At 36.4% G+C, this 57,671-nt stretch carries 51 protein-coding genes, 1 tRNA gene and 1 other annotated feature (2 of these 53 only partly in view); of the genes, 37 read left to right on the top strand and 15 right to left on the bottom strand.

The window, feature by feature from the left end; all coding sequences use genetic code 11:
* Positions 1-208 carry the 3' portion of a FecCD family ABC transporter permease gene (locus FHY60_RS11925; RefSeq protein WP_139905260.1) on the top strand. 824 nt of this gene lie to the left of the window's left edge, so 208 of the gene's 1,032 nt are visible here — the last part of the coding sequence; the start codon falls outside the window, past its left edge; the stop codon is at positions 206-208.
* On the top strand, positions 208-1,029 hold the full coding sequence (locus tag FHY60_RS11920) for an ABC transporter ATP-binding protein (protein WP_139905259.1): 822 nt from the start codon (positions 208-210) through the stop codon (positions 1,027-1,029). Before FHY60_RS11925 ends, FHY60_RS11920 begins: the two co-directional genes overlap by 1 nt.
* A gap of 26 nt (positions 1,030-1,055) precedes the next feature.
* Here FHY60_RS11920 and FHY60_RS11915 read toward each other — a convergent pair whose 3' ends face one another.
* Positions 1,056-1,472: a DUF421 domain-containing protein gene (locus tag FHY60_RS11915; RefSeq protein WP_279230470.1), complete on the bottom strand. Its 417-nt coding sequence runs from the start codon at positions 1,470-1,472 to the stop codon at positions 1,056-1,058.
* Positions 1,473-1,659: 187 nt separating this feature from the next.
* Between FHY60_RS11915 and FHY60_RS11910 the strand changes: the two genes are divergently transcribed.
* Complete coding sequence (locus FHY60_RS11910) at positions 1,660-4,323, top strand: DEAD/DEAH box helicase (protein ID WP_139905257.1); 2,664 nt, start codon at positions 1,660-1,662, stop codon at positions 4,321-4,323.
* Positions 4,324-4,335: 12 nt separating this feature from the next.
* Positions 4,336-6,426, top strand: coding sequence for an ATP-dependent helicase (locus tag FHY60_RS11905; protein ID WP_139905256.1), 2,091 nt, complete (start codon positions 4,336-4,338; stop codon positions 6,424-6,426).
* A gap of 47 nt (positions 6,427-6,473) precedes the next feature.
* Here the strand turns inward: FHY60_RS11905 and FHY60_RS11900 are convergent, their stop codons facing one another.
* The gene (locus tag FHY60_RS11900; RefSeq protein ID WP_139905255.1) at positions 6,474-7,310 is read right to left on the bottom strand and encodes an AraC family transcriptional regulator; all 837 of its coding nucleotides are present in this window, start codon (positions 7,308-7,310) and stop codon (positions 6,474-6,476) included.
* Between the two features lie 176 nt (positions 7,311-7,486).
* Here FHY60_RS11900 and FHY60_RS11895 point away from each other — a divergent pair, with 176 nt between their 5' ends.
* Entirely contained in the window at positions 7,487-9,910 is a 2,424-nt protein-coding gene (locus FHY60_RS11895; protein WP_139905254.1) for a glycoside hydrolase family 3 protein, read from the top strand.
* A 106-nt stretch (positions 9,911-10,016) separates the two neighbouring features.
* Here FHY60_RS11895 and FHY60_RS11890 read toward each other — a convergent pair.
* A tRNA-Ala gene (locus tag FHY60_RS11890) sits at positions 10,017-10,092 on the bottom strand.
* 202 nt (positions 10,093-10,294) lie between these two features.
* Between FHY60_RS11890 and FHY60_RS11885 the strand changes: the two genes are divergently transcribed.
* The 3 genes from FHY60_RS11885 (at position 10,295) to FHY60_RS11875 (ending at position 13,013) form a co-directional block, all read left to right on the top strand.
* A complete protein-coding gene (locus FHY60_RS11885; protein WP_139905253.1) occupies positions 10,295-10,840 on the top strand; it encodes a chromate transporter in 546 nt (181 codons plus the stop codon).
* Positions 10,837-11,355, top strand: coding sequence for a chromate transporter (locus FHY60_RS11880; protein WP_139905252.1), 519 nt, complete (start codon positions 10,837-10,839; stop codon positions 11,353-11,355). Before FHY60_RS11885 ends, FHY60_RS11880 begins: the two co-directional genes overlap by 4 nt.
* Positions 11,356-11,501: 146 nt before the next feature.
* A complete protein-coding gene (locus FHY60_RS11875; protein ID WP_139905251.1) occupies positions 11,502-13,013 on the top strand; it encodes a 2-isopropylmalate synthase in 1,512 nt (503 codons plus the stop codon).
* A 36-nt stretch (positions 13,014-13,049) separates the two neighbouring features.
* Here the strand turns inward: FHY60_RS11875 and ilvN are convergent, their stop codons facing one another.
* Positions 13,050-13,538: an acetolactate synthase small subunit gene (ilvN, locus tag FHY60_RS11870; protein ID WP_139905250.1), complete on the bottom strand. Its 489-nt coding sequence runs from the start codon at positions 13,536-13,538 to the stop codon at positions 13,050-13,052.
* Between the two features lie 13 nt (positions 13,539-13,551).
* Positions 13,552-15,180, bottom strand: a complete 1,629-nt coding sequence (ilvB, locus tag FHY60_RS11865; RefSeq protein ID WP_139905249.1) for a biosynthetic-type acetolactate synthase large subunit — start codon at positions 15,178-15,180, stop codon at positions 13,552-13,554.
* 165 nt (positions 15,181-15,345) lie between these two features.
* Positions 15,346-15,600, top strand: a binding site (T-box leader).
* 47 nt (positions 15,601-15,647) lie between these two features.
* Here ilvB and cimA point away from each other — a divergent pair.
* From cimA to FHY60_RS11850, 3 genes are read left to right on the top strand one after another with little or no spacing between them, the layout of a single operon-like run.
* Positions 15,648-17,288 (top strand): citramalate synthase, encoded by a 1,641-nt coding sequence (cimA, locus tag FHY60_RS11860; RefSeq protein ID WP_139905248.1) that lies wholly within the window; start codon positions 15,648-15,650, stop codon positions 17,286-17,288.
* Between the two features lie 22 nt (positions 17,289-17,310).
* Positions 17,311-18,384: a 3-isopropylmalate dehydrogenase gene (gene leuB / locus FHY60_RS11855; RefSeq protein WP_139905247.1), complete on the top strand. Its 1,074-nt coding sequence runs from the start codon at positions 17,311-17,313 to the stop codon at positions 18,382-18,384.
* Between the two features lie 8 nt (positions 18,385-18,392).
* Positions 18,393-19,235 (top strand): prephenate dehydratase, encoded by an 843-nt coding sequence (locus FHY60_RS11850; protein ID WP_139905246.1) that lies wholly within the window; start codon positions 18,393-18,395, stop codon positions 19,233-19,235.
* 105 nt (positions 19,236-19,340) lie between these two features.
* On the opposite strand, the gene FHY60_RS11845 is transcribed toward FHY60_RS11850, so the two are convergent.
* The 6 genes from FHY60_RS11845 to FHY60_RS11820 form a co-directional block, all read right to left on the bottom strand.
* Positions 19,341-19,538 (bottom strand): SLOG cluster 4 domain-containing protein, encoded by a 198-nt coding sequence (locus tag FHY60_RS11845; RefSeq protein ID WP_163215736.1) that lies wholly within the window; start codon positions 19,536-19,538, stop codon positions 19,341-19,343.
* A gap of 135 nt (positions 19,539-19,673) precedes the next feature.
* Positions 19,674-19,937, bottom strand: coding sequence for a DUF1294 domain-containing protein (locus tag FHY60_RS11840; RefSeq protein WP_139905245.1), 264 nt, complete (start codon positions 19,935-19,937; stop codon positions 19,674-19,676).
* A gap of 84 nt (positions 19,938-20,021) precedes the next feature.
* Entirely contained in the window at positions 20,022-20,522 is a 501-nt protein-coding gene (locus FHY60_RS11835; RefSeq protein WP_139905244.1) for a hypothetical protein, read from the bottom strand.
* 17 nt (positions 20,523-20,539) lie between these two features.
* Positions 20,540-21,196: a J domain-containing protein gene (locus FHY60_RS11830; RefSeq protein WP_139905243.1), complete on the bottom strand. Its 657-nt coding sequence runs from the start codon at positions 21,194-21,196 to the stop codon at positions 20,540-20,542.
* Positions 21,180-22,049: a DUF5685 family protein gene (locus tag FHY60_RS11825; RefSeq protein ID WP_139905242.1), complete on the bottom strand. Its 870-nt coding sequence runs from the start codon at positions 22,047-22,049 to the stop codon at positions 21,180-21,182. The genes FHY60_RS11830 and FHY60_RS11825 overlap by 17 nt, the downstream gene beginning before the upstream one ends.
* Before the next feature lie 309 nt (positions 22,050-22,358).
* The gene (locus FHY60_RS11820; protein WP_163215738.1) at positions 22,359-22,796 is read right to left on the bottom strand and encodes a DUF2383 domain-containing protein; all 438 of its coding nucleotides are present in this window, start codon (positions 22,794-22,796) and stop codon (positions 22,359-22,361) included.
* Between the two features lie 200 nt (positions 22,797-22,996).
* Between FHY60_RS11820 and FHY60_RS11815 the strand changes: the two genes are divergently transcribed.
* The 8 genes from FHY60_RS11815 to FHY60_RS11780 all read left to right on the top strand — a co-directional run bounded on the left by FHY60_RS11815 (position 22,997) and on the right by FHY60_RS11780 (position 31,784).
* Positions 22,997-24,196 carry an argininosuccinate synthase gene (locus FHY60_RS11815; RefSeq protein WP_139905240.1) on the top strand — a complete coding sequence of 400 codons (1,200 nt, stop codon included), beginning with the start codon at positions 22,997-22,999 and terminating at the stop codon, positions 24,194-24,196.
* Between the two features lie 22 nt (positions 24,197-24,218).
* Positions 24,219-25,538 carry an argininosuccinate lyase gene (gene argH / locus FHY60_RS11810; RefSeq protein WP_139905239.1) on the top strand — a complete coding sequence of 440 codons (1,320 nt, stop codon included), beginning with the start codon at positions 24,219-24,221 and terminating at the stop codon, positions 25,536-25,538.
* A 196-nt stretch (positions 25,539-25,734) separates the two neighbouring features.
* Complete coding sequence (gene proB, locus FHY60_RS11805) at positions 25,735-26,544, top strand: glutamate 5-kinase (protein ID WP_139905238.1); 810 nt, start codon at positions 25,735-25,737, stop codon at positions 26,542-26,544.
* 28 nt (positions 26,545-26,572) lie between these two features.
* Positions 26,573-27,829: a glutamate-5-semialdehyde dehydrogenase gene (locus FHY60_RS11800; RefSeq protein ID WP_139905237.1), complete on the top strand. Its 1,257-nt coding sequence runs from the start codon at positions 26,573-26,575 to the stop codon at positions 27,827-27,829.
* An 88-nt stretch (positions 27,830-27,917) separates the two neighbouring features.
* On the top strand, positions 27,918-28,253 hold the full coding sequence (locus FHY60_RS11795) for a hypothetical protein (RefSeq protein ID WP_139905236.1): 336 nt from the start codon (positions 27,918-27,920) through the stop codon (positions 28,251-28,253).
* Between the two features lie 857 nt (positions 28,254-29,110).
* Positions 29,111-29,656 (top strand): MptD family putative ECF transporter S component, encoded by a 546-nt coding sequence (locus tag FHY60_RS11790; RefSeq protein ID WP_139905235.1) that lies wholly within the window; start codon positions 29,111-29,113, stop codon positions 29,654-29,656.
* The gene (locus FHY60_RS11785; RefSeq protein WP_139905234.1) at positions 29,656-30,333 is read left to right on the top strand and encodes an energy-coupling factor transporter transmembrane component T family protein; all 678 of its coding nucleotides are present in this window, start codon (positions 29,656-29,658) and stop codon (positions 30,331-30,333) included. The genes FHY60_RS11790 and FHY60_RS11785 overlap by 1 nt, the downstream gene beginning before the upstream one ends.
* A complete protein-coding gene (locus tag FHY60_RS11780; RefSeq protein WP_139905233.1) occupies positions 30,330-31,784 on the top strand; it encodes an ABC transporter ATP-binding protein in 1,455 nt (484 codons plus the stop codon). The genes FHY60_RS11785 and FHY60_RS11780 overlap by 4 nt, the downstream gene beginning before the upstream one ends.
* A gap of 96 nt (positions 31,785-31,880) precedes the next feature.
* Here the strand turns inward: FHY60_RS11780 and FHY60_RS11775 are convergent, their stop codons facing one another.
* Positions 31,881-32,429, bottom strand: coding sequence for an NADH peroxidase (locus FHY60_RS11775; protein WP_139905232.1), 549 nt, complete (start codon positions 32,427-32,429; stop codon positions 31,881-31,883).
* Between the two features lie 359 nt (positions 32,430-32,788).
* On the opposite strand from FHY60_RS11775, the gene FHY60_RS11770 reads away from it, so the two are divergent.
* The 3 genes from FHY60_RS11770 (at position 32,789) to ndk (ending at position 35,214) form a co-directional block, all read left to right on the top strand.
* Positions 32,789-34,246 (top strand): aminoacyl-histidine dipeptidase, encoded by a 1,458-nt coding sequence (locus tag FHY60_RS11770; RefSeq protein WP_139905231.1) that lies wholly within the window; start codon positions 32,789-32,791, stop codon positions 34,244-34,246.
* 320 nt (positions 34,247-34,566) lie between these two features.
* The gene (locus tag FHY60_RS11765) at positions 34,567-34,788 is read left to right on the top strand and encodes a hypothetical protein (protein ID WP_139905230.1); all 222 of its coding nucleotides are present in this window, start codon (positions 34,567-34,569) and stop codon (positions 34,786-34,788) included.
* A 24-nt stretch (positions 34,789-34,812) separates the two neighbouring features.
* On the top strand, positions 34,813-35,214 hold the full coding sequence (ndk, locus tag FHY60_RS11760) for a nucleoside-diphosphate kinase (RefSeq protein WP_139905229.1): 402 nt from the start codon (positions 34,813-34,815) through the stop codon (positions 35,212-35,214).
* A 224-nt stretch (positions 35,215-35,438) separates the two neighbouring features.
* Here ndk and FHY60_RS11755 read toward each other — a convergent pair whose 3' ends face one another.
* Positions 35,439-36,914, bottom strand: a complete 1,476-nt coding sequence (locus tag FHY60_RS11755) for a nicotinate phosphoribosyltransferase (protein ID WP_139905228.1) — start codon at positions 36,912-36,914, stop codon at positions 35,439-35,441.
* A 156-nt stretch (positions 36,915-37,070) separates the two neighbouring features.
* Here FHY60_RS11755 and FHY60_RS11750 point away from each other — a divergent pair, with 156 nt between their 5' ends.
* From FHY60_RS11750 to FHY60_RS11730, 5 genes are all read left to right on the top strand, one after another.
* Entirely contained in the window at positions 37,071-39,068 is a 1,998-nt protein-coding gene (locus FHY60_RS11750; RefSeq protein WP_139905227.1) for an ATP-dependent helicase, read from the top strand.
* A gap of 120 nt (positions 39,069-39,188) precedes the next feature.
* A complete protein-coding gene (locus FHY60_RS11745) occupies positions 39,189-41,264 on the top strand; it encodes a cell division protein FtsA (protein ID WP_139905226.1) in 2,076 nt (691 codons plus the stop codon).
* Between the two features lie 19 nt (positions 41,265-41,283).
* Positions 41,284-42,486 carry a M20 metallopeptidase family protein gene (locus tag FHY60_RS11740; protein ID WP_180375402.1) on the top strand — a complete coding sequence of 401 codons (1,203 nt, stop codon included), beginning with the start codon at positions 41,284-41,286 and terminating at the stop codon, positions 42,484-42,486.
* A 21-nt stretch (positions 42,487-42,507) separates the two neighbouring features.
* On the top strand, positions 42,508-43,461 hold the full coding sequence (locus FHY60_RS11735; RefSeq protein ID WP_139905225.1) for an RluA family pseudouridine synthase: 954 nt from the start codon (positions 42,508-42,510) through the stop codon (positions 43,459-43,461).
* A 100-nt stretch (positions 43,462-43,561) separates the two neighbouring features.
* The gene (locus FHY60_RS11730) at positions 43,562-45,172 is read left to right on the top strand and encodes a putative polysaccharide biosynthesis protein (protein WP_139905224.1); all 1,611 of its coding nucleotides are present in this window, start codon (positions 43,562-43,564) and stop codon (positions 45,170-45,172) included.
* Here the strand turns inward: FHY60_RS11730 and spoVB are convergent, their stop codons facing one another.
* Together spoVB and FHY60_RS11720 are read right to left on the bottom strand one after the other, a co-directional pair.
* Entirely contained in the window at positions 45,173-46,681 is a 1,509-nt protein-coding gene (spoVB, locus tag FHY60_RS11725; protein ID WP_139905223.1) for a stage V sporulation protein B, read from the bottom strand.
* A 293-nt stretch (positions 46,682-46,974) separates the two neighbouring features.
* Positions 46,975-48,090 carry an aminopeptidase gene (locus FHY60_RS11720; RefSeq protein WP_139905222.1) on the bottom strand — a complete coding sequence of 372 codons (1,116 nt, stop codon included), beginning with the start codon at positions 48,088-48,090 and terminating at the stop codon, positions 46,975-46,977.
* A gap of 141 nt (positions 48,091-48,231) precedes the next feature.
* On the opposite strand from FHY60_RS11720, the gene FHY60_RS11715 reads away from it, so the two are divergent.
* From FHY60_RS11715 to FHY60_RS11670, 10 genes are all read left to right on the top strand, one after another.
* Positions 48,232-48,753 (top strand): hypothetical protein, encoded by a 522-nt coding sequence (locus FHY60_RS11715; protein ID WP_139905221.1) that lies wholly within the window; start codon positions 48,232-48,234, stop codon positions 48,751-48,753.
* 95 nt (positions 48,754-48,848) lie between these two features.
* Complete coding sequence (locus tag FHY60_RS11710) at positions 48,849-50,141, top strand: hypothetical protein (protein WP_139905220.1); 1,293 nt, start codon at positions 48,849-48,851, stop codon at positions 50,139-50,141.
* A gap of 16 nt (positions 50,142-50,157) precedes the next feature.
* Entirely contained in the window at positions 50,158-50,868 is a 711-nt protein-coding gene (locus FHY60_RS11705) for a zinc dependent phospholipase C family protein (protein ID WP_139905219.1), read from the top strand.
* 112 nt (positions 50,869-50,980) lie between these two features.
* Positions 50,981-51,565, top strand: coding sequence for a hypothetical protein (locus FHY60_RS11700; RefSeq protein ID WP_139905218.1), 585 nt, complete (start codon positions 50,981-50,983; stop codon positions 51,563-51,565).
* Positions 51,534-53,219, top strand: a complete 1,686-nt coding sequence (locus FHY60_RS11695) for a B12-binding domain-containing radical SAM protein (protein WP_139905217.1) — start codon at positions 51,534-51,536, stop codon at positions 53,217-53,219. The genes FHY60_RS11700 and FHY60_RS11695 overlap by 32 nt, the downstream gene beginning before the upstream one ends.
* Positions 53,220-53,367: 148 nt before the next feature.
* Positions 53,368-53,694 carry an ATPase gene (locus tag FHY60_RS11690; protein ID WP_139905216.1) on the top strand — a complete coding sequence of 109 codons (327 nt, stop codon included), beginning with the start codon at positions 53,368-53,370 and terminating at the stop codon, positions 53,692-53,694.
* A complete protein-coding gene (locus tag FHY60_RS11685; RefSeq protein WP_139905215.1) occupies positions 53,681-55,645 on the top strand; it encodes a V-type ATP synthase subunit I in 1,965 nt (654 codons plus the stop codon). Before FHY60_RS11690 ends, FHY60_RS11685 begins: the two co-directional genes overlap by 14 nt.
* Positions 55,646-55,659: 14 nt before the next feature.
* Entirely contained in the window at positions 55,660-56,142 is a 483-nt protein-coding gene (locus FHY60_RS11680) for a V-type ATP synthase subunit K (protein WP_139905214.1), read from the top strand.
* 34 nt (positions 56,143-56,176) lie between these two features.
* A complete protein-coding gene (locus FHY60_RS11675) occupies positions 56,177-56,776 on the top strand; it encodes a V-type ATP synthase subunit E (protein ID WP_139905213.1) in 600 nt (199 codons plus the stop codon).
* Between the two features lie 44 nt (positions 56,777-56,820).
* Positions 56,821-57,671: the 5' portion of a V-type ATP synthase subunit C gene (locus FHY60_RS11670; protein ID WP_139905212.1), read on the top strand. The gene runs 151 nt beyond the window's last position; 851 of the gene's 1,002 nt are visible here — the first part of the coding sequence; the start codon lies at positions 56,821-56,823; its stop codon lies beyond the right edge, outside the window.

The raw sequence follows: 57,671 nt of genomic DNA, 5'->3' as shown, positions 1-57,671 counted from the left end.
GGGTCCAATTGCATCTCGACTTGCCGGACCGGGAGCATCAAACGGTCTGTCCTCAGGTTTGGTTGGAGCCTTATTAGTTCTTGGAGCTGATATGCTTGGTCAATTTGCATTTGGAACAAGATTCCCTGTAGGTGTAGTAACCGGAATTTTAGGGGCACCATATATGCTATTTTTATTAATAGCTATAAATAGGAGGGGGAAAGCCTAATGACTAATAAAAAACAATTATTTGAAGCGAAAGAAATAGTAGCTGGATATGACAAAAGGATTATAGTTGATGGAATTGATATAGCTATACCAAGTAATAAAATAAGTGTTATTATTGGTGCAAATGGCTGCGGTAAATCAACACTGTTGAAAACACTTGCAAGACTTATTAAGCCTATTTCAGGAAAGGTTCTGATTGATGGCAAAAAAATAACTTCAATGCCTTCTAAGCAATTGGCTCAAATTTTAGGGCTTCTACCTCAATCACCGGTAGTTCCTGAAGGAATAACAGTCTGGGATCTGGTTTCAAGAGGAAGATATCCCTATCAATTTTTTTTAAAGACTATGGATAAAAAGGATTTTGAAGCAGTGGAAGAATCGCTTGAAATAATGGGAATAACAGAGCTTGCTAATAGAAGTGTAGATGAGTTATCTGGTGGACAACGTCAGAGAGTCTGGATTGCTATGGCCCTTGCCCAACAAACCGATATACTGCTTTTAGATGAGCCTACTACTTATCTGGACATCGCTTATCAGGTAGAGATTCTTGATTTGCTGACAGATCTAAACCGCAGAAAGGGAACCACTATTGTAATGGTACTTCATGATATAAACTTATCTGCCAGGTACGCAGATTATATATTTGCTCTCCGCAACGGTAAATTAATTGATCAGGGAAAACCATCAGAGATAATAACACCTGAATTAATTGATACCGTATTTGGGTTAGACTGTGTAGTCATAAAAGATCCGGTTTCATATACACCCTTTATTGTGCCGAGAGGAAGAAATCACTGCATAGATAAAGCGTCTAGTATGTAAAAGCTAAGACCAGTTTTCCGCTGGGCTTAGCTTTTTAGAAATATATTTAATTTACCCTTACTATCTATGGTAGCTAGAAGAACGTTCTGCACTTCCGTTTGATATAAATTTCTTAGCTTGGCAACAAGCCAGCTTTCATCCTTTTGAACCCGTTCCAGTTCTTTGAAATCAATCTTACCTTCCTTAATGATTATCCTTGGTAAATCAAAGGGTTCTGTTTTCATTTGGTAGAGTGAAGGTGTTATAGATTCATATTGTGGATCTAAGAAAACAGAAACCTTACCATCAGCCTCCCAAATTGCCAGTGCTACCTTTTTTACATCTTCTACCTTTGCTTCTCGTAACTCCTCTAATAACATGTCGATAGATATTCTTGCTTTTTTTAATCCCTTATAAAGGATTTCTCCATTCTTCACAACGGTTATTGCTGAATGATTGAATATCTTTCTTAATAAAATTAATTATATTAAGATGTATCAATGATAGTTTAACCAATAAAAGATGAAAAAATTTATCAATATTCCGCTTAAGGAAGCTTGGCTATGTTTTTAGCCTTGAATCAGAGAGGATGTATTTATCCGAAAGTTGTTATATAATATAGGATATTATAGCAGGATAGGGGTCTTTTAAATGGATATAAAAGATTTAATTATACATAAAAAAACTATCTCTAAAAGAGAAGGGGTGTACGTGGATTTTCCGGAGAGGCTGTCTCCGGATCTAGTTCGGTATTTAACTGAGAAAGGTCTTACTAAGCTCTACTGCCACCAGGCGGAAATGTTTGAAAAGGCGATGGATAAGCAAAATATTGTCATAAATACCGCCACAGCCAGTGGTAAGACGCTGAGCTTTTTACTGCCGGTACTACAGGAAATACTATCTAACCCCTTGGCAAGAGCGATTTTTATCTATCCTACCAAGGCCTTGGCTAGTGACCAATACCGAGCTCTCTTGCCCTATTTGGATTACTTTGGTGAAAACAGGATTTCTGTCGGGGTATATGACGGTGATACTCCAGTAAATGAGAGAAGCAGAATACGTAAAAACGCCAATATCATTTTAACTAACCCGGAAATGCTAAATGGATCCTTCTTACCTAACCACAGCAAGTTTGGCTTTGACTTCATATTTTCAAATCTGAAGTATGTGGTTATAGATGAGCTGCATACTTACAGGGGGGCTTTTGGATCTCATCTTGCCAATGTGTTCCGTAGATTGGGGAGGGTATGCAGATACTACAATTCAGACCCTCAATACCTTTGCAGTTCCGCCACCATTGCTAATCCCATAGAGCTGGCTGAAGAGATCTGCGGGAAAAAATTTATCCACATTAGCAAGGATGGTTCACCCTCTGCAGCTCGAAATTACTTTTTAGTTCAACCTCCTAAAATAATGGGAAATAACAAAAGGTATTACGGCCAGATATCTCCTACCACTGTTGCTGCAGAATTAATACCTACTTTGGTGGAAAATAACCACAGTTTTATTGCCTTTGCAAAATCTAGAAGGGATGTGGAAGTGATTTTAAAGGAGTCCACTGACAAGTTAGAGGCGGAGAGCTTTTTTGGAGCATCTCTGCTGGATAAAATATCGGGATATAGGGGAGGATATACCCCTATAGAGCGTAAAGAGATTGAAAATAAAATGATAAGCGGAGCGTTGAGGGGACTAGTATCTACCAACGTATTGGAGCTGGGAATTGATATTGGAAAGATTGATACCACTGTTATCGTAGGTTATCCTGGAACCAGAGCCTCCTTCTGGCAGCAGACCGGTAGGGCAGGAAGAAGCGGAATAGAGTGTTCAAATTATTTGATTTTAGATAACCTGCCCTTTGACCAATACATTGCCATAAATCCGGACTGGCTTTTTGAAAGTGGCAGTGAAAATGCTGTTATTGATAAGAATAACCTTTTAATAGAGCTGGCCCATATCCGTGCAGCGGCTGCGGAAATACCCTTGACACTTGATGATATCTCTGTTTTTCCAGATTTAGGAGAGACAATTCCTGTACTAATTCGTGCCAAGGAGTTGACCAATCAAAGCGGTAAATTTGCCTGGTGCGGAAACGCCTTCCCTGCAGGGGATTTTAGTTTAAGAAATATAGATAAAGTCAGATATAAACTTATAAATAAGGAAAATAATAAAGAAATTACAGAGATGGATGAAATGCAGGCCTTCCGAGAAATTCATAACGGAGCTATTTATATGCATGCTGGGGTACAGTACCAAGTTGTAAAATTGGATTTAGAAAGCAGAACTGCCTATGCTGTGCCCTTTAACGGAAATTATTACACAATGCCAGGCGGAACAACCAGCATTAGAATTGTTCAAGGGCATAAGGACAAGGAATTTAGGCGAACCAAAGTGACCTTCGGTGATGTCAATGTAGATGAAATAGTATATATGTATAAGAAGCTTCAATTTCATAACCATCAGAACCTGGGCTTTGAACAACTTGAAAAACCCTTATCAAAGGACTTTGATACAGAAAGTACTTGGGTAAAGATTCCGGCTAATGTGGTTAAGGTGTACAGGAACCTGCTGCAGGAAAGTGAAAGTGGTGCCATAATAAGGAATAACCATTTTGAAGGTCTGTGCTATGCCATAAAAAATGCAGCCATGATGGCTACTATGACTGAACAGGAAGATATAGGCATCACAATGTCCAATAACGCCTTTGAGATAACAGGAAATTTTGAGGAAGAGGTCTATATGTTTATCTACGATAAGTATATAGGCGGCTTGGGATATGCAGAAAAAGCATTCGACCTGTTAGGCCAAATAATTGACAATACAATTAAAATGGTTGAAGGATGTACCTGTGAAAATGGATGCGTTGCCTGCATAGGGGACTACAAATTAGACAAATCCCTTGTTCTATGGGGATTAAATAATCTGTTGGAAGAGATAGAACCGCCAAAGGATATTAAGATTGTAGAGTATTCGCCGGCAACCTTTATGAAGAAGCCATTTAAGTTTAGTGAATTACAAGTTAAATGGAAGGAGTTCTGTTCATATCTTCAAGAGAACGGAGAGAGCTTTGCAGCATTCTTAAGTTCTGTCCCCAAGGTGGAGCTTGAGGATCATTTGCTAATACTGACAACGGATAAGGCCTTTTATAAGGAATGGATTCTGGAAAAGACAAATTACAAAAGCCTTAAGAATATTATAGCCTTCTATACAGATGCTCCCCCAGGAACTAAGTTAGAGATTAAATTGAGTGAGGCTTCTGAGGGTAGAACAGATGTAAAAAATAAACTCCAGAAAAGATATAAGGATTTAATGGACTAGGAGGAAAATTTCATGCAGTACGAAGAGGTTTTAGAGAAACTAAATGAATATCAGAGAGAGGCTGTACTGGATGAAAGTGAAGCTTGTATTGTCAATGCCAATGTGGGAAGCGGCAAAACTACAGTATTAATAGCAAAGATTATATACCTGCACTATGCCAAAGTCATAAGCTATGAGGATATGATTGTACTGACTTTTACCAATAAGGCAGCTAATGAAATAAAAGAAAGGCTTATGGGTTCAGATAACAGTGTTCTGCCAGAAAATTTGCAAGGCTTTGGAACCTTTCATAGTGTTGCTTTAAACTTACTCAGAAAGAAGTTGAATATTGAAAAACTCGGTTATACAAAGGACTTTCAAGTAATAGAACAGGAAGAGGAAGTGGATATTGCCCTGCAGATTATAAGAGATCAAAAACTAAACATAAAATATAAGAACCGGCTAAATAAGCGTTTGGAGCAGGCCTTGTTAATTGAGAAGGAAGAAGAGAGGGTATCTAAATATAATGATGATATATTTAGGTTGGTTCAACTACTGAAAGATGAAAAGATAAAGCAAAACAAAATGACCTTTTCAGATTTATTGGAGAATGCAATTACTTTACTGGATGCTTCTGAAATTGAGCCTAAGTGGATTATCATTGATGAGGTACAAGACTGTGACAGATTGCAGCTGGAATTTATCGATAGATTAAAGAAAGGTAGTACGAGGCTTTTTGCGGTGGGAGACCCAAATCAGGTGATTTATAGCTGGCGCGGGACTTCTTCACATGTCGTTTATTTCCTAAAGCACAGATATCATGGAAGAGAGCTGTCCCTTCCTATTAATTACCGGTCCAGTAACATTATTTTAGAAGCAGCAAGGCCTTTCTTAGAAACCGGAGATAGCCTAAGGGGGGTAAGGGAAAGTGAAAATAAGATAATTGTAAAAAATCACTACAACCCCTTTAATGAGGCCTGCTACCTAGCAGATAAAATCCGAGAACTACACGGTGAAGGAGTGCCTTATAAAGAGATTGCAATATTCTACCGTACTCAGAATCAGTCCCAAGTTTTTGAGGCTGTGTTTTCCAAAGAAGGTATACCCTATGAAGTATCCCTTAAGAAAACCACAGGTGATATACCGGTGCTAAAGTGGATAATTAGGTTGTTACGCTTTTCTGTAAATCATAGTGATTACACCTCAGGGATTTTTGTCCTCAGCCATAAGGACTATGGTGAAAGATTTAAAGAAGCAGAAGCGGTGAAAATAGTTAAGGGACAAAAGATAGGTGTATCCAACCTGTATGTTAAAATGATGGAGTTTACCGAAAAGTGTTCCTATATAAAAGATACAAAGGACCTGTATGAGTATTTTGAAATTGATAAGTATATTCGGCCAACGGCATCCGCTTATGGAGAAGATAAGGCTTCAATATATAAATTACTGGAGATAATTCAGCAGTATATAAGTAAAAGTTTTAAGGGATTCATGGAGGGACTTCGGGATTTTATAAATTCTTCGGCCCTTTATGGTATAAATATTTTTCAGAGGGACATTGACAACGAAGAGGACTCGGTAAAGCTAATGACCCTGCATGCTTCTAAGGGGCTAGAGTTTACCTATGTGTTTATTACCGGTGTCAATTATGGACTTATTCCACTGCAGGCAAGGAACGAGGAAGAGGAAGAAGAGGAACGTAGATTATTTTTTGTTGGTATTACCAGGGCTAAGGAGCACTTGGAGCTGTCCTATTATACTAATCCGGAATTTCACAGGGCAATGCCTGGAGAAAGCAGGTTCATCCGCATGATTCCGGACCACTTGATACAAAAGGATGCAGTAAAAAGCGAAGGTGTGAATCTACAGGAACTAAAAAAGGAGATTCAGAAGTCTATAGAAGTCAAGAAGGAAGGGCTTAGAGAAGCAAATGCTGAAGCAGGAGCAATTGAAAGTAAAGAAGACCTTGGTTCGGAAAAAACGGTAGAAGCAAAAAAAGTGTGCCACAAGAAATATGGCACAGGAATAGTTCTAAAAGAAGATGATATGATGATAGAAGTAGAATTTGAAAACTACGGCAAAAAAGAATTTATGAAGGCCTTTAGTGAACTGGAATTTTTGTAAAGCTGTAGGAGTGGAAGCTAATCAAAGCCACTATGAATAGCTCCATCTTACTTACATTTATTAAGTCTGAGCTTAGATGGAGTACATCCATAGTTTTCCTTAAACATGCGGTTAAAGACCTTATAATTAGTAAAGCCATGCCGTTCTTGAAGTACTGTGATGCTATCATCTGTTTCTATAAGGTCACGATGGATATGGGTAAGCCTAACCATGTTCACGTATTCCATAAATGTAAAGCCTGTAAACTTTTTAAAGGTTCGGCAGAAGTATTCGGGATTCAATGCTACTAAAGCTGCTGCCGCCTTAAGGCTTATTGGCTCCATATAATTTTTTTCTACATATTCAATTATTTCCTTTAGCCGCAGAAGACATTTTGCGGCCTTATTTTTTTCATCGGCACTTTGACGGATGGCATAATGGGTATAGAGGGTATGTAAAAATAGATTGAGATTACTGTTAAAAAGGAAGTGGTAGCCATCCTTTCTTTGTTCAAAAAGTTGTTTCATTTCCAGTAGGTACCAAATCGTTTTTTGAAATATGGGATCTTGGCAAAGTTCATCATGCGGATAATACTCTTTAAACCTAATGTTTTTATACTCGGGAATAGAATGGTTTAGAAGTTCATAAGGGACCTGGAGCAGTAAGGCCTCAAGATTGTCAGTGCTTCTGGTCAAGTGAATATCACCGGAATTCACCAGAAATAAGTCATTTTGATTTATGGTGTACTTTTCATCATTTCTTACAACATGCATAGTGCCTTGGAAAATATAAAGCACCTCCAAATGGTTGTGCCAGTGGCTGGGCACCAGTTGGTTGTAGGTTTTAAAAACATCAAAATAAACTGGAAGCCCTGCATTGGGTGAAATTATCTCATGGTTTGCCATAAAATGCAACTACCTTTCATCTATAAGAATATACTATGTACAAAAAAGTATCATGCTAAGGTGATAATGTCAATATCGACATAATTGAAAGTCAGAAACATACTTGTTATCTATTTTTGGAAGTAATAATATAGAGGTATAACACTAACTAATATTAAGCTTAGGAGTGATTTAGTATGAACAAATGGCAAAGATCAAGATTCCAACCCAATTTGCCTTTAGGGGAAAATGGTGAAAGGGTCACAGCCTCTAAAGCACATAGAGAACTATCAAAAAATGCAGCTAAGGAAGGGATGGTTCTTCTAAAAAACAAGCAGAATGTGCTTCCGCTGAAGAAGGGCACAAAGGTTGCCTTATTTGGGAAGGGAAGCATTGACTACGTAAAAGGCGGGGGTGGCAGCGGGGATGTAACCGTTGAATACATCATCAACCTCTATGAGGGAATGAAGGCCTTAAAGGGACATATAAGTGTTTTTGAAGAGTTAGCTGATTTTTATCTTGAAAACGTTAAGAGTCAATATGAACAGGGTGCTGTACGTGGAATGACAGTGGAGCCTGCGGTTCCTGAAGACCTATTAAAGAAGGCTTCTGCATTCACTGATACTGCAATTATCACTATTTGCCGTTTCTCGGGAGAGGGATGGGACAGAAAAAGTTCCTTGGACACAAAGGATAAAATCGTTCTGCCCTATGAAGACCCACTAATTAAGAGATCAGAAGAAATCTTTGAAAGAGGTGACTTCTATCTAACCAAGGCAGAAACAGCCATGGTGAATACAGTAAAAGAACATTTTTCCAAGGTTATTGTAGTTATGAACGTGGGAGGAATGGTGGATACAAGCTGGTTTGTAGATGACGATTCCATTCAATCTGTCCTTATGGCATGGCAGGGCGGAATGGAAGGTGGACTAGCTGCTGCTGAGCTCCTTTGCGGTATGGGAAATCCTTCAGGAAAATTATCCGATACCTTTGCAAAGAGACTGGAAGATTATCCGTCAACTTATAACTTCCATGACTCCGTTGACTATGTAGAGTATACAGATGATATCTATGTGGGATACCGCTATTTTGAGACTATTCCGGGAGCAGCTGAAAAGGTAAATTATCCTTTTGGCTTTGGACTATCCTATTCAAGCTTCCAATGGAGTGTAGTTTCAGCTGAAGAGCAGAATGGAGTAATTCAAGTTAAAGTCAGTGTAACCAATACAGGAACTGTTGAAGGTAAGGAAGTTATTCAAATATATGTAGGTGCACCACAAGGTCTTTTGGGAAAACCGGCAAAGAGCTTAGTGGCCTTCCAGAAGACAAGACTGTTAAAGGCAGGAGAAACTCAGCTGCTAAGTCTTGAATTTACAGTTGATTCTATGGCTTCCTACGACGACTTGGGAAAAATTCAAAAATCAGCTTATGTACTGGAAGCCGGAGACTATGTAATATATGTTGGTACTTCAGTACGTGATGTGGAAAAGCTTAGCTTTGCTTATAATGTGCCGAAGAACAGAGTTGTAAAGCAGCTTAGTGAAAAGTTGGCTCCAACTTCCTTAAAGGAAAGAATGCTGGCCGATGGAAGCTTAGAACAGCTTCCGCAGAGAGAAGCTCACAATCCCAATGAGTGTGCCTTTGAGAAAATTCCTGATTGGCAGGCAGAAGGCTATACACCGGAAGGAAGAATAAGAAAGAGCTACCAGTTATGGAGGGAGCCCTTTAAGAAGGGATGCCACACTTTCTATGAAGTAGCCGAGGGTAAGGTTACCGTAGAGGAATTCCTGGCACAAATGACAGATGAGGAAGTGGCTCATTTATTAGGTGGTCAACCAAATACCGGAGTGGCAAACACTTTCGGCCTTGGCAATATGCCTGAATATGGCGTACCTAATATCATGACTGCTGACGGCCCTGCGGGACTCAGAATTGCACCTGAATGTGGCGTTAAGACAACAGCTTGGCCATGTGCTACCCTGTTGGCTTGTACTTGGAACAGAGATATTGTCTATGCCGTGGGAGAAGCCGGTGCAAAGGAAGTTAAGGAGAATAACATTGCTATTTGGTTAACGCCGGCAGTTAATATTCATAGGAGTCCCTTGTGCGGACGTAACTTTGAATACTATTCCGAAGATCCATTCTTAACCGGCAAGATGGCTGCCGCAATGGTAGAAGGAATTCAATCCCAGCACATTGGCGCCACAGTGAAACACTTTGCCCTAAACAACAAAGAAACTAACAGAAAGAACAGTGACTCCAGAGTGTCAGAGAGAGCTGCCAGAGAGATTTACCTAAAGGGCTTTGAAATAATAGTGAAAGAGGCAAATCCATGGTGCATAATGTCTTCCTACAACATCATAAATGGCCACCGAGCATCTGAAAATAGAGAGTTACTAGAAGACATTTTGAGAGGCGAATGGGGCTGGAATGGCATGGTTACTACAGACTGGTGGACTTATGCAGAACACTATAAGGAAGTTAAAGCCGGAAATGATCTTAAGATGGGCCGCGGTTATCCTGAACGTCTATTGGAAGCTAAAGCCCTGGGACTAATTACCCGAGAAGAAATGGATATTTGCGCTAAGAGAATTCTTGAACTAATTTTGAAGGTGGATTAGTTTTAAAGAACGAGGAGGGGAAAAGAGATGGCTTCCCCTCCTTTTATCAATTGCTATATGAAGATTATAAAAAATAAAGAAGCAGTGTTTCACTGCTTCTTTATTTTGGTGGAGATAAGGGGATTCGAACCCCTGGCCTCTTGAATGCCATTCAAGCGCGATCCCAACTTCGCCATATCCCCAAATGAACAATAATATTTTACTACGGTGTTAAGATAAAATCAAGAGTTTTATTTTGGAAAACAAGAAGTTTATTGATTTTTCTATAGTTTTGCTGTATATGAGCAAACTATTTTCAAAGGCCATAGCACAATGGTTTGAAAATTATAGCTTATAGTGTTAAAATTACCTTGTCCAAAATAATGATATAGAAAGTGTGATGAAATGAAAAAGTACTTTGAACTATTCAAATCCTTTTTTAAGATTGGTGCCTTTACTTTAGGAGGCGGGTATGCCATGGTATCCTTGATCCAGAAGGAAGTTGTTGAAAACAAGAAGTGGGTTAAGAAAGAAGAGTTTGTTGATATGCTGGCATTAGCTCAAGCGTCACCGGGACCATTGGCGGTTAACACTGCTGTCTTTGTTGGATATAAAACTGCAGGTGTACCCGGTAGTATAGCTACTGCTTTAGGCACAATAGCTCCTTCTTTTATGATAATTATTGCCATAGCAGTTTTTTTTATCGGTATCCAAAATGAACCGGCAGTGATAAGAATATTTAAAGGTCTTCGTCCTGCAGTAGTTGCACTAATTTCAGCGCCTGTTTATTCCATGGCCAAGAATGCCAAGGTGAATAGAAAGACTATAATTATACCTATAATAGCCACAGTCTTAGTAGCCTTCCTGGATGTATCACCCATTTATATAATTTTAGCTGCTGCAATTGCCGGTATAATCTATATTAATAAATGGGGAGGTAAAGAGAAATGATTTACATAAGACTGTTATATTCCTTTTTCAAAATTGGTATTTTTAGCTTTGGCGGAGGCTACGCAATGCTACCTATGATTAGCAGGGAAGTTGTATACCTAAACGGATGGATTACTGAACATGAGTTTATAGACATTGTAGCCATATCTCAGTCCACTCCCGGCCCTATATCAATAAATGCTGCTACCTACATAGGATATAAGACGGCAGGAGTACTTGGAGCCGTGCTTGCAACTTTAGGGACGGTTCTTCCATCACTTATAGTTATGCTGATTATATGCAGGTTCTTTTTTAAATTTAAAGGAAATAAACATGTAGAAGGGGCGTTACTGGGCTTAAGACCTGCGGTAATAGGTTTGATTGCAGCGGCAGCTATAATGGTAAGTGAATCCTCCTTTATAGATTATAAGAGTATTATAATATTTGCAGTAGTTTTTATCACAAACTTTAAGTTTAAGGTAGATCCAATAATAATGATAATTGCTTCGGGTGTGGCCGGATTTATATTGTATTAAAATTTATACAAATCAATTGCACTGCATAATTATTCATGGTATAATTTAAAAAAGTTTTTACTTTGGGGCAAAATGTAAATAATGTTTTTCAATGGCGGACATAGGTTTCGCCTTTTTTGCAACATTATTTTTAAAGGAGGGGGCATATGAGTAAAATATTCATCTTTGACACAACTTTAAGAGATGGTGAACAGACACCGGGGGTTAGTCTAAATGCACAGGAAAAGCTGGAGATTGCAAAGCAGCTGAAAAAATTAGGAGTAGATGTGATTGAAGCTGGATTTCCAACAGCTTCAAAGGGTGACTTTGAAAGTGTTAAGACCATTGCAAAAAATGTTAAGGGTGTATCTATAGCTGCATTGGCCAGGGCGGTTAAAAGCGATATAGATAGAGCCTGGGAAGCAATAAAATATGCGGAGAAACCAAGAATTCATACCTTCTTGGCCACATCTGATATTCATATGGAATGTAAGCTTCATATGACAAGGGAAGAGGTGATTTCAAATGCCGCAGCAGCTGTGAGATACGCTAAAAGCCTTTGTCCTACCGTAGAGTTTTCACCGGAGGATGGAACAAGAAGTGATGTGCAGTTTTTATACAAGGTGCTGGAAGCAGTTATAGAGGCCGGTGCCGATGTTATAAATATACCGGATACAGTTGGTTATGCAACACCGGCGGAGTTTGGAAAACTTATCAAAGGGATTAAGGAAAATGTAAAGGGTGCAGATAAGGTCATAATCAGCGTTCACTGTCATAACGACTTAGGGTTGGCAGTGGCTAACTCCCTGGCGGCTTTAGAAAATGGTGCTCAGCAGATAGAAGGGGCCATAAATGGACTGGGAGAGAGAGCCGGAAATGCGGCCATTGAAGAACTGGTAATGGCAATTAAAACAAGAAAAGACTATTACAATAGGTTTACTTTAGATATTAATACTAATCAAATTTATCGTACAAGCAGCATGGTAAGTCAGCTTACCGGTGTGCAGATTCAGCCTAATAAGGCTATCGTGGGAGCAAATGCCTTTGCCCATGAATCAGGAATACATCAACATGGAGTGCTGAATAACAGAGAAACCTATGAAATAATGAATCCAGAAACCATCGGACTTAAGACCAGCAACATAGTTTTAGGAAAGCATTCAGGAAGACATGCCTTTGAGGAAAAGCTAAAGGAACTTGGATACACTCAATTAAGCGCTGAAGAGCTAAACGAAGCTTTCATGAAATTCAAGGATCTAGCTGACAGAAAGAAATCCATAATGGATAAGGACATAGAAGCTATACTGACGGAAAGCTCCGTGGTAGTAAATGATGTTTATAAGCTTGAATACTTCCATATATCCTCTGGAAATAGTTTTATAGCGACGTCTACTGTAAGAATAAGAAAAGGAGAAGAGGCTGTGGATGAAGCGGCCTGTGGAGATGGCCCCATAAATGCCACCTTCAACGCTATAGAAAGGGCTATCGGAGAGGAAGTAAACCTTGTGGATTATTACCTAAAGGCTATCACCGGCGGAAAGGATGCTCAAGGTGAAGTGGTAGTAAAAATTCAAAAGGACAATAAGTTCTATTCCGGCAGAGGAATAAGTGTTGACATTATCGAGGCCAGCGCCAAGGCCTACCTAAATGCTATAAACAGAATGGTTTCTAACAAATAAACAGATGGCAAGAGCCATCTGTTTATTTGTTTCTAATTAGATAGATTTGTTTCCCCGGTTGAGAGCTGTCAAGCCTGTTCTTATCATTTCAATGATGCCAAAGGGTCTCAACATCTCGATCATGGCAGAGACTTTTTTAGAATCTCCGGTTACTTCTATTATCATGCTTTTATCATTTACATCTATGATATTAGATCGGAAGATATTTACCACTTCTATAATAGAGGATCTATTGCTTAAGGTTGCACTGACCTTTATCAAGGCAATTTCCCTGGTTACTGCATTTTCTGTATCTATTTTTTGGACTTTGATGACATCAATTAATTTGTTTAATTGCTTTGTGATTTGTTCGATGATAGTATTATCACCCTCAGCTACTATTGTAATTCTGGAAATAGTGGGATCCTCTGTAGTTCCTACCGTTAAGCTTTCAATGTTATACCCTCTTCTACTGAAAAGGCCAGATATTTTACTGAGAACACCGGAGTGATTTTCTACCAGTATGGATAAAATATGCTTTTTCATCTTGCTCCTCCTTTTATAGAAGTGTTCTGACTTCAGGATCAACTATACATTCAATCAAAGTAGTATTAGACTGGTCCAGTGCCCAGCGGAAGGCCTGAGCAAACTCTTCATTGTTTGTAGCCTTTTTTGCATTCAAACCATAAGCCTCAGCAATTTTGGTGAAGTCAGGATTATGCTCTATATCCACTCCGTAGGTGTGCTGGTAAACTCCCTTTTGAAGCTCTCTAACCATGCCAAGGCCGCTGTTGTTAAAGAGTACAATTATTAACTTTACATTGGTGTTAATGATTGTGCCAAGTTCCTGGAGGCTCATTTGGAATGAACCATCCCCAAGTGTCACAATAACACTTCTGTCAGGGCAGGCAACCTTAGCTCCGATGGCTGCTGGAAGGGAATATCCCATAGTTCCCAGACCACCGGAAGTAATAAACAGTCTGTTTTGGAAAATATCAAAGTGCCTTGAGGCCCACATTTGGTTCTGCCCTACATCGGATACCAAGATTGCATTTTCATCCACTAATTCTGATATATATTTAATGGCTTCCTTTGGATTTACGCTGCTGTCAGAGTTTTTTTGCTGCTTACCATGTATTAATGACGGATCATTGCTCTTTATATCTTGAAGCTCCTTTATCCATGCAGTTAGATCTAAGGGAGTAATCATAGTATTCAGCTGAGATAAAATATCCTTGGCATCCCCAACTACCGGAATAAGAGTAGATAGACTCTTTCCTATCTCAGCGGGATCAATATCGATATGAATTATATCCTTATGGTGGCCAGTTTTAAAAGGACCAATTGCCCTGTCTCCAAATCGTGTTCCTATGCAAATAATAACATCAGCTCTGGATACAGCCTTATTGGCAGAGATAAAGCCATGCATGCCGATTAAACCTAAATATCTATCACTACTACTCTCTACAGAATCTTTTCCAAGCAGAGTGTGGACTACAGGAATACCAGAAAGCTTTAAAAAGGTTCTCAGTTCCTCTCTGGCATTAGAGCAGGCGACACCTCCTCCAACACAAACCAATGGTCTGGAGCAGCTTTCGAGCTTTTCGACAATCTTCTTTATTTGAAGAATGTGACCATTTACTGTAGGCTTATAACCCCTTATGTTAACCACCTGTGAATAATCAAAATCAATATCTTTATTTTGGAGATCCATAGGGATATCCACTAAAACCGGTCCAGGTCTTCCGGTCCCCGCAATATGAAAGGCTTCTTTTAGTATTCGCGGAATATCATTTTCATTTTTAATCAAGTAGTTATGTTTTGTAAAAGGTTCTGTAGAACCGGTTATATCAGCTTCTTGAAAAACATCCTTACCTATTTGATGCAGATTAACTTGCCCAGTAAGTATAACCATTGGTATGGAATCCATATAAGCTGTAGCTATAGCAGTAATGACATTTGTAGCACCGGGACCAGAAGTTACCATGCAAACCCCAACTTTTCCTGTAACTCTGGCATAACCGCTGGCACAGTGTCCTGCTCCTTGCTCATGACGCACAAGGATGTGCCTTATTTTGCTTTTTCGTAGTTCTTCATATATTGGTATAACCGCTGCACCTGGGTAACCAAATATGACATCAACCTTTTCCTCCTGAAGACATTTTACAATTGCTTCTGAAGCCTTCATTTGTAGCCCCCTCCTTATGTATATATTTCCTAAATTATAATAGTTTAGAAATTTAGTGTCAATTAGAATGAATATAAATATGTATATTTAAATAAATATTTATTAAAAATATGTGCATTATATTGACAGTCACGCATAATTATGCTAAATTATTAAACAATATAATAAAAAGTGATGATAAGGAAAAGTAATATTCATGAGTCTCTTTAAATGATGGAATGTATAAAAAGCAGTTCATCTAATAAGAGAGTGGGGGTAGGTGAAAGCCCATAGAGATAGTGAATATGAAAAATCACCTTTGAACTGCAGGCTGAACAAGGTCTATTGGGGAATTTTACCTTAATTAAGCTGTGCCGGTGCAAACCGTTAGATTTTTGAGTAAAAATTTGGGTGGTACCGCGAGTATACTTCGCCCCATACGGGTAAAGTATGCTCTTTTTGCATTTATAAAAAGGGGGTATGTTTTTTTGAAAACAGGGCGCAAATTATTTATCTATGACACAACCTTAAGAGATGGGGCTCAAGCAGAAGGTATCTCATTTACACTCCAGGACAAACTCAAAATATGTAGGCAGTTAGACCAATTCGGTATTGATTATATCGAAGCCGGTAATCCTACATCCAATCCAAAAGATATAGAGTTCTTTAATAACATTCAGAATTTGAAACTCAAGAATTCAAAACTGGTAGCCTTTGGAAGTACCAGAAAGCCTATGATATCCGTTGAAGAAGATATAAATGTTGCAGCTCTTATCAGAGCTAATACTCAGGCTGTAGCAATATTTGGCAAGAGCTGGGATATGCATGTTATAGAGGTACTGAAGACCACTCTAGATGAAAATATCAATATGATTAAGGATACCGTAGCCTACCTAAAGGCTGCTGGAAAAGAAGTAATCTATGATGCAGAGCATTTCTTTGACGGGTTTAAGGCAAATGAGAGTTACGCCTTAATGACTCTTATGGCAGCAAAAGAGGCGGGAGCGCAATGGCTGGTGCTATGTGACACAAATGGTGGCACCTTAACCTCAGAGATTTGTGAGATTGTTGAAAAGGTAAAGGACAGCATGGGGGATTCAATAGGAATACATTGCCATAATGACATAGGTACTGCTGTAGCTAATTCCGTAGAAGCAGTGATAAAGGGTGCAGACATGATTCAAGGCACCTTTAATGGCTATGGGGAAAGATGCGGTAATGCTGATTTGACGGCTATTATACCAACCTTAAAGCTTAAGCTTAATATGAATATTAAGTGCGGTGAAAATCTCAGCGAACTTACTACCTTATCCAGATATATAAGTGAGGTAGCAAATATGGCACATAATTCTAAGGCACCTTATATTGGAAACAGTGCCTTTACACATAAGGGGGGCATGCATATAGATGCGGTATTAAAAAATCCTCTTTCCTTTGAGCATATTAAGCCGGAGCTGGTTGGAAATAGCAGAAGAATTCTTATGTCAGAGGTTAGCGGAAAGAGTACTGTTGTAAAGAAGATACAGGGGGTAGCTCCTTGGATTACAAAGGATTCTCCACAAGCACAAGGCATAATAGATCACCTAAAGCAATTAGAGTATGATGGTTACCAATTTGAGGGGGCAGATTCCTCCTTTGAGCTAATGGTGAGAAAAATGCTGGGCCTGAAAGAAGAGTTCTTCGAGGTTAAGGACTTTAGGGTTCACTGCGAAGACAAATGGGAGGAGAAATACAGCGCCTATGCGGTTATAAAAGTTGAAGTAGATGGGGTAGAGGAAATAACCGCGGCAGAAGGGGATGGTCCGGTAAATGCCATGGACCGTGCACTAAGAAAGGCGCTGGAACTATTTTATCCTCAGCTAAACAGCATAAGGTTGACTGATTATAAGGTTAGAGTTCTGGAAACCACTGAAGCAACAGCTGCTAAGGTTAGGGTTCACATCGAAACCACAAACGGTGATAAAACATGGGGAACCGTTGGAGTTTCTACAAATATAATTGAAGCCAGTTGGAAAGCTTTAGTTGATTCTATTGAATATTTTTTATATGAAGAAAAGGCCAGAAATGGACTTTTGAAAGGCAGCCACAATAGGGCAGAAGATTATGGTGCTGCCAGCTGTGCAGAATAAATAAAGATGGGGGTAGAAAGAAATGAAGAAAATAGCAGTTATACCGGGGGATGGAATTGGTCCGGAGGTAATTAAACAAGCACTAAAAGTACTAGATGTAATTGGGGAAAAGTACGGTGTTGAGTTTGAAAAAGAAGAGGTGCTTATGGGTGGGATTGCCATTGATAAAACCGGGGTACCACTGCCGGAAGAAACAATAAAAATATGCCAGGCCAGTGATGCTGTGCTTTTAGGTGCCGTTGGAGGAGAAAAATGGGATACACTCCCCGGCCATTTGAGACCGGAGGCTGGACTTTTAGGTATAAGAAAGGCACTTGGGGTATATGCTAATTTAAGACCAGCCATAGTATTCCCACAATTAAAGTCAGCATCAATGTTAAAGGAAGAAGCCCTGCAAGATGGACTTGATATACTGATAATAAGAGAACTTATAGGAGGTTCTTATTTCGGGGAAAAGAAAAAGGTTCAGCTTGAGGATGGTACCTACAAGGCTTGGGATACTCAGGTATATACCACAGCTGAAATAGCAAGAATTTCTCATATGGCTTTTGATATAGCAAGAAAGAGAGATAAGAAATTAACACTTGTTGATAAGGCCAATGTGTTGGAAAGCTCAAGACTGTGGAGAGAGGTTGTAACAGAAATTTCGAAGCAGTATCCAGACGTGGAGTTAAATTTCATGTATGTTGATAATGCAGCAATGCAACTGATCAGGAAGCCTTCACAATTCCATGTGATTTTGACTGAGAATATGTTTGGTGATATACTAAGTGATGAAGCTTCCATGATCACAGGATCCTTAGGAATGCTTCCTTCAGCATCCTTAGGTGATGGCAATGTTGGACTTTATGAGCCAATACATGGATCTGCTCCGGATATAGCCGGACAGGACAAAGCAAATCCTCTGGCTACTATAATGAGTGCTGCCATGATGCTGAGATATTCCTTTAATATGCCGGAAGCGGCAAAAGATATAGAAAATGCAATAAACAAGGTTCTTGACAAAGGCTACAGGACCCTTGACATAATGTCGCCTGGAATGGCGGCTGTAGGCTGTGAGGCTATGGGGCACCTTGTAGTTAAAGAATTAAGATGAGGTAATACATGAATACTAATTTAGCAGTTAAAAATATAGTTATAGGTTACTACGGTGTACCGGGCTCATATACCCATGATGCAATGCTGAGTATCTTTGGAGATGACTGTAAAGAAGCTTACAGTGAGTCCTTTGAAGGAGTATTTAAACTACTTCACAATAGAGAAGTAAGATATGCCGTGGTGCCAATAGAGAATTCCTCTACCGGAGGAATATCAGAAGTTATGGATTTATTGAACAAGTACAACGTGTTTATAGTTGCAGAAAAATGTATGAGAATAAATCAATGCCTTTTGGGTATTAAAGGAACAACCCTTGAGGATATCCGAGAAGTTTATTCTCATCCCCAAGGCCTTCAGCAGAGCAAGGAATTTTTGCAGTCACACAGTGAATGGAAGTTATTCAACTACTATAATACTGCAAAAAGCGCAGAATATGTGAAGCAATGCAACTCGAAAACTAAGGCTGCTGTAGGTGGTATTAGGGCAGCCAAGTTATATGGGCTGGAGGTCATTAAGGAAAATATTAATACCAACGAGAAAAACTTCACCAGATTCATTGCAATCAGCAATGAATTGGAACAATCCGATGAAGCAAACAAAATAAGCATTATACTTACTTTGCCTCATGTGGTTGGTTCTCTTTACAGCGTAATCAAGATTATATACGAAAGCAACTTAAACATGCTGTTCATAGAATCCAGACCAATCCCCAATGTTCCATGGGAATACTCCTTTCATATCGACGTGGAAGGAAACCTGAAGGATGAAAAGGTGAGAAATGGTCTTGAGAGGATAAAGGCAATTTGCAGAAACTTTAAAGTACTAGGCAACTTTGTAAAAGACTGCTAAGGAAAGCGGCTATACCATCGGTAGATGGTATAACCGCTTTAATTGATAATGGACATTTGACAATTTTATAGGTGTAAGTTTCTAAAAAGATGAATAATACACCAGTCATTTATACCGAACAAAGCCCACAACTAAACCATTAGCGGATTTAGCACCTTTTGAGCAAAATTCCATAACTCCGGTGGTACCACCGGTCATCAAGATTGCTCCCTTTAGTGCAATTTCTTTTCCGATTTCCTCCGCTGCCATCTGCATTTCCGAAGGTATGTCTCCAGACTGACCGATTACTCCTTTACGAACCATTCTTCTACCCCCATTCCAAAAGAACATTCAAATAGCTCCCATTACTTTAAGGTTTCCAAATGTAGAAATACTATAAGTAGCAAAGACAAATATTGCGGTGGTAATTGCTCGCATGTGAATGTTACTTTCACTCTGCTATGGGAGTAGGAACCAATAAATACATACAATTTGTAGGAGTAGAATTATAGGAATAAAAATAACAAACTTCCAATGCTTTGTTTTATGCCTAAAGATACGCATGCCTAAAAATATGCCTAGACTTCCAAAGGTAAGAGCTATGAGAAAGAGGGTAGATTCTTTTATTCGCCGTTGATGGCGTTTGGCATACAATTTATCTCGATACATTGTGATTATACCGAGAAAGTTTATAAATAAAAGGTAAAGAATAAAATACTTCATAAGGTAATTCCTTTCTTATACAAATCTCCATTGTAACTTGAAGACATAAAGAGCTTCATTTAAAAGACAAATGAAGCTCTTTTCTTAATTCTTTATAAATCTTCTTCTTATATAGTTTATTACAACAGTCATTGCATAATCATAGATGAAAAATACTACTTGAGCAGCGGCAATCAATACATATATAGACAGTTTTATATTGATGGGGGAGGTAAATAGCTCTGTATATAGACTATATAGAATAAAGAAGGTGGCATTGAAATATACCAGTTTTAAAATTATTTCCAATAGAACCTTATTTATGGACTCTACATAGTACTTGATAAAGCCGTATAACCCAAATAGAAGTATATAAGCCACAGGTTCAGCCTTGGAAGCTGTCAAAATAAAAGAAAGTATGGATGTGGCTGCGTACACAATAAAACTGTTTTTAACACCAGTAATCATTATGGAATAAGGAATCATAGCAGAGGCCACTGTAAGAATTGTAAGTTTGCTTGTGGGAGACACACTACTTATATATATTAACAAAACAGTGAGGGCAATGAGTAAGCCACCTCTGGCAATGTTTAAAGACTTATTCAAATAATCACCTCCATGGCTTAGCAACAGCCTATTAAATCCCCACCGGCACATTCACAGAGTGTATCTGCACACCATAGTTTGAGACAAAAATCACACTCATCATCTCTTCGACCTCTGCCGTAGTAGTTGTTTCTATAGTTATTGTTTCTTCTGTTCATGCTGTTATAAGCATCCTGATATTCAGGATTGGAAGGATTTAAATTGTATGCTGTAGAAAGATAGTTTCTGGCACTATCATACCAACCTTTTTTCATATGAAGCATTCCCATAAGAAAATACCACTCAGCATCCTTATTGACAATGGATGCAAGAGCAGCTTCTGCACTCCTAAGGTTACCTCTTTGAATATCTGCACGGATAGAACTATAGGTTGCAGGTTCGTTGTAGCCGCTGTTATAATTATTACCTGCATTATATGAGCTACCGGTATATTCCCTTCTGCTTTGATCATTCTTTGTTGAATAAGAAGAACCGGAATAATTATCTGAAGTATTTTTCATAAGGTATTCATAAGCTTCGTTAATTTCGCGCATCTTTTCTTCTGCAAGGTCCTTTAAAGGATTAGTGCCATATTGGTCCGGATGATACTTTTTAGCCAGTTCCCTATATGCTTTTTTTATCTCTTCCCTGCTAGCGCCTTCTCTGATACCAAGTATTTCATAAGGATTCGCCATTTACTAATTCACTCCTTTTAAAAACAATATCCATTTTTTCCATTAGACCTAGCTCTAAAATATTATATAATAGTTCCTGATTCTTTTTTAATGGAAGTTTACTTAATAATTCCAAGCAAGAAGCAGCGCAGGATGTTAAGAGAAAGTCAATATTCTCTTCAGTTTTTTCCTTCAGCTGTTCATAATTAAGATTGTCTCTATTATACAATATATTTATAAGGTTAAATTTATTGTCTTTCATGTCTTTCTCTAAATCGTCCCAAGCATCTATAATGTAGATCCACTTTCCTAAATTATAGCCTAACCAGTAAAGTGTCACCTTATAATCTGTTTCTTCCTTAATATAGTCTGAAATTATGTACCCGGTTAGATCAGCAAAGACATGAGAAATTTCATCTATATTGTATTTATATGCTGCCTTTTCCATATTATAAAGCATATATAAAGAATCACTTATGTATTTATTAAAAGTATTGTCCTTTATATAATTTTTAAGCGCAATATATGCGATTTTACTTTTCATATTATTATCATCATTAATATTATCAATAAGCTTATAATAGGTCAATACTATATTGCACATGGCCGCATATTTTAAAGGCTCATTGTCAGTAATAATTAGTTTTTTTGTTAACGGGTGAAGGGCGCAAGTGATTTTTTTGGCAGATAGCTTGTTTTCATTAAGAGAATCAAGCAATATGGCAAGAAAGGCCATATCATAATTTAGTGCAGCTCTAGGTATGTTTCCAAATTCACCCTTTATAGTATGGCACAGCCCGCAATAATATGCTTTGAATTTTTCATAATCTTTAACTTTCAGCTCCATCTTACATGGAAGAACGTATCCAAACATCTAGAAATTAAACAACTCCTTTAAAATATAATACTTAGTATACCATAACTTGGGTGACCATGTTAAGAAAATTTAGATTAGATTTAGATTAGATTTAGGTTAGAAATAAAGTGCAAAGCACTTTATTTCAATGAGTAATGAGTGATTAGTAATGAATAATTATGGAAGAAATTCAGCGATGCTGAATTTTATATATAATAATAAAACTAAAGATTTTTTGTAGAGAAGTGGAGAAAAATCTACCACAATTATTAATTATTCATTTTTAATTCTTCAATAGAAAAAACTGCGTTGGCACGCAGTTTTTTTCTATTGAAAGTGACTTTTTAGTTTATTTATATGATCCATATCCTTAGAATATATTTTCCTTATCATAGATTCACTTTCTTTATCTAGGTCTCCTTTTACTACTTCCATGGCCATTTTACTGCCCTTCTCTTCCCAATAACAGAGCTCCTTGCAAATTTCGGCATCGGTTCTCTTAGTGATGTTCTTTAAGGAACTCATTAATTGTCCCATTTTGCCCTCTAATCCTACAGTTTTTGCAGGCTTACCTCCTAGGTGTTCTATTCTGTCAGAGATCATTTCTGCATGTTGCTTATGATCTTGTATAATACTTTCTATATCAGCTTTAATCTTAGGATCATGAACTTTCTTTGCATATTTTTCATAGCTGTCAATAGCCATGTACTCGCCTTTCAAATAAGTATTTAATTCTTCAACAGAAACCTCTCTATCCTGGTACATTTTTAATCGCCTCTTCTCTAGTAATTTTATTTTAGTTTTCCATGCTTTAATAAAGTTATTCATATGCAAATTTAAGCAGAAATATGGTATAAAAAGATATGCATAATTATAAAAATATGTTGCATAATTATTTAAAGTGTTTTATAATATTTTTAGCAAATATTTGAGAAAGATAATGGAACTAAAAGGGGGACCAAAAAATGAAAGAAAAAGTTGTTTTAGCATATTCCGGAGGTTTAGATACATCTATTATAGTGCCATGGCTAAAGGAAAACTATGATTGTGAAGTAATTGCCGTTTGCGCTGATGTGGGTCAGGGAGATGATATGGAAGAGGTAAAACAGAAGGCCATGGCCAGCGGTGCTGATAAAATATATGTGGAAGACTTGAAAGAAGAATTTGTAACTGAATATTTATACAAGGCCATTAAAAGCGGCGCCAAGTATGAAGGGAAATACATGCTTGGTACGTCTTTTGCAAGACCTTCTATTGCAAAGAGATTGGTGGAAATAGCCCATAAAGAAGGTGCTAATTATATCTGCCACGGTTGCACAGGTAAAGGAAATGACCAGGTAAGATTTGAAACAGGTATTGCTTCCTTTGATCCTGCTATAAAAATCATCGCTCCCTGGAGAATTTGGGATATAAAGTCCAGAGAAGATGCCATAGACTATGCTGAAAAGAGAGGTATACCACTAACAGTCACTAAGGAGAAGATTTACTCCAGGGATAAAAACCTTTGGCATTTAAGTCATGAGGGCGGAGATTTGGAAAATCCGAAGAATGAACATAAGAAAGATTTATATCAAATGACAATTCATCCTGAGGATGTAGAGGATAAGCCTGAATATGTGAAAGTATATTTTGAACAAGGTATACCTACAAAGATAAACGGTAAGGCCTTATCACCTGTAGAACTTATGGAAGAATGTAACGCCATAGGTGGAAGAAACGGTATAGGTGTTATTGACATTTTTGAAAATAGATTAGTAGGAATGAAGTCCAGAGGTGTATATGAAACTCCTGGTGGAACACTGTTATATGCAGCTCATGAAGAACTTGAAAGACTGACAATAGATAAGCAGACAGCTCACTTTAAGCAGATTGTAGCCATAAAATACTCAGAACTAGTATATGATGGACTATGGTTTACTGAGCTAAGAGAAGCTTTAGATGCCTTCATTGATGTTACACAGAAAAATGTAACCGGATCAGTAAAGCTTAAGCTATATAAAGGAAACATAATGGTAGCGTCTATAGATACTCCAAATGCACTATATGATGAGGGAATATCCTCCTTCGGTGCAAGTGAACTATATGACCATAAGGATTCAGAAGGGTTTATTAAGCTATTCTCCTTACCATATAAGATCAAGGCCATGGTGAAAAATAAAAAATAAATTGATTGGAGCGGGATATTAAATGAAGCTTTGGGGTGGAAGATTTAGGGAAAATGAAAGCAGCTTAATGGAGGACTTTAATTCCTCCCTAAGCTTTGATAGAAGAATTTGGAGAGAAGATATTGAAGGAAGCATGGTTCATGCTGAAATGCTAGCAAAATGCGGCATTATTTCTGAAGAAGATTCGGAGAAAATAATAGGGGGCTTAAAAAATATATATGAAGAAATAGAAACTGGCAAACTAAAAATTGAAGGTAACTATGAAGATATACATACCTTTGTAGAAATCAAGCTAACAGAGAAGATAGGGGAGGCAGGTAAAAAGCTCCATACGGCAAGAAGCAGAAATGATCAGGTAGCGGTAGATATGAAGCTTTATGCTAGGAACATAGCCTATGAAGCATTAAAGTCACTAGATAAGATGATTGAAGTTCTGCAGAAAAAAGGTGCTGAAAATCCTGCCATAATGCCTGGATATACCCACCTGCAAAGAGCTCAGGTGGTTACCTTCAAATACCACTTGGACGCCTATGTTTCTATGTTCAAAAGAGACAAAAAGCGGATCGAAAACTCCATTGAGCTATTAAATGAAAGCCCGCTAGGTTGTGGGGCGCTCGCTGGCTCAACCTATCCAATCGATAGAAACTATACATCTGAAAAGCTGGGATTCTGTAAACCTGTAGATAACTTCCTTGATGGGGTAAGTGACAGAGATTATCTAATCGAACTTCTCTCAGATTTTTCTATAGTGATGATGCATTTGAGCAGACTCAGCGAAGAACTTATAGTCTGGAGCAGCAAGGAATTTGATTTTATCCAGATAAGCGATCAATACGCAACTGGCAGCAGTATTATGCCTCATAAGAAAAATCCTGATGCCGCAGAGCTTATCCGTGGTAAAACAGGAAGAGTATATGGGTCCTTAGTGTCTTTACTGACAGTATTAAAAGGACTTCCTTTGGCCTATAATAAGGATATGCAGGAAGATAAGGAGAAGTTCTTTGATGCTGTAGATACCGTGCTTTCATGCCTCAATATTGCAGCAGATGTAATCTTAACAATGAAAGTAAAAAAGGACAACATGGAAAAGGCTGTGGATAAAGGCTTTCTAAATGCCACTGAAGTGGCAGACTATCTTGTGTGTAAAGGGATGCCTTTTAGAGACGCACATAAGGTTGTAGGAAGGATCGTAATTTATTGTGAAGATAACAATAAAGATATTCTGTCTTTATCCCTAGAGGAGTTTAAAGAGTTTGCAGATATAATTGATGGATCCATATACGATTATATTCAGTATAAAAATATTTTAGCCAAGGGAATTAAAAAAGAAATAGAGATATAGTGATTTTTACGCTTCTGCAGCTTGGGCTAGTACTATTGCAGAGGCGTATTTTATTGAGGCAGGTTTCATATAAAAATTATTTGCAAATAAAATATAATACTAGTAAAATAATATCTAATGTATAGATATTAGAGACTTAATAGGGGATTTATAGAAAATTACCTTAGGTAAATTTGAAAGGGGCAGCTAATCAGCTATGACTGTAGAACGAAGAGAAGCTTTCATGAAAGATGTAAAAAGAGTTGTCATAAAGGTAGGGTCCTCTACTTTGACATATCCTAACGGACTCTTTAATTTGGGAAGAATAGAAAGTTTGGTTAGGCAGATTTCCAATCTACATAACAGGGGACTGGAAGTTATTTTGGTAAGCTCAGGAGCTATTGCCGCCGGCATGGGGAGATTGGGATTAAAGGAAAAGCCTAAATCCATGTCAAGAAAACAGGCCTGCGCCGCTGTTGGACAGGTAAGATTAATGCACATGTATGACAAGATATTTGGAGAATATGGCAAGACTACAGCCCAAATTCTTATCACAAAGGACGATACAGTAGATAAAAAGAGACTAAGGCATGCAAAAAACACATTTTCAGCTCTATTTAAAGAAAAAGTAATTCCAATTGTCAATGAAAATGATGCTATTACTACAGAAGAAATTAAGATCGGAGATAATGACACCTTATCTGCATATGTATGTAAGCTGGTTCAAGGTGATTTACTGATACTGATGTCAGATATAGATGGTTTATATAATTGTAACCCTAACGTCAACAAGGATGCTAAGCTCATCAGCTATGTAAGTGCTGTTACTGATGAAATTGCCTCCTGTGCTGAAGGAGCCGGTACAAAGCTAGGAACCGGAGGAATGATTACAAAGCTGAGAGCGGCAAGCATAGTGAATAACTCAGGAGCAGCTATGGTTATCGTAAACGGCTCAGAGACGGACATATTGAACAGAGTACTAAATGGTGAGGAAGTTGGAACGTTTTTTGATTGTTCAAGCATTTAAATTTAATTATTAATTTTGGGGTGAGTTTATGGATATTAGAGAGTATGTAGTGGAAAAGGCTAAATCAGCAAAAGCAGCCTCCAGAAAAATGAACAGCATAGACACCAAAACTAAGGATAGGGCTTTAAAGGCTATGGCTCAAGCTTTACTGGATAATATAGACAACATAATTGAAGCCAATAGTTTGGATATGGAGAAGGGCAAGGCAAATGGGCTGTCAAAGTCATTATTGGACAGACTTCTTTTAAACAAAGCACGAATTGAAGATATGGCTTCAGGCTTAGTAAAGGTTGCAGGTCTGCAAGACCCAATTGGTGAGACCATTAGAATGTGGAAGACACCGGACAATCTTACTATTGCTCAAGTAAGAGTACCAATGGGAGTTATAGGAATTATATATGAAGCAAGGCCAAACGTTACTGTAGATGCCGCCGGGTTATGTATTAAATCAGGAAATACTGTAATATTAAGAGGTGGATCGGAGGCCGTTAATTCCAATAAAACCATAGTTGATATAATCAGCAAGGCCGGGGTGGAAGCTGGACTTCCGAAGGGCTTCCTTCAATATATAGAAAATACCGACAGAGAAGCAGTTAAGGTACTGATGAGACTTAACGATTATGTAGATGTGCTGATTCCAAGAGGTGGAGCGGGTCTTATAAAAACTGTTGTGGAAAATTCTACAGTGCCTGTAATAGAAACCGGTGTTGGCAATTGTCATGTTTATATCGATGAAAGTGCGGATTTTGCTATGGCAAAAGACATTATCATAAATGCAAAGACACAAAGACCTGCGGTATGTAATGCCATGGAGTCTTTACTGGTACATTCCGCTATAGCTGATAAGTTTCTTCCATATCTACAGCAAGCAATCAAACCCTATAATGTTGAACTAAGAGGTTGCGAGAAAACTGCAGTTATTCTTGATGATATATGTAAAGCTACAGAAGAAGACTGGGGTAAGGAATACTTAGACCTAATTATGGCAGTAAAGGTAGTATCCTCACTGGATGAAGCTTTAGATCATATCTATAAATATGGTACTAAGCATTCAGAGGCTATTGTTACAAAAGACTACTTCAATGCTCAAAGGTTCTTAAATGAAGTAGATGCCGCTGCAGTTTATGTAAATGCCTCTACAAGATTTACCGATGGTGGACAATTCGGTTTCGGAGGAGAAATCGGAATAAGCACTCAAAAGCTGCATGCCAGAGGACCAATGGGAATAAAGGAACTGACCAGCACAAAGTACATGGTTTATGGAGAAGGACAGATAAGAAAGTAAACTTTCTTATAATAATGGAAGCATAATAAATAGGAACTGAGGCACAATAAAAACACAGATTATGCTAACAGTATAAAGGGGTGTTTTTATGGCCTTCAAATTTTTCGGCGGTTTTACTAATGGAATAAATGGCACGGGTGGTATGCCCCAGGTACCATTTTTTGCAGGATTAGATTATGAGGATGATTACAGCTCTAAGCTATCTCACGATACGTACAATGTTTATGTGAATGATGATTATGTTGGAAAAAAGGTTTTAGTAGCTCAAGGAGAGAAAGTTGAGGATATTAATGGCTTTTTAAATACACAGGGCTTTAGAAATTACAATACTAGCCTAAAGGGAAATAGCTATAATATCAGTTGCAGTCCTGATGAAAGCCGGCACATGAAGGATGCATTAAATGTATATCTTAAAATAAGATAAATCCATTAAGACCTAAGGAGAATTCGGATTCTCTTTAGGTTTTTATGTGCAATTGGATTTATTTTATTAATTTTACAAATTTCACCAGGTAAATTTGATGGATATTGATATTAAAGTTTATTGACTAATTGGATTCTTAATAGACATATCGGAGTAGAAGTCTAACTAAAATTACTATCTAATATTAATTTTTCATTGCTGTTAGCATATTTATTATGGAATATCCTTCAAGGAAATAAGGATGTCTCATATCCTATAATTTTAGGAGCTATGTCAGTACTTATTATACTTCTGGCAGCTTAATTCTTTTTGTCTATAAGAGTTCTTACTTCTATGTTCAGTTTAAGATTTAAAAAAATATGATGCCATGCAATAATTGCATATTTGCAATATTAATTTTTTATATTACAATAGATAATAAAAATCATTATCCTTGGAGGATCTATGGTTACAAATCTACCGGCAGAAATTAATATGAACAACATAAATTATAATACTTACCTTAATAGTATATTTGATTGAAATGGATTATAAGAATCAGATTCCTCCAAAAGGGTACTATTATGAATGCAAAATTAATAAAATTAAAATGTTAGGGGAGTTTCTGGTCAATAATTTAGACAAGCGTTATACCTTAGAGGAATTATCCCATAAGTTTGATATTCCGCTAACACCTATGAAAAATTGCTTTAAAATTATATATAAAAAATCAATTTACCATTACCTGAAAAACTACCGTATGCATCTGCATTTAAGGAGATCGTTGGGCTTACCCCAAGTAATTTTGGAAAAACATCTTTTTTCATCAATGAGTAAGAACTTAAATCCATGCAAGTAATTTATAGGAGGAGATCACAGTGAAATTAGAAAAATTTACAGTAAAAGATATAATATTTGTTGCGGTGATGGCAGCAGCGGTTAGTATATGTGGGATGTTTACCATGCCCTTAGTAATGAATATTGATTTGTTTGGATTGCGTAATATGGCATCTGCAATTATTTATGCCTTGTTCTGTATGATAACCATTATGAAGGTTAAAAAACCGGGGGCATTATCATTGCTTGGGCTTTTGTGTGGATTCGTTGTATTAATGATGGCCCCAGTTATGTTCTGGAGTATTTTTTTGGCTGCTTTGCTTAGTGACATAATCACCTTTATTTTCTTTCGTGGTTTTCATTCAGATAAGGCAAAGGTTTTTGCTGCAACCTTATTTATACCAATGTCTCTACCTTTCACTTTGATATTTTCCATGTTACTTAACGGTAAAAGCTTTGGTGAAGTGGTTGAAAAGTCCGCTTTATCCATCGTATTTTGTTTCGGTACTGTTGTATTAAGTTATGCTGGTGCAAAGATAGGTCAAAAAATAGGTAAGGAATTACAGAAGGCAGGGAAGTTGTCATAATGGAACAGCTACAGGTAAAGAAACCCATTTATCCTTTACTTAGTTTATTTATATCTATGTTCATCTTTTTCTTTGGTTTATTCTTGGCCAAAGATATTTCTTTGATTTATTTTCTTTTTGCCCTAACTATTATTTATATTGTATTTGGATTTGGTAAGGTATTGATGAAGGCGGTGCCAATGTTTTTTGCTATTGGATCCATCGTTGGGACTCTTAGTGCCTTGACCAGTGGAAATGTGATAGGTGGATTTCAAACCTTAGGACGAGTTATCTTATTAGCATATTCCTCAGTTATCATGGTATCTATGTCCCCTATTTTTCTTACCCGTAATCTTGTACAATTAGGTTTTCCCCGTGTAATAACCTTAGGGATGCTAGCTACCATTCGTTTTGTTCCAATGCTGTTATCTGAGGCAAAACAGATTTGTGAAGCAATGAAAACTAGAGGGGTAAGCCTGAGTATTCGGAAACCATTCATTGTTTACCGGGCATTTATTATACCATTCCTTATGAGAATGATAAGTATGTCCGATATTATGACAGTATCAGTAGAAACAAGAGGTTTCGCCCTAAATGATAAATCTAAAGTTGTTTATAAAAGAGTAGATTTTACATTAAAAGATGGCTTATTTGCAACTTTAATTCTTTTAACAATGGTGGGGGTATTAGTGCTATGAGAAAAAATGCAATTTCTATAAAAAACTATTCCTTTCGATATCCTAATACTGAAACTTGGGTGTTAGATAATTTAAACTTTACTTTAGACTATGGTGAATTTATTCTATTATCCGGATTCTCCGGTGAGGGGAAATCAACATTATTAAATAGTATCAACGGTATTATACCTAATATTGTACCTGGTGAGCAGAAGGGAGAAATACTGGTTAACGGTGAAAATATTGTAGGGAAGAAAGCCAGTGATATTTCCGTTAACATTGGTAGTGTCTTACAAAATCCGGATAGCCAGATTATCAATAGTAAAGTAGAAGATGAGATAGCCTTTGGTTGTGAGAATCTAAACATGGAAGTTGAAGAAATTGCAAAAGCCATTGAACTTTCCTGCAGATATATGAATTTGGACAAGAATTGGTATACTAGGAACCTATCTGGAGGGCAGAAGCAAAGACTAATGACAGCTGCAATCTTAGCAATGCAGCAGAAAATTTTAATCTTCGATGAACCTTTGGCCAACTTAGACTTAGAAGGGGCCCATATATTTCTAAGAATACTGAAAGATTTTAAAGAGCAAGGGTATGGGATCGTAATCATCGAACACCGATTGGATATAGTAATACCATATGTGGATAAAGTAGCATGGATGAATGACGGCAAAGTCTTATTCTATAAGGATAAATCTGAGGCACTGGAAAAAGCAAGGAAGGAAATTGTTTTTAATATTCCTAAGAAATTTGAGTATACAGAACCCTGTTTCGATGCAAAGCAGTTAAATTATCATATTGCAGGAAGACATATATTGAAAAATATGAATTTCACCATACAAAAAGGTGAGAGAATCGTTATTGTTGGTGAAAATGGTTGTGGTAAAACAACACTATTAAGATTATTATCTAAAATTATACAGCCTACCAGTGGAGAGCTAAACCAGTATATAGAAAAAGAGCTGAAGAAATGGAAAAAAATTAGTAATACATGGTTCAAAAAGCTTGGTTATGTATATCAAAACCCAAGTTATCAGCTGTTCATGCCTTCGGTTATAGATGAGATTAATCTTTGTTCCAAAAGCGAAAGGATTAGCCTTGAGTTGTTAGAACAGTTTCGATTGGCGAATTTAAAAGATCGACATCCTCAATCTCTTTCCGAAGGACAGAAGAGAAGATTGACAGTGGCATGCATACTAGCCATGGAGCCTGAAGTAATTCTGCTTGATGAGCCAACAGTTGGACAAGACTATGAAGGGTTAAAGAATATGATTGAAATCCTCAACACTCATCATGAGAAGAACAAGAATACCATGATTACAATTACTCATGATTTCCGATGTGCCAAAGCTTTAGCAGATCGTATTATGTGGATGAAGCATGGTGAGTTAGTCAAAATGGGAGGCCCTGAGCTAGTTCAAGAATATTTTCAAGCCAATCTAGAACAGGAATTAATAGGTGTGATATAGTTTAAATGGAAAACTCTATTGCAACAAATACTGATTATACAGATAAAAAAGATATGGGAAGCCAAGCCCATATCTTTTTTGTATGTAAATTTATAATTATTTACCAAAGTATCTTTCAAGTAAACCTTGGAATGCTCTACCATGTCTTGCTTCATCCTTGCACATTTCATGTACTGTATCATGGATAGCATCTAGGTTTAATTTCTTTGCAAGTGTAGCAAGATCTTTCTTTCCTTGGCAAGCTCCATGTTCTGCATCTACTCTCATCTGTAAATTCTTCTTAGTATCTGCAGCAACTACTTCACCTAACAATTCAGCGAATTTAGCTGCATGTTCAGCTTCTTCAAAAGCGATTCTTTTGTAAGCTTCTGCTATTTCAGGGTATCCTTCTCTGTCAGCTTGTCTACTCATAGCAAGGTACATACCAACTTCAGTACATTCTCCCATGAAGTTTTCTCTTAAACCTTGAATAACTTCTTCATCAACACCTACTGCAACACCTACAACATGTTCATCGGCCCAGGATAGCTTGTCTGCATCTTGAGCAATAAACTTCTCAGCTGGAGCTTTACATAGTGGACAGCTTTCTGGTGCTGTTTCTCCCTCATATACATAACCGCATACTGAACAAACAAATTTTTTCATATTTTATTCCTCCCTAAAAAATAAAATTAAAATTATATATTTTATTTCATGACATTAAATATTATAAAATAGTAATTATTAGATTGCAAGACTTTTTCTAATAAAATTTACTGAAAGATGAAGGTTATTCCAAAAATAAGAGCTCTAAGGTTATAAGATTTAGAATTTAATCCGTATTTTAAATATTTTTTCTATGGATATAAAGTTTTGTTATAGAATAAAAATCTCATAGATAAGTACAATAACATTAAATGAAATTTAGGTACATTTGCTTTTGGGTTTGAAGTTAATAATTATTAGTGATATATTAATGGTGGAGAAACTTACATAATGATGTTTACCATGGAAAGGATGATAATATGAAAGATGTATTGAAGGGACTGAAGCCTGAAAAGGTATTTCATTATTTTGAGATAATTTCAAGAATACCAAGAGGCTCCGGTAATGAAAAGGGTATAAGTGATTATTTAGTGAACTTTGCAAAGGAGAAGGGCCTTGAGGCTGTTCAGGATTCATATAATAATGTGGTAATAAGAAAAAACGGAACAAAAGGATATGAAAACTCCCCAATTGTAGTAATCCAAGGCCATATGGATATGGTATGTGAGAAAAACAGTTCAAAGGTGCACGATTTTGAAGTGGACCCTATTGAATTAATAGTTGAAGGTGACTTTGTTAAAGCTAATGGAACAACCTTAGGAGCAGATAACGGTATAGCAATAGCCTACGGATTGGCACTGCTGGATTCCGAGGATATTCCTCATCCACCGCTGGAGGTAGTGATCACCACAGATGAGGAAACAGGCATGAGTGGAGCTGCTAATTTAAGACCTGAGGATGTAAAGGGAAGAATACTGATAAATATCGATAATGAAGAGGAAGGTCAACTACTTGTTAGCTGCGCTGGAGGCCTCAGAACAAAGGTTGCTTTAAATATAGACTGGGACTATGATGTTGAAGGCTACAAGAAATATAGTTTAATGGTTAGAGGGCTAAAGGGCGGACACTCTGGTATGGATATAATTAAACAAAGAGGTAATGCAAATAAAATTCTTGGTAGAGTACTGACCGATATTATAGGAAAAGTTGAATTTAAACTTGCCAGCTTCAATGGTGGTGCGAAAGATAATGCTATTCCAAGAGAAGCTGATGCCGTTGTTCTTATTAAGGAGGAAGATGTTGAATCCTTAAAAAAATGCGTAGAGCATTGGAGAGCCGTATTTAAAAATGAATATAGAAAAGCAGATCCTGAACTGCTGTTAGAATTTGAGGCTTATGAAGGAGCTGTTACAAAGGCCTTCAGCAAGGATACCAGAGATAAGGCTGCTAAACTATTATATTTGATTCCTAACGGCATTCAAACTATGAGTTTGGATATAGAAGGACTAGTTCAGAGTTCATCCAATATTGGGGTTGTAAAAACCCTTGAGGATAAAATTACCTATGAAAGTGCGGTAAGAAGTTCAGTAAAAAGCTTAAAACATGACATTGTAAACCAGACCATTGCCATTGGAGAGGCACTTGGTGCTGAAGTATCTACACATTCAGAATATCCTGAGTGGCAGTTTGATGAGGATTCTAGGATTAGAAAGGTATTTCAACAGGTTTATAAGGAGATGTACGGAAAGGAACCAGAAATTGTGGCTATTCATGCCGGAGTTGAATGTGGATTGTTTAAAGAAAAATTCCCGGATATAGATATGATATCCTTTGGACCGAACCTTTATGATGTTCATACACCGGATGAACGAATGAGTATTTCCTCTGTTCAAAGAAGTTGGGAATATCTGCTGAATGTTTTAAAGAACTTAAAATAAAGAGATAAAAGACGGGTTACAATATACCCGTCTTTAATTTTTAAAAATTTTTTAAATAATTTAAATTTAGTATTGTAAGATTATAAATAATCATATATAATCAATGTAAAATATACAATATATTACAAAAAGGGTAAGTTAAGTGTTTATTTGTATAGCATTAACTTGAAGAATAGGAGATAAATTATTAACAATTATTTATGAAAAAGTTTACAATATAATATTGATAATGTTTACATACGATGCTATACTATTGGTACTATTTATCATTGTGATTATAGTAGGGTATAATATTTTTACTGACTGGGGGATGGTAGAATATGTGTCAATGTCCGTTTCTTTCAACAGCAGAAGAAAAAGTGGCATGCTATAAAGAATGTGCACTTTTTGAGTATGAAGCTAGTGGTGAAGGATGTCCATTTAAGAAGGTTAAAGCAGTGAAGTTAATTAATATTAAGGATATAATTAGCCTGGATATGAACTATGTGGAGGATGATGATAAGGAATTCTTGGAAAGAATTTTCGTAAAGAGCTACTATTAAATTTTTATATAATGGAGGCATAAGATGGAAAGAACTTTAGTGCTAATCAAACCAGATGCAGTGAAAAGATCACTGGTAGGGGAGATAATTAGCTTTTATGAAAAAAGGACATTAAAGGTTACAGAACTAAAGATGTTACAAGCTGATAGGGAGACGGCTGAAAAGCATTATGAAGAGCATAAAGGCAGGCCTTATTATGAAACTTTAATAAATTACATCATTGAAGATAAGATAGTTGCATTAGTAGTTGAGGGGGATAACGCCGTTGAGGTAGTTAGGAAAATAAATGGAGATAAGGATCCCTTAGTATCAGAATTAGCTAGTATAAGAGGAATGTATTCAAATCATAAGACCAGGAATTTAGTGCATGCTTCCGACAGTGTGGAGAATGCAGAAAGAGAAATTGCAATTTGGTTTAATAAATAGAGTAAAAAAACGTTACTTAAAAATTAAACTCCGAATTGGCAGTGCACACTGAGAATGCTGAAGGCGTTCTCTTGTTTTTAAAGAGCAACATTGTTTTAGTTTCCGCTTAATTTATCAAAAACTAAGCTTGCTAGAAAGCCTGTTAAATATTAAGGTTTTCGAGCAAGCTTTAATTTTTTTACTTAATATATGCCAAAGCTGCTGCTAGCTTCAAATGAATAATTTTACTCGTCGTATTGATCTGACAGCTCCAATAGCAGGCTATGTTTTAGGTCCCATAGCTTTTGAGATAGGTCAACATAATATGTATGAGGGTTTTCGAATCTCAAAACCTCAGGCCAAAGTTTTTCGGTCTCAGCCTTGGCAAATTCGCGGATTGATAGAACATCAGGGCTGTTATAGATAGGTTTACCTTTATCAAAAATTTGTACCTGAAGAGCTTTTACATAATAGTTCTTAAGTTTTTTCTTTTTCCAAGTATATACCGGATCAAATATTACAAGCGGTTTTGATTCATCAATAACCTCGTCGTTTAGGGTAAGTAAGTCGGCAATAGCCTTATCAGTAGTCTTATCAAATATTCTATATATTTTCTTGAAGCCCGGATTTGTTATTTTTTCTTCATTTTCGCTTATTTTAATCTTTGGCACTAATGTACCATCTTCTTCTATGGCCACCAGTTTATATACTCCGCCAAACACCGGTTCAGACTTGGCGGTGATAAGCCTTTCTCCTACACCAAAACCATCTACCTTAGCACCTTGATTCTGAACATCTCTAATAATATGCTCATCTAAGGAGTTGGAGATTATTATATTTACATCTTCATAACCTGCATCGTCCAGCATTTTTCTTGACTTATTAGTTAAGTAAGTTATGTCTCCACTGTCAATTCTTATTCCCTTAGGCCTTACTCCCTTTGGTTTAAGTATTTCGTCAAAGACCCTGATAGCATTTGGGATTCCTGATTTTAATACGTTGTAGGTATCCACTAAAAGAGTACAATTATCGGGATAGGTCTCTGCCCAGGCCTTAAAAGCTTCGTACTCTGTTGGAAATAATTGTACCCAGCTGTGGGCCATAGTACCAACGGCAGGTATACCAAACATCTCATCGGCTATAGTGCAGGCTGTAGAAGAACAGCCGCCTATTATAGCAGCCCTAGCTCCGTAAATAGCGCCATCATACCCTTGGGCTCTTCTGGATCCAAACTCCATAACTGGTTTACCCTGTGCTGCCCTACAAATTCTGTTGGCCTTTGTAGCAATAAGGGTTTGATGATTAATTGTGAGCAGGATCATTGTCTCAATAAACTGTGCTTGAATAGCAGGCCCTTTTACAGTAATTAAAGGTTCATTAGGGAAAACAGGATTTCCTTCCGGTATGGCCCAAACGTCACAAGTGAACTCAAAGTTCTTTAGATACTCTAAAAATTCCTCACTGAACATATTTTTTGATCTTAAATAATCAATATCCTCTTCTGTGAAATTGAGATTTGACAAATATTCAATAAGCTGCTGAACACCGGCCATTATGCAATAACCGCCTCCGTCAGGAACTCTTCTAAAGAACATATCAAAATAGGCAGTCTTGTCTCCGACTCCATTTCTGAGATAGCCGTTGCCCATAGTAAGTTCATAAAAATCAACTAGCATAGTGAGATTTCTCTCGTTTTTTACATTAAAGAGTTTATCTTTCATTTCATTTCTCCTCTATTTAGCATGATATTAACTATTTTAATACTATTAAAATAGCTTTACAACGTTTTTTATCGGTTATATATGGCAATAATCTGTAGTAAATAAAGTTATATGTTTGAATTCCAAAAAAATTTTTATGGTTAAGGATGATTTAAAATGCTAGATATTTATCAAAGTGAAATAGTTAATTCAAAGGACAAAAATATGCTTGTAGTGGCATCACCGGGCAGTGGTAAAACTACAGTTATTATAAATCGAGCAGGATATTTAATCAAGGTAAGAGGAATAAATCCCAAGTCCATTGTAATTATTACCTTTACAAAGGCTGCAGCCCTAAATATGAAAAGAAGGTTTAAAGCGTTGTTTCCCGGCTTTCAGGAACCCTTCTTTGGAACCTTTCACTCTCTCTTTTATAGTATACTCAAAAATCAAAGAACAAGTATAAATATTATAAGCAGTGCAGAGAGTTACTATGTCATAGAGAGGACTCTTAAAAGATATATGGGAGAGATCACTGAAGATAGAATAAAAGACATATTGAATGTTATATCGTCATACAAGACCGGATATAAAACTCTGGACCAGCTTTCTGACTACATTAATATAAATGTCCTTAAGCAGTGTATAAGTGAATATGAAACCTATAAAAAGAACAAGGACCTATTAGACTTTGACGACCTTCAAATAGGTGTGGCAGAGCTTTTTAAAAGTGACAGTAAAGTGCTTCAGGTATATAATAAGAGATTCACTCATATATTGGTGGACGAATTTCAGGACTGTGATAATATGCAGATAGACATATTGAAAAAATTATGTAAGGGTAATTCTATTTTTGCGGTTGGTGATGAAGACCAGTGTATTTACGGGTTCAGAGGGGCTAGGCCGGATTATATGGTGAACTTCAGTGAAAACTTTGAAGGTGGAACAAAGTGGTTTCTAACCAATAACTACAGAAGCGTTAAAAACATAGTAGCAATATCCGGAAATTTAATTAAGAATAATAAGATAAGAAATGTAAAAAAATTTTATGCTGTAAAGTCTCAGGATGGACAAATTACCTGTGAACGGTATTTTGATGATAGGAAACAAGGGGATGGTATAGCGGCTAAAATTATTTCATATGTGGAGAAGGGCCTGGGGAAATATAGTGATAATGCTGTCTTATACAGAACAAATATGGAGGCGAGAGCCTTAATAGATTCTTTCATTAGGAATAAGATACCTTTTACTTTATTGGATAAGTCCTATAACTTTTTTAATCATTTTATTTGCAAAGATATGTTAAGTTACATAAACTTGAGCTTAGATACTGCCAGACGAGAAGACTTTAAAAGGATAATTAATAAACCCTTTAGGTATATTAGTAAGGTTAATTTGGATAAGCTTTCTAATTACAAGTTTAAAGAAGACTGCTTTGAGGTTATATGCAAAATACCTTCACTGCCGTATTTTCAATACAAGGAACTGATGAATTTAAGAAGGGATGTTTTGAAAATAAGTCAAATGGATATTGGATCAGTCACTGATTATATATATTTAAAACTCAACTATAAAAAGTACTTAGAGGAATATTGCATTAAATATAATATAAGTAAGAAGGATATGGAGGAGATTTTGGAGGAGTTTAATCAATCAATAAGCAGCTTTAATAGTCTTTCAGACTTTATCAGCCATATAAAGATAGTAGAGGAGGAAATTAAAAAAGACTCTGCCGGTGATGTGGATACGGTTCTTCTGAGTACTATCCATGGCGTAAAGGGCATGGAATTTAAGAATGTACATATTATTAACTGTGTGCAAGGAATTATTCCATATTATAGAGGTGACAGGCCAAATGATATGGAGGAAGAACGTAGGCTGTTCTATGTTGGAATAACCAGGGCTAAGGAAAATTTGTTTTTAAGCTTACCACTCTACATAAAGGGAAAGTCTAAAGAAGAATCTAATTTTATTTCTGAATGTGGTATAATTAATCGAATAGACTATACAAACCAATATCCCTTAGGTTCAAAAGTACAGCATAAGTCTTTTGGAACGGGAATAGTTGTAGAGATAACAGCTGATAAAATTGCTATAAAGTTTAAGGACAATATTACCAGGGACTTCGAAGTCCATAAGGTGATAAGTCATAATTTGTTGATTAAAATGGCATGAATCAAGGGATTTGCCATAAATTTATTGAATGTTGTAGAGGTATGTAATATAATTTTATTAAGCTCATATTCTATGGATATGAGCTTTCAGATTATTTAACTATAGAATGAGGTAGAAGAAATGGGTACAAAAGTTAGTCCTAATGAAATAATTTTCTCCCTGGATATAGGTACAAGATCCGTTATAGGCACTGTTGGTATGCTGAAAGGCAGAAAGCTTCATGTAGTTCATGAATATTACATAGAACATCAGGAAAGAGCTATGATTGATGGTCAAATACATGATATTTCCTTAGTGGCTGCTGCTGTCAACACTGTAAAGAAGCAGTTGGAGAAAAAGTTAAAGTTTAAACTTGAAAGAGTGGCCATAGCTGCTGCGGGAAGATTTCTGAGAACAACTATGGCAAAGGCAGAACTCAAACTTGATGATACTAAGGAAATAGACAGAGAAATAATCAGGAGTTTAGAGCTTACCGCAGTGAAAAATGCTGAGGATGAAGTGAATCGGGAGACACAGGGAAAACTTTATTGCGTAGGATATAGTGTGAAAAGTTATTATCTCAATGGATTTGTTATAAATAATTTGTTGTCACATAAGGGTGAAAATGCCGGTGCAGAGATAATTGCTACCTTTTTGCCAAGGTCAGTTGTGGACAGTCTTTATGCTGTTATGGAAAGAGTGGGCTTGGAGGTTAGTAGCTTGACACTAGAACCTATCGCAGCCATTGAAGCAGCCATACCTCAGAACTTAAGATTGCTAAATCTGGCCCTAATTGATATTGGAGCCGGGACCTCTGATATAGCAATAAGCAGTAAAGACAGCATAGTAGCTTATGGTATGGTTCCCCTTGCCGGTGATGAGGTTACAGAAGCAATTGCACAGTATTATCTGGTTGACTTTAATACTGCAGAAAGAATAAAGAGAGAAGCATCAGAAAAAGAAATTATGCACTATACTGATATACTTGGACTTGAAAATCAGATTACAAGAGAAGAATTATTTAGGGTTATTGCTCCTACAGTGAAAAAGATCTGCGATGAAATAGGAAGCAAGATTGTTGAATTAAATGGTGGAAAAGCTCCCAGTGCTGTTTTCCTGGTAGGTGGCGGGGCACATACACCTCTTTTAGTCCAGTTTTTAGCAGAAAAATTAAACATACCAACCCAGAGAGTGGCCATAAAGGGCAGAGAAAACATTGAAGACTGCGTTGTTCCTAAAAATGATTTAGGAAGCGTTGGCGTTACGGTATTGGGTATTGCCTTAGTTTGCATTAAGAGAATGGGCCAAGATTTTATTGATGTAACACTAAATGGTAACGTAATAAGCTTATTTAACTATAATAAGCACACTGTTATGGATGTAATAATTCAAGGAGGCATTAATCCAAAAGTACTATTAGGAAGGAACGGTAAAAATATTAGATTTATCGTAAATGGAGCTAAGCGCTTGGCCTTTGGTACTCTTGCAGAAAGTGCAGTCATAAGAGTTAATGGGGCTGTAGCTTCCGTGGACTCGCCGGTAAAAGAAGGAGATATAATTGAAATAAAATATGCTAAGGACGGAAAAGATGCTGCGCCAAAGGTCTTAGAGCAGGTTGCTGCTTATGATGCTGTAAGTTTTTATTTTAACGATAAACTCTATAATTTTGAACCCATAGCAATGATTAATGGAGAAAGAGTAGATTTTCAACATGTTATAAGCGAAAATGATAACGTGGAAATAATATATCCTAAAACACTGCATGATTTTATAAAGTATGTGCTTATTAGTGTGTCTCCTGATTCCAAGTTCTATATAGGGGAGCAAATAATATCCTATGATTATATTATTAAAGAAGGGGATAGGATAATAGAAAAAGATATTTCCACTACTACAGTTATAAATGCTGAAAAAGATACTGCAGTGGAGGATGCAGATAATACTAAAGAGGCTCAACCTCAGGTAAAGAATGAAGTAGCCATAGATGAAATGAAGTTTGAAGAAAAGACAGCACCCAAGGAAGTAACAGTAAAGGTTAATTCACAAACAGTAATATTAAAGGGAAAAGATAAGTATATCTTTATTGATATATTTAATTATATACAATTTGATAGAACAAGGACAAAAGGACTGCTGATACTAAAACTCAATGGTAAGCAGGCAGGCTATTACGATGAATTAAAAGATGGTGATGTTATAGAAATTACTTGGGCATAATAATAGGGGTGATGGTAGATTGGAAAAAATTGATTTTTTGAAAAGTGCAGCAAATATCTATGATGAGTTAGTAGAGTGGAGAAGACATTTTCATCGTAATCCTGAGTTGGGGTTTGAAGAGTATAAAACCACAGCAAAAATTAAGGAATTCTTGAAGGAAGAAGGAATACCTTATGTGGAGACTGCCGGCACCGGTGTTTGTGCAATTATTCAAGGTGGCAGTATAGATGAAGAAAAAGAAAAGGTTATAGCACTGAGAGCTGATATCGATGCTCTTCCACTAAAGGATAAAAAAAATTGCGATTATTCCTCCACTGTGGATGGAAAGATGCATGCTTGTGGCCATGATGCACATATGACTATACTGATGGGGGCTGCAAAAATATTAAATGGCATTAAGGATTCTTTAAAAGGCACTGTAAAACTGCTCTTCGAGCCGGCTGAGGAAACCGTTGGAGGTGCCAGATTTATGATAGAGGAAGGGGTCTTGGAAAATCCAAAGGTTGATGCAGTCATTGGACTACATGTTGCAGAAGGCATTGAATGTGGTAAAATCGGAATCAAAAAAGGGGTTGTAAATGCAGCTTCTAATCCCTTCAATATAAAAATTATTGGAAAAGGTGGCCATGGTGCACATCCTGAGGATACTGTAGACCCTGTGGTTATAGCAAGTCATGTTATTGTAGCCCTGCAATCTATCGTAAGCAGAGAAATACCACCTGCAGATCCGGCAGTGGTTACTGTGGGTTCCATTCATGCCGGAAGTGCGCAAAATATTATACCGGAAGAGGTAAACATCAGTGGTATAATCAGGACTATGAAATCTGAGCATAGGGAATATGTCATAAAAAGAGTCACGGAGATTGTTGAAGGTATCACAAAGACTATGAGAGGAAGCTGTGAGATAGACATACAAGAAAGCTATCCATGTTTGTATAACAATGATTATATGGTAGACATGGTAAAGGAATGCGCCAAGGAGATCATTGGAGCAGACAATGTAATAGATATGGATAAACCAAGTATGGGCGTTGAGAGCTTTGCTTATTTCTCTCTGGAAAGACCTTCAGCCTTTTACTTTTTAGGCAGCGGAAATGCTGAGAAGGGAATTACTCATCCTGCTCACGGCAGTTTTTTTGATATAGATGAGAACTGTCTACCCATAGGAGTAGCTATACAATGTAGGGCAGTCTACGAATACCTCAATGGAGAAACGGAATAAAGTCAGTTTAGGAGGCAAAGGATGAATATTATAATAGGACCAAATGAAGCGGGTCAGAGATTGGATAAATTTTTAAGAAAGTACTTAAAGGACGTACCTTTAAGTGCTATCTTTAGAAGTATAAGAACCGGTGATGTGAAGGTTAACGGGAAGAAGGCTAAGGAGAAATATTCATTGTTAGAGGGAGATGAACTTCTGATAAACATTTCATCGCAGCAGCTTAAAAAAGCTGATTTTATAAAAATTGATGCTGATTTAAAAATAACTTATGAAGATGAAAACATGCTTTTGGTGGAAAAGAGACCTAATTTATTGGTACATTCTGACAGTAAGGACGGAGAGCCCACCCTTACAGATATGGTACTTTCCTATTTAAGTGAAAAAGGAGATTATGATCCCCATACGGAAATTACCTTTACACCTGCACCTTGTAATAGATTAGACAGAAATACTTCAGGGATTGTGATTTATGGAAAGAATTTTGAAGCCTTGAAGCTGTTGAATGAAATGATAAGAGAAAGAGATATTAAAAAGTATTACTGTGCTCTTGTGAAAGGAAGAATCAAGGACGGAGTTCACGAGGCCTATATCATAAAGGATGAAGAAAACAATGTGTCTAAAATTTTTGACTCATCGGTAAAAAACTCCAAGAAAATAGCTATGGAAGTTAAAACAGTTAAAAGTAATGGCTTATTTTCCTTTATTGAAATTGACTTGCTAACAGGAAGAAGTCATCAGCTAAGAGCTCATTTGGCGTATCTTGGCAATCCTATCATAGGAGATACAAAGTATGGTGAGAAAAAGCTGAACTCATTTTTTTTCAACAAGTTTGGCTTAGACTATCAATTTCTATATGCTTTTAAAGTTGTATTTACAAAATGTCCAGATAAGCTTAAATATATGGAGCAGAAGACTATAGCAGAAAGTTTACCACCGATATTCAAGAAAATTAAAAAGGACGTATTTAAGTTTTAGAATTGACATTTGACAATTGACATTTGACAATTGTTGAGTTTCATCCATAATTGTCAATTGTCATCTGTCAATTATTATGAGTGAAAGGTTTTGAAACTTTATGAAAGAACAATCTATAACAAAGGGCTTTGCGGTGCTTTCAGCTGCGGGAATGGTTGTGAAAGTATTGTCACTGTTCTACGCGCCATTTTTAACTCGAATATTAAGCCAGGAAAATATGGGCTTCTACCAATTTACATATCAGATATTTCTTTTTTTATATGTATTAACGAATTCAGGAATACCTGTTGCTATTTCAAAAATGGTATCGGAACTAATAGCTCAACACAATTATAAAGATGCAGTAAAAACTTTTAAAATTGCAAGAACTACTCTTTTAATTTTAGGATTTGCTGCCTCCATTCTTATGATTATTTTAGCTGGTCCTATTACTGTAGCTGCTAAACAAGAGAAGGCTAGGTTGGCAATTATTGTCCTATCACCTACAATTCTTATAACTTCAATTATGTCTGCCTACAGGGGATACTTTCAAGGCCGTGGCAATATGACACCCACAGCTATTTCTCAAATTGCTGAACAGGTTATAAATACGGTATTTAGCTTGATTTTTGCCGCATTGCTCATAAGAAAGACTGTGGAAGGAGGAGTAGCCGGTGCTACCGTGGGAACGAGTTTAGGAGCTTTAGTTGCCTGCATCTATTTAATATATGTATACGGAAAAAACAAAAAGTTTAAAGTTCCTAAAGGTACACAATCACCAGAGGTTAAAAGACTTTCCAACCGGGCTATCTTCAGAAAAATGATTAACTATGGTGTGCCTATAACTATTTCTGTGGGACTTCAAAGTGCGGGAACTTTGATTGACAATTCATTGATAAAACCAAGATTAATAGTAGCTGGATTTATGGAAAAAGAGGCAAATAAGAGGTTCGCCACTTTAGGACAGATGAGCTCTTTAATAAATGTTCCTATAACCATAATATCTGCCTTAAGTGCAGCGGTACTGCCTGCCATATCTGCGGCAGCAGCACTTGATGACAAAAGAAAGGTTCAGGATAAGATAAATCAGGCCTTAAAACTGTGTTTTATGATATCAATACCTTCTGCTGTTGGACTTGCTGTTTTGAGCAGACCAATCTTTGCACTACTATTTCCTGATGCAGTTAATGGAGAATACTTAATGAAATTTTCCTGCTTGGTAGTAGTACTTATGTCAGTGGTACAAATACAGACAACTATTCTGCAGAGCATAGGAAAGCTTTATATTGTCACAACCTCCATGGCCCTGGGGATTTTGATGAAAATCATTACAAGCTATAGTCTTGTTGCTATAACAGAGATTAATACCCTGGGAGCTGTACTGGGGAATATTGTGTGCTTTACAGTGCCTTTACTGGTGAACAGCTGGTACATAAGAAGGCTGACCAAATACAAGTTGGATTTGATTAGGTATTCTGCAAAGCCCTTGGTGACTTCAGCCTTTATGGGGATAATAGTATACATGATATATTTTACTTTGGAAACCTTTATGATAAATGGAGATTCCAGTGCTCAATATGTCATGCCCATTGCCATATCAATGCTAATAGGGGCATTCGCCTATGCCTATGGACTGATCTTATCAGGAGGGATAAAGAGATCGGATTTAGATGCAATGTCACCAAGATTTATAAAAATAATACCAAACTTTATGAAAGAGAGGATGAGATAATCATCCTCTCTTTTCTGAATACATAATTGCAAAGTTAGCCAAGAAGGGAAGTGAAAAACCGATTATTATAACGAGTATGATTTTAGCAGTTTCCATACTGCCTGGCAAGGTGGCTGCCACCACACTCATCACGTAGTACAGTAGGAAGGCCATAAGTATATAAATTATTAGCCTAATGGGGTTAATGTTAATTTCGATACTCTTCCAAATGACGCTGAGATTTAAAATAAGAGCTACTGTTGAGGTAATGATTAAGCTGATTCCATAGCCGTATACATTTATGAAAGATATTGCTGTAAGTATGTAAAGTAAAATAACCTCCATAGCTGATACAATAAGGGAATTCCTCAAAATTATATTCTGCTTACCTAAGCCGTTCAAAATTCCATAAGTAGTGGATGCAGTAAAGAACAAAGGACAACATATAGCTGCAAATTTGATATAAGCTCCAAGATCATTACGATTATAAAACATTTTACCTAAGCTTTCGCTGCCGATTAAGCCAATTATTAAGGTGGACACCCCCAAAAGGAAAGCTATTCTAAGTACGGAAGAAACTCTTCTCTCTACGGCGTAATAGTCTTTCTTACTCATACTTTGTGAAAGATCAGGAATTAAAATAGTTGAGATAGAACCTATGACTATAGTAGGGAAGAAGACTATGTTCAAAGCCATTCCTGAAAACTTTCCTATCATTGATAAGGCAGCTTTATACTCAAATCCTGCTGCCAATAAACGTCTAGGTACAATCAAGGTGGATATAGTTGAAAGTGCAGTAGACAAAAATCCATTCAAGCACAGTGGAAGTGAGATGACCAGTATGTTAAAGAGCAGCTGAGCCCTTCCATCCGGTCTGATGGATGAGTAGCCAATCCTCCTTCCGTCAATTTTATAGTATATATACAATAGAATAAAGGAAATCAGCTCACCTATGCAAAGCGCTGCGTAGGCTGCGGTTACTGTGGTGGTAACTGAAGTTACATCAATATAAATTGAAGACAAATATATAATAAGTATTCTTACTGCCTTTTCAAATATATCTATGAAGGCAGGAACCCCTACCTTTGAAGTGCCATAAAAGTAACCCTTTAAGGTATTGGAAAAGGATATAAAAATCATGGCCGGACAGGTCAATCTCAGAGCATAAAGGGTTCGGCTGTCCTTAATAAAATATGTACTGATTTGATAAGAAAAGATAAAAACCAAAAGTACAACTAAAGCTGACCAAATGAAGTTAAAGGCAAGGGTGGTTTTAATGGTTTTCCTTAAGTTGTTAAAATCATTCTTGGCATGGTACTCCGCTGCAACTTTTGATACAGCAGTGACTATACCTCCAGATATCAAACAAATAAATAAATTGTAAACTGGCATTACCAGCCCGTATAATCCCATGCCCTCTGCCCCCAGATGTCTCGAAAGCATAATGGAAAATATAAAACCTAGAACACCGGTGGTAAGGTTTGAAAGAGTTAGTAAGATAGTGTTAGCTATAAAAGAATCCCGCTTCATAATAAAAAGCACCAACAATTAATATTTATTGGGGCAGCAGTCTCACTCCCTTAACAAGTATTGTCAATTATATTTATTCGGGAGCTAGAGAATATATGCACATTAAAAACTATTGCTGTATTAATGATTTTTCGAGGGACAACACGATATTATTAATTTGACAATTGACAGTTGCGATGTACAATGAAGGAAGAGACCCAGCAGAGCTGAATCTCTAAAATTTTATATAATAAAAGATTTAGCAAAGCGAATCTGTACTAAATCGTCTTCAATTGTCAATTGTCCATTGTCTATTATTTTAGGTTTTCTGGGTTTAACTGCTTAAGCTCATCAATTACAAATATCCCGTCTTTTCTAATCAGCACATCATCGAAGTAGATTTCTCCACCACCATATTCCGGTCTTTGGATATAAACTAAATCCCAGTGAATAGCGGATACATTTCCGTTAAAACAATCCTCGTAGGATTTTCCCGGAGTAAAGTGAATAGAACCGGCAATCTTTTCATCAAAGAGAGTATCTTTCATTGGGTATAGAATATAGGGATTCACCCCTATGGCAAATTCTCCTACATATCTTGCACCTTCATCTGTGTCAAATACCTTATTAATTCTTTCGGTATCGTTGGCAGTAGCTTTGATGATTTTTCCGTCCTTAAATTCCAGTCTGATGTTTTCATAAGTAAAACCTTCATATACAGCAGGTGTATTGTAGGTAATATATCCGTTAACGGAATCTCTTACAGGAGCAGTATATACTTCTCCATCCGGAATATTAACCTTTCCGTCACATTTTATTCCATGCATGCCTTTAATGGAAAAGGTTAAATCTGTACCTTCACCCTTTATATGAACCTTATCTGTCCTGTTAATTATGTCTACAAGGGCGTCCATAGCCTTGGACATTTTGCTGTAATCCAAATTACATACATTGAAATAGAAATCTTCAAAGCCTTCAGTACTCATAGAGGCTGATTGTGCCATGGATGCAGTTGGATATCTCAAAACAACCCATCTTGTTTTGGGAACTCTAATTTCACCGTGAACAGTTGCCCAGAAATACTTTTGATATAGGGACATTTTTTCTCCTGGCACATCAGAAAGCTGAGAAGAGTTATTGCCGCCTCTTACACCTATGTAAACATCCATTTCTGACATTCTTTGTGCCTCATATTTAGCCATAAGTTTCAACTGTTCTTCAGTGCATCCCATATATATTGATCGATTAACTGCATTTTGTTTGATGGTAACAAATGGTATACCCCCGGTTAAATAAACTTGCTTTACAAGTTCTGCAACAAAGGCTTCATCCAAATCATAGGCCTCAATTAATACTTTTTCTCCCTTTTTAACTTCACAGGAGTAGTTGACTAAGTTTTTTGCTAATTGCAACATCCTTGCATCTTTCATGTTGATACCTCCCAAAATAGTTTCCTCAATTATAAGATATTTATAATAAATTGACAATGTTTTATCTTATATAGTATAATTCTCGTTAGGTAGAAAACACTCGATTTTTGGGGGAATATATAGAAAGGAAGGGCGTTAATAGTGCTAAATGAGACTATAACCTTTTGTTCAAATGAGTCATTCTTAGGTAAGCAGATCTTTAAGCTAAAGGTTAATAGTGCTTTAAAGGTATGCTCTAATATAAGAGAAAATTTAAAAAAGAAATCTGAATTAGATAATAATGATTTTAATATAAATATATTAATATCCGATGTAAAAAGTAACTCTATAGAAGAGAAATATTTTGCATTTAAAGGCTATAATCCAGATGGCAGTCTCAAGCCATTAAAAGTATATACTTTAAAGGATGGAACGCTTGTTAATATTGATAAAACAAAAAAGGGCAAAATCCTGGTTATTGATCTTTACGAAAAAAGTATATATATTCATGATTATAAAGTTGATGGCCATTATGCTGAAGGTTACCTGGTAAAAACTGAAAAGATAAAGAACGGTATGAATGTCATATTATCTAATGAAAAAGTTAAGGTATTCATGAAAAATACTAATACTTATCATGGCTACAAAAATGTAATAGAATTTTTGAAGGGATATATATTATAAAACTGCAATCTATGCAGTTTTTTTTATTATAACTCATTAATAGAAAGAATTTAAAATATATATGTTTATGTAGAGTATTTTAATTTGGAGGAAAAATGAAGAAGGAAATTTATATTATATTAGCCTTGTTATTTTTAGGCTCTTCATATTTTTCAGGTGGTAGCTTTACTGGCGGAGGAAAATTTTTTAACGGCGACAGCAAGGCTAATTATAGTGTTTTGGCTGGTGGGTTTAGAGATTCTAGAGATTTTACAATAAAGAGTGAAGATATATTCATTGCTTTTAAAAATAAGATACAGATAATTGAAAAAAGCGGTAAGAGCTACACATTCTTTGAGGACAGAACTGCAGACATAAGGTCTATAGAGTATTATAAGGACAAGATATACCTTATTAATAATTCCACCTTTTCAGCTTTGGATATACAAACAAAAGAGATGGTAGAATTAATCAAAAGATTGCCTAATTTTGGAGACTATCCAGATTGCAAGCTGATGGTAAAGGATGATAAAATATACATAGCCATTGGAGCAGCCACAAATTCCGGAATTGTAGGAGATGACAATGCTTGGAAGGATACATATCCCTTTAATCACGATATTTCGCCTAAAAATATTAGCTTAGCAGAAAATATCAACGGTAAGACCGGAGCCTTCCTTCCCTATAACACAAAAAGTCTTCCTGGGCAGAAAGTATCAGGACACTTGCCGGGAAATGCATCGGTAATGGTATATAGTCTTAATGAAAATCAAAATTCATTGTTTTGCTGGGGAATAAGAAATGTAAAGGGTATGGACTTTGACAGTAAAGGTAAAATATATGCAGCAGTTGGAGGGATGGAACCACGTGGAGATAGAGCAGTTAAGGGAGATGTGGATTACATATATGAGCTTAAAGCAGATGTATGGTATGGGTGGCCTGATTTCAGCGGAGGAGATCCCATAACCAGTCCAAGATTTAAAGGGAGCAATAGCGAAAGGCTTCAATTTTTGCTTCAAAATCATCCGTCAAATAATCCGCCGGCTCCTATATATCAACATAAGACACTAAGTAGTCTGTCTGCATTAGTCGTTGATAAGCAGGGAGTCTTAGGCAAAAAGGACTGTATATATTTCTATGATAATTTGGATAATATAATATATGCTTTAGATAACAAAGGAATAGTTGAGCAAAAGATAAAGTTGGATAAGGCCTATAAAATAAAAGACCTTAAAATAATTGGCAACAGTTTGTTGATTTTAGAAGAAAATGAAGGACTGCTGCTTCAATTTGGCCAGAATATCAGTCCTGTTGAAGGCAATGGTAAAATCATTTTAATTTTTGTTACAGGATTGGTAACAGTTTTAGCGGTACTTATCATTTGGAGACTTAAGAGTCAAATAGAATAAAGGAGAAATCCAATTTATGAAGAATAAAATAGAAACAACCTATGGAAGGACTCTGCAAGGATTGATGTTTGCAGTTAATCCTGTAAAAAAGGTGATGCTAAAAACCCACTGTACCGTTCATAAATATATTAATATGAGAGCAATTGATATACTAAAGAATGAAAATCAAGTGGAGCAATATAAATTCTACAGAGAGCATATAAAACCTCTTAATCTTGGGGTAACTTGGGCAGACCAGGACCTGAAAAGTTCAAATCACTTTTTTCATGCTGAAAAATCCAGGGGACTATATGGCTTTTCAGATGCACTGACGGAGTTTGTAAAATACTACAAGAAGGCAGTAACCCTACTGAAAAATGGAGAGCTAGAAAAGGCAGTTTTTTATTTCGGGGCTGCATGCCACTTAGTACAGGATGTCACTGTTCCACATCATGTAAGCAACAAGCTGCTTAAAAGCCATCGCAGATTTGAGCTTTGGATAATTGCCAGGCTTATGTCAGACTACTCCTTTGAAGCAGAATATGGCATTAAGAGATATGGCGCTCTTGATGAATATATAATTAATAATGCAAAAATGGCAACTAGAGCACATGAAAAATACGAAGTGATATATGAGCTTGAAGAGAGGTTCAAAAAATTGACCACGGAGATTATACATGAAGCTCAGAGAACCACCGCAGGGCTCATGCTGGATTTTTATGATGAAGTTATAAAATATAAAAAATAGGGATTCTTCCATAAAATGGAGGAATTCTTTTTTCTTTTGTTGAATTAAAGTTGATTGATAAGTATTTACAATCTGATAATTCGGATAATTATTAAAAAGGTGGTTGAAAATAATGAGTATTAAAGATGCTTTCAGTGGCAATAAGATCAAGGATACTGTACAAATCGATATGCAGAATTTGAAACTTAAAGGGGATGTTATTGATATTGGCGTAAAGAACTATGGTATAATTTACAAAATCTGCAGACAAAATGATGATGAAGTGGCTGTAGAATACCTAATGGATGAGGAGAAAGATCTTATTGAAAGAGAATATTATCACACCGCTGTGTTGTTTTTTACCTTAAGTCCCTTAAGTAGTGCCGGAAAAAGACGAAAATTAATTAAAGAACTTTATAAGTACATTAGGGACTGTGGAGAAATAATAATTTGGGATATAAACAAGGCCATGGGCAGACTAGTAGACCTTCGGGTGGAGGTGTTACTAAGCGAAAATGAGACACAGACAATTAAAATTAATAACTTTAACCCTATAAAGCAGTTAAGCCTATCACAGGTGAAGAAAATTATAAACCCTTATTTTGAGGTAACAGAAGAAAAACAAGGTAAAGAAATTTTCTTCTTAAGAGCTAAAAGAAAGAATACCAGGAGAGGAAAAAAGAAGGATGAAAGTAGTATTGATTGCATTGAATGCTAAATATGTACATACAAATTTGGCCGTAAGATACTTAAAACATTTTACACAGGACGTAGATTATCAATGCACTATAAAGGAGTTTTCCATAAATGACAGTCTAGAAAACATCTTAGAAAGTATATTGAAGGAAAAGCCCGACGTTATTGGATTTTCTTGCTATATATGGAACATTGATATAGTAGAAAAGTTATCTAGGCTCATAAAAAGAGTGAATGAAAATATAGAGATCTTGTATGGAGGGCCGGAGGTTTCTTATGATGCAGAGGAATTCCTCCAAAGCAATGAAGGAGACTATGTAATTGAAGGGGAAGGTGAGGAGACCTTTCGTGAGTTCCTCCAATATAAGCTTGGCCAGAGAGTTTTGGAAGGTATTAGGGGACTATGGTATAAAGATTCAAAGGGACAGATTAACACACCACTTCACAGAAATTTAATTGACATAAATCAATTGAGATTTCCCTATAGAGATGAAGATAACTTTAAAAATAAAATAATATACTATGAAGCTGCAAGAGGATGCCCCTTTAGGTGTAAGTATTGCCTTTCTTCAACCATAGATGGAGTAAGATTTAGGGATATAGAAGTGGTTAAAAGTGAGCTAAGTATTCTGATGAAAAGAGGGATTTCACTGGTGAAATTTGTTGACAGAACCTTTAATGCCAATAGGGGTTACGCAAGAGAAATATGGAATTTTCTAAAGGAACAGGATACAGACACTTGCTTTCATTTTGAAATATCAGCTGATTTACTTACAGATGAGGATATAGAAATATTAGTTTCTGCACCTAAGGGACGGTTTCAATTTGAAATCGGAGTTCAGACCACAAATGAAAAAGTTATTAGAAATATAGACAGGACAATGAATCTTGAGAAATTAGCTGATAATGTAAAAAAACTGAAGGCTGCCGATAATATCAAGCTTCACTTAGACTTAATCGCCGGTTTACCTGAAGAGGATTTTACTTCCTTTAAAAAATCCTTTAATGAGGTATATTCAATGGGGCCTCATGAAATACAGCTAGGCTTTTTAAAGCTTTTGAAAGGATCCTTAATGAGAGAAGAGGAATTAAAGTGGGGAATGGTTTATTCACCATATCCACCCTATGAGATTCTAAAAAACAAAGATATCTCTTATGAGGAATTGCTGGTGTTAAAAAAAATAGAAGAGATGGTGGCTAAATACTATAACAGCGGAAATTTTGATAACGTATTAAAGTACTTAATTCCTGATTTTGAGACTGCTTTTGACTTCTTTCATAAGCTATCGGAATTTTTTGATTCAGAGGGATACTTTGATAGGAATATTTCCGGCGTAGAATACTATAGAATTTTCATTGATTTTAATGAAAAATTTATTGGAAAAGATAGTGCTGTATTAAAGGATATTATAAAATATGATTACTTAAGTTCAAATAAAAAGAATTGGATTCCTGATTTTTTAGATAGAAAGATTTCAAAAGAAGAGGAAAAGAAAATCAAGCAGATGCTCATAGACAAGTACAATATAACTACAACCAAAGGAGTATACATAGAGGGATATGACATAGATATTGATAGGTTTGTTGGTGATAATGCTATATTTAAAAGGAAATGTTATTTAGTGTACGCCAATGAAAAAACACCAGTGAAAACCATTTATTTTTCAGGAATCTGATTATTAGTTGATATGCTTTACATATATTAGTGTTGAAACTTTACTATTAAATACATTATAATATACCTAAACATTAAATTGTATTTAATACTGTTTTAAGTATTAAATGTTATATTTTAATAACAAACTAGGAAAAGGTGGTGATATATTGGCACTAGAAGTTATAAATAGTCTAAAAGAGGCTGAAACTAAAGCTGACCTGATAATTAGCGAAGCTGTAGCAAATAAAAAGGAAATTATTAAAGCGGCAGAGCAAAGGGCAAATGAGGAATATGACAAAATAATGGCAGAAGCGAATAGTGAAGCTAAAAGCATAATAGATGATGCACTTTTAGAAGCACAGCAGGAGGTAACACCTATAGCAGAAAAAAGTAGGAAGGAAGCTGAGGAAATATTAAATTTATCCTGCGATAAGCTAAGTAAGGCTGTAAACATGGTAATTGAGAGGATAGTGAAGACAGATGGCAATAGTTAAAATGAATAAGTTTACTCTGCTTGCCTTTGAATCTATGAGAGATAAAATTCTGGAGGAACTTCAGAAGTTTGAAGGTGTTGAATTTATTAACCTTCAAAGAGAGGAGTTACTCGAAGAAAACCAACACCTGAAGGATTTAGACAAAGATGCTGTTCTCTCCGACTATACTAAGTATGAAGAAAATCTCTCAAAACTAAAGTTTGCTATTGAATTCCTTAGAAATTATGTACCGCCAAAGTCTGCCTTAAAAGCAATTAAGGAAGGCAAAAGGGAGATGACTTATAGCGAGCTTAAGAATAAAGTAGAAAGCAGCAATTGGCTGGAACTGTATTCTGAGGTAAAGGAAAAAGACCAGAGGATAGCAGCTATTGACAGCGAGATATCAAAGAATAAAACGGAGATAGAGGGGTTACAACCCTGGTCCCCATTAGATGTATCTTTTGAGGATTTGAAAAGTACAAAATACTTTAGCATCTTTATAGGTTCTGTGGCAAAAGAAACAGAGCAACCTATGCTGAATGAACTCAAAGAAACTGTAGGCCAAGTTTATACAGAGATAGTCAACAGAGATAATAAAAATACTTATTTTATAGTTGTAGCTCATAAGGAAAAGAAAGAAGAGTTATTGGAAACCTTAAAGAGATTTGGCTTCAGTCAGTTAACTGTGAGTTACACCGCTAGTCCGCTTGAGGTTATTTCTGGTTTGGAGGATGAAATTTCAGCATTAACAGAAGAAAAATCGAAAATAGTAGAAGAGGTTAAGGCCTATGAAGATAAATTAGCTATTTTCGAAATGGCTTATGATTATTATTCAAGTATTCTGCTGCGTATGGAGGCACCTAAAAACTTCTTAAAAACCGGAAGGGTTGTAGCAATAGCCGGATGGAATACCGCTGAAAGCAATGAAGAATTAGAGAGAGTTATTAAAGAGGCTTTGGGTGATAACTACTATCTAGCCTTTGAAGAGGTAGAAGAGAAAGACATTGAAGATGTTCCAATAAAATTAAAAAATAACTTAGTAGCGAAAAATTTTGAGAATATCACAGAGATGTATAGTATGCCAAGATATAATGAAATTGACCCAACCCCACTTCTGGCACCTTTTTACTTGGTATTCTTTGGTATGATGGTTGCCGATGCTGGTTACGGAGCCTTGATATTCCTTGGAACCCTGCTAATAAAAGCATTGTTTAATCTGGATGAGGGCAAAAAGAATATGATGGACTTTTTCTTTTGGCTCAGTATTCCTACTATGGTCTTCGGAGTAATATTTGGCTCTTTCTTTGGAGATATTATTAAATTAACGCCAATTATAGATCCGATAAATGATATCACTAAAGTATTGATATTGTCAGTAGGAATGGGAGTAGTTCAAATATTCTTTGGACTTGGTATAAAGGCTTATATGCTTATTAGAAATGGAGATATTCTTGGTGCTATCTATGATGTAGCTTCTTGGATTATTACCTTGATAGGTGGAGGTCTTTTCTTAGGCGGTAGCATGATAGGCCTTTCAGCTGCAGCTATAAATGGCGGAAAGTATGCCATGATTGCAGGTATGCTGCTCATAGTTCTATTTTCGGGAAGACATATAAAAAATTACGGGGTACGAATAGGATCAGGCTTATATGCTTTATATGGTGTTACTTCATATATCGGTGATTTAGTATCATATACAAGACTAATGGCCTTAGGACTTGCAGGAGGACAGTTGGCAAACGCACTTAACCTTATCATAAGAATGTTCCCTGGCTGGGCTATATTAGTTTTAGGTCCAATTTTATTTATATTGTTCCATATATTTAACATATTCTTATCACTGCTGGGTGCATATGTTCATACTTGCAGACTACAATATGTTGAATACTTTTCAAAGTTTTATGAAGGTGGAGGAAGAGCATTTTCACCTTTTAAAATGATTAATAACTATGTACAAATTAAAAGAGATTAGAGGAGGAAACAGAAATGACATTCATTCAATTTTTAGTAGAAAATAATGGTGGATTTATATTGGGAGCTTTAGGTATAGCACTTGCAGTAGGTATGGCAGGTGTTGGATCAGCAAAGGGTGTAGGTATAGTAGGTCAAGCTGCTGCAGGACTAATGACTGAACAGCCGGAAAAGTTCGGTAAATCACTTGTACTAGAATTGCTACCAGGTACACAGGGGCTATACGGTTTTGTTATTGGCTTGCTAGTTTTGGGAAGATTGGATTTTAATATGTCACTACAAGCAGGGGCTTATTATCTTATAGCATGTCTTCCAATAGCAATTGCCGGTTTATGGTCTGCTATAGCTCAAGGAAAGGCAGCTGCAGCTGGTATAGCAATTCTAGCAAAGAGACCAGAACATAATACAAAGGGTATTATTTACGCAGCTATGGTTGAAACTTATGCACTTTTAGGCTTCGTTGCATCAATACTTTTAGTATTCCAAGGAAACTTCTAATAAATGAGGTAAACAAATTTAAGGATGTGAAGCAATGTCTGATATAAATGTTCTTATAGATAAGATAATAAAGGATGCAGAACGACAAGTGCAGGAGATTCTGCAGTCCGCTGCTGAAGAGGAGAAGGCCATAGTTGCAAAACGAATAGCCGCTGCTGAAGCGGAAAAAGCGGAAAAGATTACTAAGGCAAAGTCAGAAGCAGTATTAAAGAAAGAGAGAGTGATTTCCTCTGCTACCCTAGAGGCTAGAAATAGAAAACTTGCTGCAAAGCAGGAGATTATTTCAAAGGTCTTTGACCAAGCACTGGAAAGTATGAAGACTCTTCCTCAGGATCGATATTTAAGCTTTATTAAAAACAGCTTAATTGCACTAGATTTAAAGGGCAATGAGACCATTAGGATTTCAAAGCAAGACATTAACAAAATTGATGAAGCCTTCCTAGCAGGTATAAATAGTATATTAAGCTCTGAAGGTAAAGCAGGTAACCTCAAGCTAAGTTCCAATTATGGAGACTTTTCCGGAGGCTTTATAGTTGAAAATGGTGGTATAGAAATAAACTATACCATCGAAGCCTTATTAGACTCTTTAAAGGACGATTTAGTAAACGAGGTAGCAAATATATTATTTAGTTAAGAACTACTATGTATGTTCTTTCAGTAGCAGAGGAGGGGCAGTAAATGAATAATATGGTTTTTACCAATGTTATACCTAGGCTCAGAGTTCTGGAAACCCGATTACTGGATAAAGCTAAGTTAGATAGAATGATAGACAGTAATAGTGCATGGGATGCAGTAAAGGTACTGCAGGAAACTGAGTATGCTGCTCATATGTCTCATGTAAAAAGGGCTGAGGACTATGAAGAAATGTTAAGCGAAGAACTGAAAAGAGTTTATAAGCTCCTATATGATATCAGTCCCGTAAAGTCCGTAGTAGATGTTATGAGTATAAGATACGATTATCACAATATAAAGGTGTTGATTAAGGCTAAGGCTTTAAAGGAGGATTTCTCACAACTTTTAGTTCCTGTAGGGATGCTTGAGGCAGAAAAACTAAAGAATGCCATAAGAAATGATAACTATAGTGATTTACCGGCCATTATGAGAGATGCCATAGAGGAAGCACAAAAGGATTTTGAAAATACTAAGGATCCTCAAAGGATTGATTTAATTATTGACAGATATATGTTCAGACATATACTATCTTTAGTTAAGGAAATTGATAATAGCTTCGTAGAACGTTATGTAAAGTTCCAAATTGATTTAACAAACATAAAATCTCTCATTAGGGTGAAAAAGCAAAATAAGGGAAGAGACTTTTTAGTTTCAGTACTTATTGATGGGGGAAACATCGACAAGGATAGGCTTATATCCTTATTGATGGATACAGTAGAGAGCATACCAGGGAGACTTTCCTACACAGATTATGTTGAACCATTGAGAGCTGGAGTTGAGGAATACCTGAAAACTGGTTCCTTAAATAGTTTAGAAAAGCTAACCGATGATTATATTATGAAAATGATGAAAGATGC

The organism is Clostridium thermarum, from assembly GCF_006351925.1.
In the GTDB taxonomy this organism is placed as follows: Bacteria; Bacillota; Clostridia; order Clostridiales; family Clostridiaceae; genus Clostridium_AU; species Clostridium_AU thermarum.
Note: the sequence above shows the minus strand (reverse complement) of the source record. Positions and strands in the feature narration are given on the sequence as shown.

Excerpts from the sequence above, each read along its gene's own strand:
- FHY60_RS11825 (WP_139905242.1), bottom strand. The coding sequence starts at position 22,049 with ATGTTTGGATACGTTCTTCCATGTAAGATGGAGCTGAAAGTTAAAGAT.
- FHY60_RS11780 (WP_139905233.1), top strand. The coding sequence starts at position 30,330 with ATGAGAAAAAATGCAATTTCTATAAAAAACTATTCCTTTCGATATCCT.
- FHY60_RS11840 (WP_139905245.1), bottom strand. The coding sequence starts at position 19,937 with ATGAAGTATTTTATTCTTTACCTTTTATTTATAAACTTTCTCGGTATA.
- FHY60_RS11910 (WP_139905257.1), top strand. The coding sequence starts at position 1,660 with ATGGATATAAAAGATTTAATTATACATAAAAAAACTATCTCTAAAAGA.
- spoVB (WP_139905223.1), bottom strand. The coding sequence starts at position 46,681 with ATGAAGCGGGATTCTTTTATAGCTAACACTATCTTACTAACTCTTTCA.
- FHY60_RS11830 (WP_139905243.1), bottom strand. The coding sequence starts at position 21,196 with ATGGCGAATCCTTATGAAATACTTGGTATCAGAGAAGGCGCTAGCAGG.
- FHY60_RS11885 (WP_139905253.1), top strand. The coding sequence starts at position 10,295 with ATGAAAAAGTACTTTGAACTATTCAAATCCTTTTTTAAGATTGGTGCC.
- FHY60_RS11920 (WP_139905259.1), top strand. The coding sequence starts at position 208 with ATGACTAATAAAAAACAATTATTTGAAGCGAAAGAAATAGTAGCTGGA.
- FHY60_RS11700 (WP_139905218.1), top strand. The coding sequence starts at position 50,981 with ATGAGTATTAAAGATGCTTTCAGTGGCAATAAGATCAAGGATACTGTA.
- FHY60_RS11705 (WP_139905219.1), top strand. The coding sequence starts at position 50,158 with ATGAAGAATAAAATAGAAACAACCTATGGAAGGACTCTGCAAGGATTG.
- FHY60_RS11720 (WP_139905222.1), bottom strand. The coding sequence starts at position 48,090 with ATGAAAGATGCAAGGATGTTGCAATTAGCAAAAAACTTAGTCAACTAC.
- argH (WP_139905239.1), top strand. The coding sequence starts at position 24,219 with ATGAAGCTTTGGGGTGGAAGATTTAGGGAAAATGAAAGCAGCTTAATG.
- ilvB (WP_139905249.1), bottom strand. The coding sequence starts at position 15,180 with ATGAAGGCTTCAGAAGCAATTGTAAAATGTCTTCAGGAGGAAAAGGTT.
- FHY60_RS11905 (WP_139905256.1), top strand. The coding sequence starts at position 4,336 with ATGCAGTACGAAGAGGTTTTAGAGAAACTAAATGAATATCAGAGAGAG.
- ilvN (WP_139905250.1), bottom strand. The coding sequence starts at position 13,538 with ATGAAAAAGCATATTTTATCCATACTGGTAGAAAATCACTCCGGTGTT.
- FHY60_RS11750 (WP_139905227.1), top strand. The coding sequence starts at position 37,071 with ATGCTAGATATTTATCAAAGTGAAATAGTTAATTCAAAGGACAAAAAT.
- ndk (WP_139905229.1), top strand. The coding sequence starts at position 34,813 with ATGGAAAGAACTTTAGTGCTAATCAAACCAGATGCAGTGAAAAGATCA.
- FHY60_RS11745 (WP_139905226.1), top strand. The coding sequence starts at position 39,189 with ATGGGTACAAAAGTTAGTCCTAATGAAATAATTTTCTCCCTGGATATA.
- leuB (WP_139905247.1), top strand. The coding sequence starts at position 17,311 with ATGAAGAAAATAGCAGTTATACCGGGGGATGGAATTGGTCCGGAGGTA.
- FHY60_RS11770 (WP_139905231.1), top strand. The coding sequence starts at position 32,789 with ATGAAAGATGTATTGAAGGGACTGAAGCCTGAAAAGGTATTTCATTAT.
- FHY60_RS11895 (WP_139905254.1), top strand. The coding sequence starts at position 7,487 with ATGAACAAATGGCAAAGATCAAGATTCCAACCCAATTTGCCTTTAGGG.
- FHY60_RS11675 (WP_139905213.1), top strand. The coding sequence starts at position 56,177 with ATGTCTGATATAAATGTTCTTATAGATAAGATAATAAAGGATGCAGAA.
- FHY60_RS11800 (WP_139905237.1), top strand. The coding sequence starts at position 26,573 with ATGGATATTAGAGAGTATGTAGTGGAAAAGGCTAAATCAGCAAAAGCA.
- FHY60_RS11875 (WP_139905251.1), top strand. The coding sequence starts at position 11,502 with ATGAGTAAAATATTCATCTTTGACACAACTTTAAGAGATGGTGAACAG.
- FHY60_RS11845 (WP_163215736.1), bottom strand. The coding sequence starts at position 19,538 with ATGGTTCGTAAAGGAGTAATCGGTCAGTCTGGAGACATACCTTCGGAA.
- FHY60_RS11765 (WP_139905230.1), top strand. The coding sequence starts at position 34,567 with ATGTGTCAATGTCCGTTTCTTTCAACAGCAGAAGAAAAAGTGGCATGC.
- FHY60_RS11755 (WP_139905228.1), bottom strand. The coding sequence starts at position 36,914 with ATGAAAGATAAACTCTTTAATGTAAAAAACGAGAGAAATCTCACTATG.
- FHY60_RS11820 (WP_163215738.1), bottom strand. The coding sequence starts at position 22,796 with ATGTACCAGGATAGAGAGGTTTCTGTTGAAGAATTAAATACTTATTTG.
- FHY60_RS11695 (WP_139905217.1), top strand. The coding sequence starts at position 51,534 with ATGAAAGTAGTATTGATTGCATTGAATGCTAAATATGTACATACAAAT.
- FHY60_RS11710 (WP_139905220.1), top strand. The coding sequence starts at position 48,849 with ATGAAGAAGGAAATTTATATTATATTAGCCTTGTTATTTTTAGGCTCT.
- FHY60_RS11775 (WP_139905232.1), bottom strand. The coding sequence starts at position 32,429 with ATGAAAAAATTTGTTTGTTCAGTATGCGGTTATGTATATGAGGGAGAA.
- FHY60_RS11730 (WP_139905224.1), top strand. The coding sequence starts at position 43,562 with ATGAAAGAACAATCTATAACAAAGGGCTTTGCGGTGCTTTCAGCTGCG.
- FHY60_RS11785 (WP_139905234.1), top strand. The coding sequence starts at position 29,656 with ATGGAACAGCTACAGGTAAAGAAACCCATTTATCCTTTACTTAGTTTA.
- FHY60_RS11900 (WP_139905255.1), bottom strand. The coding sequence starts at position 7,310 with ATGGCAAACCATGAGATAATTTCACCCAATGCAGGGCTTCCAGTTTAT.
- FHY60_RS11680 (WP_139905214.1), top strand. The coding sequence starts at position 55,660 with ATGACATTCATTCAATTTTTAGTAGAAAATAATGGTGGATTTATATTG.
- FHY60_RS11795 (WP_139905236.1), top strand. The coding sequence starts at position 27,918 with ATGGCCTTCAAATTTTTCGGCGGTTTTACTAATGGAATAAATGGCACG.
- proB (WP_139905238.1), top strand. The coding sequence starts at position 25,735 with ATGACTGTAGAACGAAGAGAAGCTTTCATGAAAGATGTAAAAAGAGTT.
- FHY60_RS11815 (WP_139905240.1), top strand. The coding sequence starts at position 22,997 with ATGAAAGAAAAAGTTGTTTTAGCATATTCCGGAGGTTTAGATACATCT.
- FHY60_RS11850 (WP_139905246.1), top strand. The coding sequence starts at position 18,393 with ATGAATACTAATTTAGCAGTTAAAAATATAGTTATAGGTTACTACGGT.
- FHY60_RS11880 (WP_139905252.1), top strand. The coding sequence starts at position 10,837 with ATGATTTACATAAGACTGTTATATTCCTTTTTCAAAATTGGTATTTTT.
- FHY60_RS11685 (WP_139905215.1), top strand. The coding sequence starts at position 53,681 with ATGGCAATAGTTAAAATGAATAAGTTTACTCTGCTTGCCTTTGAATCT.
- FHY60_RS11735 (WP_139905225.1), top strand. The coding sequence starts at position 42,508 with ATGAATATTATAATAGGACCAAATGAAGCGGGTCAGAGATTGGATAAA.